The 57,428-nt window shown below is 70.7% G+C and carries 50 protein-coding genes and 1 riboswitch (2 of these 51 cut by a window edge); of the genes, 35 read left to right on the top strand and 15 right to left on the bottom strand.

Translation table 11 applies throughout. The features are described 5' to 3' along the window. Positions 1-800 carry the 5' portion of a citrate synthase family protein gene (locus AB0I94_RS15550; RefSeq protein ID WP_363310084.1) on the bottom strand. The gene continues 463 nt to the left of window position 1, outside the view, so 800 of the gene's 1,263 nt are visible here — the first part of the coding sequence; the start codon lies at positions 798-800; the stop codon falls past the left edge of the window. Positions 801-914: 114 nt separating this feature from the next. Here AB0I94_RS15550 and AB0I94_RS15545 point away from each other — a divergent pair, with 114 nt between their 5' ends. Further along, positions 915-2,087: a citrate synthase/methylcitrate synthase gene (locus AB0I94_RS15545; protein WP_363310083.1), complete on the top strand. Its 1,173-nt coding sequence runs from the start codon at positions 915-917 to the stop codon at positions 2,085-2,087. Between the two features lie 161 nt (positions 2,088-2,248). On the opposite strand, the gene AB0I94_RS15540 is transcribed toward AB0I94_RS15545, so the two are convergent. Next, positions 2,249-2,485 (bottom strand): hypothetical protein, encoded by a 237-nt coding sequence (locus AB0I94_RS15540; RefSeq protein WP_190085148.1) that lies wholly within the window; start codon positions 2,483-2,485, stop codon positions 2,249-2,251. A gap of 164 nt (positions 2,486-2,649) precedes the next feature. Then, on the bottom strand, positions 2,650-3,204 hold the full coding sequence (locus AB0I94_RS15535) for a DUF6082 family protein (protein WP_363310082.1): 555 nt from the start codon (positions 3,202-3,204) through the stop codon (positions 2,650-2,652). A 290-nt stretch (positions 3,205-3,494) separates the two neighbouring features. Between AB0I94_RS15535 and AB0I94_RS15530 the strand changes: the two genes are divergently transcribed. Beyond that, a complete protein-coding gene (locus AB0I94_RS15530; RefSeq protein ID WP_363310081.1) occupies positions 3,495-4,538 on the top strand; it encodes a GTP-binding protein in 1,044 nt (347 codons plus the stop codon). Here AB0I94_RS15530 and AB0I94_RS15525 read toward each other — a convergent pair whose 3' ends face one another. Then, positions 4,539-6,992 carry a DNA topoisomerase IV subunit A gene (locus AB0I94_RS15525; protein ID WP_363310080.1) on the bottom strand — a complete coding sequence of 818 codons (2,454 nt, stop codon included), beginning with the start codon at positions 6,990-6,992 and terminating at the stop codon, positions 4,539-4,541. A gap of 213 nt (positions 6,993-7,205) precedes the next feature. Between AB0I94_RS15525 and AB0I94_RS15520 the strand changes: the two genes are divergently transcribed. The 4 genes from AB0I94_RS15520 to AB0I94_RS15505 all read left to right on the top strand — a co-directional run bounded on the left by AB0I94_RS15520 (position 7,206) and on the right by AB0I94_RS15505 (position 12,107). Then, the gene (locus tag AB0I94_RS15520; protein WP_363310079.1) at positions 7,206-8,570 is read left to right on the top strand and encodes a pitrilysin family protein; all 1,365 of its coding nucleotides are present in this window, start codon (positions 7,206-7,208) and stop codon (positions 8,568-8,570) included. Continuing rightward, positions 8,567-9,967 carry a pitrilysin family protein gene (locus tag AB0I94_RS15515; RefSeq protein WP_363310078.1) on the top strand — a complete coding sequence of 467 codons (1,401 nt, stop codon included), beginning with the start codon at positions 8,567-8,569 and terminating at the stop codon, positions 9,965-9,967. Before AB0I94_RS15520 ends, AB0I94_RS15515 begins: the two co-directional genes overlap by 4 nt. A 231-nt stretch (positions 9,968-10,198) precedes the next feature. After that, positions 10,199-10,362, top strand: a riboswitch (cyclic di-AMP (ydaO/yuaA leader). 12 nt (positions 10,363-10,374) lie between these two features. Further along, complete coding sequence (locus tag AB0I94_RS15510; RefSeq protein WP_363310077.1) at positions 10,375-11,184, top strand: M23 family metallopeptidase; 810 nt, start codon at positions 10,375-10,377, stop codon at positions 11,182-11,184. A gap of 236 nt (positions 11,185-11,420) precedes the next feature. After that, positions 11,421-12,107, top strand: a complete 687-nt coding sequence (locus tag AB0I94_RS15505) for a GntR family transcriptional regulator (protein ID WP_363310076.1) — start codon at positions 11,421-11,423, stop codon at positions 12,105-12,107. A gap of 172 nt (positions 12,108-12,279) precedes the next feature. On the opposite strand, the gene AB0I94_RS15500 is transcribed toward AB0I94_RS15505, so the two are convergent. Beyond that, complete coding sequence (locus AB0I94_RS15500) at positions 12,280-12,561, bottom strand: HPr family phosphocarrier protein (RefSeq protein WP_363310075.1); 282 nt, start codon at positions 12,559-12,561, stop codon at positions 12,280-12,282. Between the two features lie 226 nt (positions 12,562-12,787). On the opposite strand from AB0I94_RS15500, the gene AB0I94_RS15495 reads away from it, so the two are divergent. The 4 genes from AB0I94_RS15495 to AB0I94_RS15480 all read left to right on the top strand — a co-directional run bounded on the left by AB0I94_RS15495 (position 12,788) and on the right by AB0I94_RS15480 (position 18,294). Beyond that, entirely contained in the window at positions 12,788-15,727 is a 2,940-nt protein-coding gene (locus tag AB0I94_RS15495) for a GNAT family N-acetyltransferase (RefSeq protein WP_363310074.1), read from the top strand. Between the two features lie 42 nt (positions 15,728-15,769). Then, complete coding sequence (locus tag AB0I94_RS15490) at positions 15,770-16,366, top strand: DUF5998 family protein (RefSeq protein ID WP_363310073.1); 597 nt, start codon at positions 15,770-15,772, stop codon at positions 16,364-16,366. Continuing rightward, entirely contained in the window at positions 16,366-17,559 is a 1,194-nt protein-coding gene (locus tag AB0I94_RS15485; RefSeq protein WP_363310072.1) for a nucleotide pyrophosphatase/phosphodiesterase family protein, read from the top strand. Before AB0I94_RS15490 ends, AB0I94_RS15485 begins: the two co-directional genes overlap by 1 nt. A gap of 75 nt (positions 17,560-17,634) precedes the next feature. Continuing rightward, the gene (locus AB0I94_RS15480; protein ID WP_363310071.1) at positions 17,635-18,294 is read left to right on the top strand and encodes a thymidine kinase; all 660 of its coding nucleotides are present in this window, start codon (positions 17,635-17,637) and stop codon (positions 18,292-18,294) included. 1 nt (position 18,295) lies between these two features. Here AB0I94_RS15480 and AB0I94_RS15475 read toward each other — a convergent pair whose 3' ends face one another. Then, positions 18,296-19,102, bottom strand: a complete 807-nt coding sequence (locus AB0I94_RS15475) for a VOC family protein (protein WP_363310070.1) — start codon at positions 19,100-19,102, stop codon at positions 18,296-18,298. A 321-nt stretch (positions 19,103-19,423) separates the two neighbouring features. On the opposite strand from AB0I94_RS15475, the gene AB0I94_RS15470 reads away from it, so the two are divergent. Beyond that, a complete protein-coding gene (locus AB0I94_RS15470; protein WP_363310069.1) occupies positions 19,424-20,278 on the top strand; it encodes a sulfurtransferase in 855 nt (284 codons plus the stop codon). An 87-nt stretch (positions 20,279-20,365) separates the two neighbouring features. Here the strand turns inward: AB0I94_RS15470 and sepH are convergent, their stop codons facing one another. Beyond that, entirely contained in the window at positions 20,366-21,463 is a 1,098-nt protein-coding gene (gene sepH, locus AB0I94_RS15465) for a septation protein SepH (protein WP_363310068.1), read from the bottom strand. Positions 21,464-21,927: 464 nt separating this feature from the next. On the opposite strand from sepH, the gene AB0I94_RS15460 reads away from it, so the two are divergent. Continuing rightward, positions 21,928-23,211 carry a hypothetical protein gene (locus AB0I94_RS15460; protein WP_363310067.1) on the top strand — a complete coding sequence of 428 codons (1,284 nt, stop codon included), beginning with the start codon at positions 21,928-21,930 and terminating at the stop codon, positions 23,209-23,211. 27 nt (positions 23,212-23,238) lie between these two features. Here AB0I94_RS15460 and AB0I94_RS15455 read toward each other — a convergent pair whose 3' ends face one another. Both AB0I94_RS15455 and AB0I94_RS15450 read right to left on the bottom strand, forming a co-directional pair. Beyond that, positions 23,239-24,570: a D-arabinono-1,4-lactone oxidase gene (locus AB0I94_RS15455; RefSeq protein WP_363310066.1), complete on the bottom strand. Its 1,332-nt coding sequence runs from the start codon at positions 24,568-24,570 to the stop codon at positions 23,239-23,241. After that, on the bottom strand, positions 24,518-25,768 hold the full coding sequence (locus AB0I94_RS15450; protein ID WP_363310065.1) for an MFS transporter: 1,251 nt from the start codon (positions 25,766-25,768) through the stop codon (positions 24,518-24,520). Before AB0I94_RS15450 ends, AB0I94_RS15455 begins: the two co-directional genes overlap by 53 nt. 154 nt (positions 25,769-25,922) lie before the next feature. Here AB0I94_RS15450 and AB0I94_RS15445 point away from each other — a divergent pair, with 154 nt between their 5' ends. Next, positions 25,923-27,050, top strand: a complete 1,128-nt coding sequence (locus tag AB0I94_RS15445) for a ferrochelatase (RefSeq protein ID WP_363310064.1) — start codon at positions 25,923-25,925, stop codon at positions 27,048-27,050. 52 nt (positions 27,051-27,102) lie between these two features. Further along, positions 27,103-27,915, top strand: coding sequence for an inositol monophosphatase family protein (locus tag AB0I94_RS15440; protein WP_363310063.1), 813 nt, complete (start codon positions 27,103-27,105; stop codon positions 27,913-27,915). Between the two features lie 79 nt (positions 27,916-27,994). On the opposite strand, the gene AB0I94_RS15435 is transcribed toward AB0I94_RS15440, so the two are convergent. Then, on the bottom strand, positions 27,995-28,168 hold the full coding sequence (locus AB0I94_RS15435) for a hypothetical protein (protein ID WP_351173867.1): 174 nt from the start codon (positions 28,166-28,168) through the stop codon (positions 27,995-27,997). Between the two features lie 303 nt (positions 28,169-28,471). Here AB0I94_RS15435 and AB0I94_RS15430 point away from each other — a divergent pair, with 303 nt between their 5' ends. The 4 genes from AB0I94_RS15430 (at position 28,472) to AB0I94_RS15415 (ending at position 32,006) form a co-directional block, all read left to right on the top strand. Next, positions 28,472-29,125, top strand: coding sequence for a response regulator transcription factor (locus tag AB0I94_RS15430; protein ID WP_363310062.1), 654 nt, complete (start codon positions 28,472-28,474; stop codon positions 29,123-29,125). A 6-nt stretch (positions 29,126-29,131) separates the two neighbouring features. Next, the gene (locus tag AB0I94_RS15425) at positions 29,132-30,364 is read left to right on the top strand and encodes a HAMP domain-containing sensor histidine kinase (protein WP_363310061.1); all 1,233 of its coding nucleotides are present in this window, start codon (positions 29,132-29,134) and stop codon (positions 30,362-30,364) included. 393 nt (positions 30,365-30,757) lie between these two features. Further along, positions 30,758-31,054, top strand: coding sequence for a DUF4193 domain-containing protein (locus tag AB0I94_RS15420; RefSeq protein ID WP_055544889.1), 297 nt, complete (start codon positions 30,758-30,760; stop codon positions 31,052-31,054). Positions 31,055-31,067: 13 nt separating this feature from the next. Next, positions 31,068-32,006 carry a hypothetical protein gene (locus AB0I94_RS15415; RefSeq protein WP_363310060.1) on the top strand — a complete coding sequence of 313 codons (939 nt, stop codon included), beginning with the start codon at positions 31,068-31,070 and terminating at the stop codon, positions 32,004-32,006. Positions 32,007-32,085: 79 nt separating this feature from the next. Here the strand turns inward: AB0I94_RS15415 and AB0I94_RS15410 are convergent, their stop codons facing one another. After that, on the bottom strand, positions 32,086-32,532 hold the full coding sequence (locus AB0I94_RS15410; RefSeq protein WP_363310059.1) for a DUF3093 domain-containing protein: 447 nt from the start codon (positions 32,530-32,532) through the stop codon (positions 32,086-32,088). A 112-nt stretch (positions 32,533-32,644) separates the two neighbouring features. Between AB0I94_RS15410 and AB0I94_RS15405 the strand changes: the two genes are divergently transcribed. The 16 genes from AB0I94_RS15405 to AB0I94_RS15330 all read left to right on the top strand — a co-directional run bounded on the left by AB0I94_RS15405 (position 32,645) and on the right by AB0I94_RS15330 (position 53,515). Next, positions 32,645-33,229, top strand: coding sequence for a PaaI family thioesterase (locus tag AB0I94_RS15405; protein ID WP_363209930.1), 585 nt, complete (start codon positions 32,645-32,647; stop codon positions 33,227-33,229). Next, on the top strand, positions 33,226-33,762 hold the full coding sequence (dut, locus tag AB0I94_RS15400; RefSeq protein WP_363310058.1) for a dUTP diphosphatase: 537 nt from the start codon (positions 33,226-33,228) through the stop codon (positions 33,760-33,762). Before AB0I94_RS15405 ends, dut begins: the two co-directional genes overlap by 4 nt. A 1-nt stretch (position 33,763) precedes the next feature. After that, positions 33,764-34,528, top strand: coding sequence for a DUF3710 domain-containing protein (locus AB0I94_RS15395; RefSeq protein ID WP_363310057.1), 765 nt, complete (start codon positions 33,764-33,766; stop codon positions 34,526-34,528). Positions 34,529-34,878: 350 nt separating this feature from the next. Beyond that, a complete protein-coding gene (gene kdpF, locus AB0I94_RS15390; RefSeq protein ID WP_033264828.1) occupies positions 34,879-34,968 on the top strand; it encodes a K(+)-transporting ATPase subunit F in 90 nt (29 codons plus the stop codon). Positions 34,969-34,976: 8 nt separating this feature from the next. Next, a complete protein-coding gene (gene kdpA / locus AB0I94_RS15385; protein WP_363310056.1) occupies positions 34,977-36,641 on the top strand; it encodes a potassium-transporting ATPase subunit KdpA in 1,665 nt (554 codons plus the stop codon). Further along, the gene (gene kdpB, locus AB0I94_RS15380) at positions 36,638-38,791 is read left to right on the top strand and encodes a potassium-transporting ATPase subunit KdpB (RefSeq protein WP_363310055.1); all 2,154 of its coding nucleotides are present in this window, start codon (positions 36,638-36,640) and stop codon (positions 38,789-38,791) included. Before kdpA ends, kdpB begins: the two co-directional genes overlap by 4 nt. A 23-nt stretch (positions 38,792-38,814) precedes the next feature. Then, complete coding sequence (locus AB0I94_RS15375) at positions 38,815-39,495, top strand: potassium-transporting ATPase subunit C (protein WP_363310054.1); 681 nt, start codon at positions 38,815-38,817, stop codon at positions 39,493-39,495. 125 nt (positions 39,496-39,620) lie between these two features. Continuing rightward, positions 39,621-42,887, top strand: coding sequence for an FtsX-like permease family protein (locus AB0I94_RS15370; RefSeq protein ID WP_363310053.1), 3,267 nt, complete (start codon positions 39,621-39,623; stop codon positions 42,885-42,887). A gap of 302 nt (positions 42,888-43,189) precedes the next feature. Beyond that, positions 43,190-45,868 (top strand): hypothetical protein, encoded by a 2,679-nt coding sequence (locus AB0I94_RS15365; RefSeq protein ID WP_363310052.1) that lies wholly within the window; start codon positions 43,190-43,192, stop codon positions 45,866-45,868. Beyond that, a complete protein-coding gene (locus AB0I94_RS15360; protein ID WP_363310051.1) occupies positions 45,861-46,772 on the top strand; it encodes an ABC transporter ATP-binding protein in 912 nt (303 codons plus the stop codon). The genes AB0I94_RS15365 and AB0I94_RS15360 overlap by 8 nt, the downstream gene beginning before the upstream one ends. A gap of 91 nt (positions 46,773-46,863) precedes the next feature. Beyond that, positions 46,864-48,090 (top strand): alginate lyase family protein, encoded by a 1,227-nt coding sequence (locus tag AB0I94_RS15355; RefSeq protein WP_363310050.1) that lies wholly within the window; start codon positions 46,864-46,866, stop codon positions 48,088-48,090. 75 nt (positions 48,091-48,165) lie between these two features. Continuing rightward, a complete protein-coding gene (locus AB0I94_RS15350) occupies positions 48,166-48,846 on the top strand; it encodes an ABC transporter ATP-binding protein (RefSeq protein WP_363310049.1) in 681 nt (226 codons plus the stop codon). Positions 48,847-49,020: 174 nt separating this feature from the next. After that, on the top strand, positions 49,021-51,567 hold the full coding sequence (locus AB0I94_RS15345; RefSeq protein WP_363310048.1) for a sensor histidine kinase KdpD: 2,547 nt from the start codon (positions 49,021-49,023) through the stop codon (positions 51,565-51,567). A 44-nt stretch (positions 51,568-51,611) separates the two neighbouring features. Then, positions 51,612-52,295: a response regulator gene (locus AB0I94_RS15340; protein ID WP_160507672.1), complete on the top strand. Its 684-nt coding sequence runs from the start codon at positions 51,612-51,614 to the stop codon at positions 52,293-52,295. Between the two features lie 89 nt (positions 52,296-52,384). Continuing rightward, on the top strand, positions 52,385-52,783 hold the full coding sequence (locus tag AB0I94_RS15335) for an OB-fold nucleic acid binding domain-containing protein (RefSeq protein WP_363310046.1): 399 nt from the start codon (positions 52,385-52,387) through the stop codon (positions 52,781-52,783). A gap of 3 nt (positions 52,784-52,786) precedes the next feature. Further along, positions 52,787-53,515, top strand: a complete 729-nt coding sequence (locus tag AB0I94_RS15330) for a DUF3159 domain-containing protein (RefSeq protein ID WP_363310045.1) — start codon at positions 52,787-52,789, stop codon at positions 53,513-53,515. Between the two features lie 146 nt (positions 53,516-53,661). On the opposite strand, the gene AB0I94_RS15325 is transcribed toward AB0I94_RS15330, so the two are convergent. The 4 genes from AB0I94_RS15325 to AB0I94_RS15310 all read right to left on the bottom strand — a co-directional run bounded on the left by AB0I94_RS15325 (position 53,662) and on the right by AB0I94_RS15310 (position 55,706). Next, the gene (locus AB0I94_RS15325; protein ID WP_363310044.1) at positions 53,662-54,339 is read right to left on the bottom strand and encodes a TrkA family potassium uptake protein; all 678 of its coding nucleotides are present in this window, start codon (positions 54,337-54,339) and stop codon (positions 53,662-53,664) included. After that, on the bottom strand, positions 54,339-55,007 hold the full coding sequence (locus AB0I94_RS15320) for a TrkA family potassium uptake protein (protein WP_363310043.1): 669 nt from the start codon (positions 55,005-55,007) through the stop codon (positions 54,339-54,341). The genes AB0I94_RS15325 and AB0I94_RS15320 overlap by 1 nt, the downstream gene beginning before the upstream one ends. Positions 55,008-55,137: 130 nt before the next feature. Then, positions 55,138-55,377 (bottom strand): hypothetical protein, encoded by a 240-nt coding sequence (locus AB0I94_RS15315; protein ID WP_190082440.1) that lies wholly within the window; start codon positions 55,375-55,377, stop codon positions 55,138-55,140. Next, positions 55,377-55,706: a winged helix-turn-helix domain-containing protein gene (locus tag AB0I94_RS15310; protein WP_363310042.1), complete on the bottom strand. Its 330-nt coding sequence runs from the start codon at positions 55,704-55,706 to the stop codon at positions 55,377-55,379. The genes AB0I94_RS15315 and AB0I94_RS15310 overlap by 1 nt, the downstream gene beginning before the upstream one ends. A gap of 206 nt (positions 55,707-55,912) precedes the next feature. On the opposite strand from AB0I94_RS15310, the gene AB0I94_RS15305 reads away from it, so the two are divergent. Next, positions 55,913-57,428: the 5' portion of an MMPL family transporter gene (locus AB0I94_RS15305; protein WP_363310041.1), read on the top strand. 761 nt of this gene lie beyond the right edge of the window; only the first 1,516 of its 2,277 coding nucleotides appear in the window; its start codon is at positions 55,913-55,915; the stop codon falls past the right edge of the window.

The raw sequence follows: 57,428 nt of genomic DNA, 5'->3' as shown, positions 1-57,428 counted from the left end.
AGAGGGCCCTCCAGGACCCCGAGGCCTGCCGACACCGCGGCGTACGGGTGGGCGCGGGCTGAGGCGGCGACGCGGACGGCGAGCGTCGAGGCAGCGAGGTCGTGGTCGACGAGCAGCGCGAGCGCGGTGTCGAGGGCGCGCAGCGAGGCCTCGTGGGGCTGTCGGCCGCTCAGCCGGGCCCACAGCCGGCGGGCCAGGGGGCCGTCGTCCCGGTGGGCGCGGCTGACCGGGGGCAGCGCCGTGACGAGGGTGGGGATCAGGGTGCGCGCGGTACCGATGACGGCTTCTTCGGAGAGGTCGAAGCGGAGGGGGTCGGCTGCCCCGGCCGAGATGGCGGCCACGCGCAGGCGGTCGGTCGGGCCGCTGTGCTCAGGGAGCGCGTCGACGGCGCGGCGTGCGGCGCCGATGGTCTCCTCGGGGGCGGTGAAGCGGATTCCGGAGCGCATGACGCCGGTCCACAGCCACTCGGCGACCTCTTCGTAGGAGTGCGCCAGGGACAGTTCCGTCGCGTCGACACCGCGGTAGTAGTAGCGGTCCCTGTCGATGAGTGTGATGCGGGTGCGGACGGAGAGTTCGCTGCTCGCGGAGGTGGCGGCGGGTTCACGGCGGTTCCTGCGGGCGAGCGACTCGACCTCCTTGGCGTCGAAGGTGCTGCCTCGGGAGCCGGGGCCGCGGCGGCTGTTGAGCTGGCCCCGGCTCACGTAGGCGTACACCGTCTCGGGCTTCACGCCGAGCAGTTCGGCGGCTTCCCGGGTGCTCAGGCGTCGGGCTTCGGCCGGGGTGGCCTCTTGATCCGTCATGGGCGTCACCGTATCGGTATCCATTGAGGCATACATTGAGTGAATCAATATTGACAGGAATTCAGTCAAGCATGGACAGTCGAATCAAGTCCAGGGAGGAAGTCGAGGAAGAACATGCCGATCAATGGCTCCACCACCCCCACCGGCCCCGTGGAGGTTCCCCGCGGGCTCGCGGGCGTCGTCGTGACCGAGACCCGGCTCGGGGACGTCAGGGGACACGAGGGCTTTTACCACTACCGCCAGTACTCGGCCGTCGAGCTCGCGCAGACCCGCGGGTTCGAGGACGTCTGGCACCTGATGTTCCACGGCGAGTTGCCGGACGCGGGACAGCGGGCCGCTTTCGCCGAGCAGACCGCGGGCCTTCGCCGGCTGCCGGAGGAGGTGCGCGCAGCCCTGCCCGCCATAGCCGGAGCCAGCACCCTCTCGGGGCCGCTCTCCGGGCTGCGTACGGCGCTGTCGCTCTTCGGCGCGGCGAAGGGTTTCCGCCCGGTGTACGACATCGACGCCGACCGGCGCCGTGCCGAGGCGCTCGCCGCGTCCGCTGTCGTGCCGACCCTGCTCACGGCGCTGTATCGGCTCGGGCAGGGACTCGACCCCGTCGAGCCGCGCGACGACCTCTCGTACGCGGCCAACTACCTCTACATGCTGACGGGTTCGGAACCGGATCCGGAGCGGGCGAGGGCGATCGAGCAGTACTTGATCTCAACCATTGATCACGGTTTCAACGCGTCGACGTTCACGGCAAGGGTGATCGCCTCGACGGGCGCGGATGTCGCGGCCTGTCTCGTGGGTGCGGTGGGTGCCCTCTCGGGCCCGCTGCACGGCGGGGCGCCGAGTCGCGCGCTCGACACCCTGGATGCCATTGGCACCCCCGACCGCATCGACGGCTGGATCCGCGAGCGGGTGCTCGCGGGGGACCGGATCATGGGCTTCGGCCACCCCGTCTACCGCACGGAGGACCCGCGTTCGCGCATGCTGCGGGGCATCGCGCGGCAGTTCGGCGGCGGGATGGTGGAGTTCGCGGTCGAGGTCGAGCGCCAGGTCGAGGCGATCCTCGCCGAACTCAAGCCGGGGCGCGAACTGCACACCAACGTGGAGTTCTACGCGGGCGTCGTCATGGAACTGTGCGGCCTGCCCCGCGAGATGTTCACGCCTACCTTCGCTGCGGCGAGGGTCGTGGGCTGGGGGGCCAACATCCTGGAACAGGCGGAGGACTCGAAGATCATCCGGCCGGCGGCGCGGTATGTGGGGGTGGGGGCGCCGGTTCCGGTGCCGGTTCTCGGCTGAGCGCATGACGAGCGTGCGGACGAGTCCTGCTTGTCCGCCTTGGCGCCCGGGTGCCTTCGCTCACGACCTGGGCGAGGGCACCCTCCTCGATGGTTCGCCGTGGTTGGTTCACACCTCGGCCGGGCGAAGCGATCCGGAATATCTGGCTCCTTCAACTGGCGCTAGACGTCGGGGATGTCGCCCTTGGCACGAACGAGCGTCTCGCGGCTCACGATCACGATGCGTTCGTAGTCCGCCCGCGAGGCGTCGGGGGGAAGTTCTTTCTCCAGCGCCGCTGTTGCCTCTGTCCCGATCACAGCGAAGTTCCCATCGCTGAGTTCGAAGACATCCGGGCAGGACTGTCCTGAGGCGCTTCCCCGCTGCTGGGGGGAAGCGCCGATGCGGCGCACGATCTTCAACGGTTTTCCAGTCTGGAGTGGCTTGAGTGCGCCGACCTAACGTCACAAAAGGTTTGGGGCGCAGCGCCTGGGGTATAACGCGCGCGCTTACCCTAGGGACTGGTGATGGCTGAGACAAGCTGAGTCAACCTGGCGTGTACTGTCCCATGGGGCCTCAACTGCCCCTATTCGCATGTGGGTTCGCCGATCACCCACCACTCGTCCGTATCCGCTTCCTCCAGATCTCGGATGAGCTTGTCAACCATTCGGCCCAGGCGAGCCTCGTCCGAGGCGTCCAGCAGGCTGGCTCGGTGCGGCCGCGTGGCCTTCCAGTAGCTGCGGAAGACGGGGTTCTGGCAGATCAGGCGCAGGTGTCCGTGCACCTCTTCCCAGGTGAAGTTGCCGATGCGCCAGAACAGCAGTGCGTTGGTGTACACGGCGTTGGCGAACAGGTACTGACGGAGGGTCCGGGTATCGAGAGTCACGTCGAAGGTGTCCAGGACGGCCGCCAGGTCAGGATCGTCCATCGCCTTGCTGAGCATGTCGAACTGCAGTCGCTGTTGCGCGATCAAAGTGGTGTTGTGCTCGTGCTGGGTCTGTTCCGCGCACGCGAATCGCAGCCGCAGCGCTCCGTGCTTGTATTGCTGAGCGGCCAGGACCGTCAAGGCCCCGACGGCGAAAGCAAGGCCCGCGGTAGCGGCGGACCCCAACCCCCGAATCCCAGATTTCTGTGTGGCCATGTCAACCCCCGAATCGGCGACCGTCCGCCGGTCGTCGGGTGCGGGTCGACAGGGTGAGGACCGGCGAGCGATGGGCGGCGCGCTTGCCGTCTCCCAGGGTGCCGAGCGGCTCTGATCGGCGGGGAGGCGGAGAGGAGGCGCACGGAAGGCATCGGTGGTCGCATGTCCCGGCGCCGTGCCCAATGTGTGCCCCGCCTGCGCCGCTAACAATCGTTCACTTCGCGGCCCTTCTACGCGCACATATCCTGAGGCCGTCTTCATTCGTCGTACGGGATCCGGAGAGGTCGCACGTGAGCAAGCAGCAGATCCCCGTCATCGTCCTCACCGGCTTCCTCGGTTCCGGCAAGACGACCCTGCTCAATCACCTGCTGCACCGCAGCGGTGGCAGCCGTATCGGGGCGATCGTCAATGACTTCGGGTCCATCGAGATCGATGCCATGGCCGTAGCCGGGCAGCTCGGTGACTCCACCGTCTCGCTCGGCAACGGCTGTCTCTGCTGTGCCGTGGACGCCAGTGAGCTCGACGTGTACCTGGAGAAGCTCGCTCAGCCCTCCGCCCGCATCGACGTCATCGTCATCGAGGCCAGCGGGCTCGCCGAGCCGCAGGAGCTCGTGAAAATGGTGCTCGCCAGCGAGAATCCGCACATCGTGTACGGCGGGCTCGTCGAGGTCGTCGATGCCGCCGAGTTCGACGCGACCCGACAGCGGCACCCGGAAGTCGACCGGCATCTCGGGATCGCCGATCTGGTCGTCGTCAACAAGACCGACCGTGTCCCCGAAGAGGAGCGCGAGCGGATCCTCGGCGTCGTCCGGGGCTTCACCGATCGCGCGGCCGTGGTCGCCGCCTCGTACGGGCGGGTGGACGTGGAGCTGCTCCTCGAGCGGAAGCCCGTGGGGGAGCGCGTAGGGCAGCTGTCCTTCGACGACCTGCATCCCCATGAGTCTGAAGACGGGCACCACGACCATCTGCACTCCGCCTACCAGAGTCTTTCCTTCTCCTCCGAAGTGCCCATGGACCCCCGCCCGTTCATGGCCCTCCTCGACAGTCGGCCCGAAGGGCTCTACCGCATCAAGGGGTACGTCGATTTCGGCGCCGCCGACCCGCGCAACAAGTACGCCGTGCACGCCGTGGGGCGGTTCCTGCGGTTCTACCCGGAGCCGTGGGCCGCGGGGGAGCCTCGGCTGACCCAGCTCGTCCTCATCGGGTCCGGCATCGACGTACCCGCCTTGGAGAAGGAGCTGGAGGCCGCGCGCGTGTACGCCCCGCACGCCGGTGCCGATGAGCACAGCATGTGGGGCGTACTTCGCTACGTCCAGGAGCCGCAGGGCGACTGACTACGCCGGGCCGGCCACCGCCGCCACCGGCTTAGCCAGGGAGACCCCCGAGCCGTCGCGGCGCGGGTCGATCTCCGGCAGCTCCGCCGGCAGGCCACTGCGCTGGGCCGCGAGCGGCGGCGTCGGGCCCGCCCACGCGAAGCTCAGGCAGTCCTCGCCCTTCAGGAAGCGCTGGACGCGGACACCACCCGTGGCGCGGCCCTTGCGGGGGTACTGGTCGAACGGCGTCACCTTGGCCGTCGTCTGGACCGAGTCGTCGAGCGTGCCGCGTGAGCCCGCCACCGTGAAGACCACGGCGTCCACGGCCGGGTCCACCGCCACGAAGGAGATGACCTTGACGCCGTCCGCGAGCTTGATGCCCGTCATGCCGCCCGCGGGACGGCCCTGCGGGCGGACCTGCGAGGCCTGATACCGGAGAAGCTGGGCGTCGTCCGTGATGAAGACCAGGTCCTCCTCACCCGTGCGCAGCTCGGCCGCGCCGACGATCCGGTCGCCGTCCTTGAGGGTGATGACCTCCAGCTCGTCCTTGTTCGACGGGTAGTCCGGGACGACGCGCTTGACCACGCCCTGTGCGGTGCCGAGGGCGAGGCCCGGCGAGGACTCGTCCAGGGTCATCAGGCAGATCAGCTTCTCGTCCGCCTCCAGGGAGAGCAGCTCGGAGATCGGCGCCCCTCCGGAGAGGTTCGGCGCCGCATGCGTCTCGGGGAGCTGCGGGAGGTCCACCACGGAGAGGCGCAGCAGCCGCCCCGCGGAGGTCACCGCCCCCACCTCGCCCCGCGCGGTCGCGGGCACCGCGGAGACGATCACGTCGTGCTTGACGCGCTTGGTGTCGCGCTCGGGGAACGGCTCGCCGTTGGCCGTACGGGCGAGGAGGCCCGTCGAGGAGAGGAGCACACGGCAAGGGTCGTCCGCCACCTGCAGCGACACCGCGGGGGCCAGAGTGCCCGCGGATTCCAGGAGGACCGTGCGCCGGTCCGTGCCGAACTTCTTGGCCACGGCGGCCAGTTCGGCGGAGACCAGCTTGCGCAGCTCGGCGTCCGACTCCAGGATCCGGGTCAGCTCGTCGATCTCGCCCTTGAGCTTGTCGCGCTCGGACTCCAGCTCGATGCGGTCGAACTTGGTGAGGCGGCGCAGCGGTGTGTCGAGGATGTACTGCGTCTGGACCTCGCTCAGCGAGAAGCGCTCCATGAGGCGTTCCTTGGCCTGCGCGGAGTTGTCGCTGGAGCGGATGACGCGGATGACCTCGTCGATGTCCAGGAGGGCGACCAGAAGCCCCTCGACCAGGTGCAGCCTGGCCTGCTTCTTGCCGCGTCGGAACTCGCTGCGTCGGCGCACGACATTGAAGCGGTGGTCGAGATAGACCTCGAGCAGCTCCTTGAGGCCGAGGGTGAGGGGCTGGCCGTCCACCAGGGCCACGTTGTTGATGCCGAAGGACTCCTCCATCGGCGTCAGTTTGTAGAGCTGCTCCAGGACGGCCTCCGGGACGAAGCCGTTCTTGATCTCGATGACCAGGCGCAGGCCGTGCGAGCGGTCCGTGAGGTCCTTGACGTCGGCGATGCCCTGCAGCTTCTTCGAGCCGACCAGGTCCTTGATCTTCGCGATGACCTTCTCGGGGCCCACCGAGAAGGGCAGTTCCGTCACGACCAGGCCCTTGCGGCGGGGGGTCACGTTCTCGACGGCCACCGTCGCGCGGATCTTGAAGGTGCCGCGTCCTGATTCGTACGCGTCCTTGACCCCGGACAGGCCGACGATGCGGCCGCCCGTGGGCAGGTCGGGGCCCGGCACGAAACGCATCAGCGTCTCCAGGTCGGCGCCGGGGTGCTTGATCAGATGGCGGGCGGCGGCGATGACCTCCCCGAGGTTGTGCGGCGGCATGTTCGTCGCCATGCCGACGGCGATCCCTGACGCGCCGTTGACCAGGAGGTTCGGATAAGCCGCCGGGAGGGTGACGGGCTCCTGCTCCTGGCCGTCGTAGTTCGACTCGAAGTCGACCGTGTTCTCGTCGATCGACTCCGTCATCAGGGACGTGGCGTCGGCCATCTTGCACTCGGTGTACCGCATGGCGGCCGGCGGGTCGTCGTTGCCGAGCGAGCCGAAGTTGCCGTGGCCGTCCACCAGCGGCAGGCGCATGGAGAAGGGCTGGGCCATGCGCACCAGGGCGTCGTAGATCGAGGCGTCGCCGTGCGGGTGCAACTTACCCATGACCTCGCCGACGACGCGGGCGCACTTCACATAGCCACGGTCGGGGCGCAGGCCCATCTCGTTCATTTGGTAGACGATGCGGCGGTGCACCGGCTTCATGCCGTCGCGGGCGTCCGGCAGGGCGCGCGAGTAGATGACCGAATACGCGTACTCGAGGAAGGAGCCCTGCATCTCGTCGACGACGTCGATGTCAAGGATCTTCTCCTCGAACGACTCATCGGGCGGCGGGGTCTTCGTGCTGCGGCGGGCCATCGCGGCTGCGGCTCCTTCACGGTGTCTGCCAGGGCATCAACGGGTTCTGACGCCGACCATTGTGGACTGTCCCACTGACAACGCCGACCACGACCCGGACTTCGGGGCCGACTACGCCGAGCGCGGAGCGGGAACTTCACAGGTTGTCGGCACGCTTGCATACAGTGTCAGGACTGGCAGAATTTCCAGCTTTTCGCGATCGAAGGGACGTACATGCCCATGGGTCACACGGCCACAGCCGAGGCCGGCTCCGGCGGCCTGACAGCGACCGAGCATCGGCTGGCCAACGGCCTGCGCGTGGTGCTCTCCGAGGACCACCTGACCCCGGTCGCCGCGGTCTGCCTCTGGTACGACGTCGGCTCGCGCCACGAGGTCAAGGGGCGCACGGGCCTCGCGCACCTCTTCGAGCACCTCATGTTCCAGGGCTCGAAGCAGGTGCCGGGCAACGGCCACTTCGAGCTCGTGCAGGGTGCGGGCGGTTCGCTCAACGGCACCACGAGCTTCGAGCGCACCAACTATTTCGAGACCATGCCCGCACACCAGCTCGAGCTGGCCCTGTGGCTGGAAGCCGACCGCATGGGCTCGCTGCTCTCCGCGCTCGACGACGAGTCCATGGAGAACCAGCGGGACGTCGTCAAGAACGAACGCCGCCAGCGCTACGACAACGTTCCGTACGGGACGGCCTTCGAGAAGCTGACCGCCCTCTCGTACCCCGAGGGCCACCCCTACCACCACACCCCGATCGGCTCCATGGCCGACCTGGACGCGGCGACGCTGGAGGACGCGCGGCACTTCTTCCGTACGTACTACGCGCCCAACAACGCCGTCCTGTCGGTCGTCGGCGACATCGACCCGGAGCAGACCCTCGCCTGGGTCGAGAAGTACTTCGGGTCCATCCCCTCGCACGACGGCAAGCAGCCGCCGCGCGACGGCTCGCTGCCCGACACGATCGGCAAGGAGCTGCGCGAGGTCGTCGAGGAAGACGTTCCCGCCCGCGCCCTGATGGCCGCCTACCGCCTCCCCGAGGACGGCACGCGCGCGTGCGACGCGGCCGACCTGGCGCTCACGGTCCTCGGCAGCGGCGAGTCCTCCCGGCTCTACAACCGCCTCGTGCGCCGCGACCGCACCGCCGTGGCGGCCGGGTTCGGCCTGCTGCGGCTCGCCGGCGCCCCCTCGCTCGGCTGGCTGGACGTGAAGACGTCCGGTGACGTCGAGGTCCCCGTCATCGAGGCCGCCGTCGACGAGGAGCTCGCCCGCTTCGCGGAAGAGGGCCCCACCGATGAGGAGATGGAGCGCGCCCAGGCGCAGCTGGAGCGCGAGTGGCTCGACCGGCTCGCCACGGTGGCAGGCCGCGCGGACGAACTCTGCCGGTACGCCGTCCTGTTCGGTGACCCGCAGCTCGCCCTCACCGCCGTCGGGCGCGTCCTGGACGTCACCGCGGAAGAGGTCAAGGCGGCCGCTGCGGCCCGCCTGCGCCCCGACAACCGCGCGGTGCTCGTGTACGAGCCCGTCAGCGACATCGACGGCGCTGCCGCCGCCGAAGCCACCGACGAGGACGAAGAGGAGGCCGCGAAGTGAGCGAGGCCGCAACGATGCAGTTCCACCCGCAGCCCCAGGCGGGCACCGCACGGCCGTGGGCCTTCCCCGCGCCCGAGCGCGCCACCCTGGACAACGGCCTCACGGTGCTGCGCTGCCACCGTCCCGGCCAGCAGGTCGTCGCGGTGGAGATCCACCTGGAGGCGCCGCTCGACGCCGAGCCCGCGGGCCTCGACGGCGTCGCCACGATCATGGCGAGGGCCTTCAACGAAGGCACCGACAAGCACTCCGCCGAGGACTTCGCCGCCGAACTCGACCGCTGCGGCGCCACGATGGACGCGCACGCCGACCACCCCGGCGTACGTGTCTCCCTCGAAGTCCCGGTCTCCCGCCTCCCGAAGGCGCTCGGCCTGCTCTCCGACGCCCTGCGCGCCCCCGCCTTCGCGGACAGCGAGATCGAACGCCTCGTACGCAACCGTCTGGACGAGATCCCGCACGAGGCCGCGAACCCGGGACGCCGTGCCGCCAAGGAGCTCTCCCGGCAGCTCTTCCCGGCGACCTCACGCATGTCGCGCCCCCGCCAGGGCACCGAGGAGACGGTCACCGCCATCGACTCGGCGGCGGTGCGCACCTTCTACGAGAAGCACGTGCGTCCCGCCACGGCGACCGCCGTCGTCGTGGGCGACCTGACTGGGGTCGACCTGGACGCCGTCCTCGCCGACACCGTCGGCGCCTGGACGGGCGGCACCGCGGAGCCGCGTCCGATGCCCCCGGTGACCGCGGACGACACCGGACGTGTCGTCATCGTGGACCGCCCCGGAGCCGTCCAGACGCAGCTGCTCATCGGCCGCGTGGGACCGGACCGGCACGACCGCGTCTGGCCCGCGCAGGTGCTCGGCACGTACTGCCTGGGCGGCACCCTCACCTCACGCCTGGACCGCGTCCTGCGCGAGGAGAAGGGATACACCTACGGCGTACGGTCGTTCGCCCAGGTGCTGCGTTCCGCGGCGCCTTCCTCCCCGGAGGGGGGCACGGGCGCGGCGATGCTCGCCATCAGCGGCTCCGTGGACACCGAGTCCACGGGTCCGGCCCTCGACGACCTGTGGAAGGTCCTGCGCACCCTCGCGGCGGAGGGCCTCACGGACGCCGAGCGCGATGTCGCCGTGCAGAACCTGGTGGGAGTGGCCCCGCTCAAGTACGAGATGGCGGCATCCGTCGCGGCCACCCTCGCCGACCAGGTCGAGCAGCACCTGCCGGACGACTTCCAGGCCCAGCTGTACCGCCAGTTGGCCGCGACCGGCACCGTGGAGGCCACCGCCGCTGTGGTGAGCGCGTTCCCCGTGGACCGTCTTGTGACGGTGCTCGTCGGTGACGCCGCGCAGATCGAGGAGCCCGTCAAGGCGCTCGGCATCGGCGAAGTGAGTGTTGTCACGGGCTGAGCTGGTGATGGCCTGAGCGTGGTGACGGCCTGAGTGATAGTCAGGACATATCGGGACCCCAGTGGCGAGAATTGGCTACTGGGGTCCTCATATGTCCGAATTGCTATGGAGGTTACGTGTCTGACCTGTGGCGTGCGCTACAAAAGCTCTGATCCGTTTGTCGTTTGAAAGACGCCCCGCTTAGCGTCTGGTCCGGCTGTTCGTCATGCAGTACGCCGCACCCGCGGCACCGGACAGTCATCGCCGAGTCCCCGTACGGCGCGAGCCAGGGGAGCCGGGGACCCACATGTCCCCTTGGGGTGAATCGGGAACCTTGCCGTCAGGTGAGGGACTCGTAGGAGACCTTCCTGCTCCGAACCCGTCAGCTAACCCGGTAGGCGAGAAGGAAGGAAAGGATCAGCCGCTTCATGGCGTTCACCCGTGCCACCGGGAAGCACCGTCGCCCGAGCCGCCTCACGCGTACGACCGCGAACGTGGCGGGCGTCGCAGCCCTCACCACCACCGGTGTCATCGGAGGCCTGGCCGCTCCGGCGCTCGCCGCCGACGACGCGGCGGCTCTTGAGCACACCGGCCTCACCCAGGCGATATCCGTGGGCGACTCGCTCGCCGAGAGCATCGACGCGCAAGCCGCTGCCCAGCAGCAGGCCGCCGACGCCGCCGCGGCCGCCGAGAAGGCCGAAGAGGCCGCCAAGAAGAAGGCCGAAGAGGCGAAGCGCAAGGCCGAGGCCGAGGCCGAGGCGAAGGCCAAGGCCAAGAAGGAGCGCGAGGCCAAGGAGCGTGCCGCTCGCGAGGCCGAGCGCAAGCGCCTCAACAGCTACGTCTCCCCGATCTCCGGCTCGTACGTCTCCACGGGCTACCAGACCGGCGGCGCCATGTGGTCCTCCGGCAGCCACACCGGCGTCGACTTCCACGCCGCGTCCGGCACCCCGGTCCACGCGGTCGGCTCCGGCACGGTCGTCGAGGCCGGCTGGGGCGGCGCCTATGGCAACAACGTGGTCATCAAGATGAACGACGGCACGTACACCCAGTACGGCCACATGTCGTCCCTCGGTGTCACGGTCGGCCAGGCGGTCACTCCGGGCCAGCAGATCGGCCTCTCCGGCTCCACCGGCAACTCCAGCGGCCCGCACCTGCACTTCGAGGCCCGTACCGGCGCGGACTACGGCACGGACATCGACCCTGTCTCGTACCTCCGCTCGCACGGCGTCAACGTCTGATCCAGAGATCCAGAGATCCAGAGATCCAGCGATCAAGGGCGGACGCGGCAAGCGCACCTGATTCACCGAAAGCCCCGGCTCGTCGAGAGCCGGGGCTTTCGCCGTTCCCGTAGCGCCGCTGGCCAAAATTGCCCCTGGATTTCGGCCGACCTTCGGAGATTCGGCCGCTCTGCAATAGAGTCGCCGAACAGGCGTCGATCGACCGCGTTTCGCGGGGATTAAGGCGGAGGTCAGTCATGCGCATTCCCGCGCACTCGGTATGCACGGCCATCCGGGACGACATCGTCTCCGGTGTCTACGAACGCGGTGGCCGGCTCACCGAGGAACTGCTCGCGCGCCGCTATGGAGTCTCCCGCGTCCCCGTGCGCGAGGCCCTGCGCACCCTTGAGGCGGAGGGCTTCGTCGTCACGCGCCGGCACGCGGGCGCGTGCGTCGCGGAGCCCACCGAGCAGGAGGCTGCCGACCTCCTGGAGATCCGGGCGCTCCTGGAGCCCCTGGGTGCGGCCCGAGCCGCCCAGCGCCGCACGGAGGCCCACCTGAAGGTCCTGCGCGGCCTCGTCAGGCTCGGCCAGGAGCGGTCGAGGCGCGGCCAGAGCGAGGATCTGCGCTCCCTGGACGGCTGGTTCCACGAGACGCTCGCCCAGGCGTCCGGCAGCCCGGGCCTCACGGCGCTGCTCACCCAGCTCCGGCACAAGATCGCCTGGATGTACGTGGTCGACTCCCCGGCCGCTCCCGCCGAGGCCTGGGCCGAGCACGCCGCGATCGTCGACGCGGTGACGCGCGGGGACGCGGAGCGGGCCCGCACGCTCACCGCGCAGCACACGGAGCGTGCGACCTTCGCCCACCGGCTGCGCGGCGTGCGCGCCATCCCCGGTGTGAGGGGTTCGCAACATTCCGTAAACACGGCGGGCCTTCGGCTTTAACAGAGGCGCCGTATACAAAGAAGTGTTATTCGGCGGGAGTTCTTTTCTGCTGCCCGAATTCGGCGCCGCCGCCGATATTCGGAAGCTGAAAGAAAAAGGAGAGCCGGAAACGTCGTAGGGCCCGCCCCCATTTCAGGGGGCAGGCCCTACGGCGTATGCGTAGCGGTCTTTGTCAGACGGTCTCGGGAAGCTCCTCGAGACCGTCCTCGACCAGCTTCGCCAGACGGTCGAGAGCGGCGTCCGCACCCTCGGCGTCAGAGGCGAGCACGATCTCCTCGCCGCCCTGCGCGCCCAGACCGAGCACCGCGAGCATGGAGCCGGCGTTCACGGGGTTGCCGTCAGCCTTGGCGATCGTCACGGGGACGCCGGCGGCGGTGGCCGCGCGGACGAAGATGGAGGCGGGTCGGGCGTGAAGGCCCTCGGCCCAGCCGACGTTGACGCGGCGCTCAGCCATGTGTTGCTGCCCTTCCAGGTGTCTCACACTTGTCTAGACCAGTGTCTCATGCCGTCACGAGTGCTCCGCCGGCCGGTGATCCGTACGGGGTGGTCACGGACGGTGCCGACCGATGGCCCGGTGCACCGTCGACCGTACGCCCTCGCGCCTCGGGCCCTCGTCCCGCTGTTCGACGTCTCCTAGCCTGCCCCGGCCAAGGCGCCCCCGCGACCCGTACCCTGGGCCCATGCAGACCCCGTCGGACCGGCACGCATACCCCTCCCACTGGGAAGCCGATGTCGTCCTGCGTGACGGAGGCACCGCCCGGATCAGGCCCATCACGGCCGAGGACGCGGACCGCCTGGTCAGCTTCTACGAACAGGTCTCGGACGAGTCGAAGTACTACCGCTTCTTCGCGCCCTACCCCCGCCTGTCCGCCAAGGACGTGCACCGTTTCACCCATCACGACCAGGTGGACCGGGTGGGCCTCGCGGCCACCGTGGGCGGCGAGTTCATCGCCACCGTGCGCTTCGACCGCATCGACTCCCGCGGCATGTCCGCCAGCGCGCCCGCCGACGAGGCCGAGGTCGCCTTCCTCGTGCAGGACGCCCACCAGGGCAGGGGAGTCGCCTCCACCCTCCTCGAACACATCGCCGCCGTCGCCAGGGAGCGCGGCATCCGCCGCTTCGCCGCCGAGGTGCTGCCCGCGAACACGAAGATGATCAAGGTGTTCACGGATGCGGGCTACCAGCAGAAGCGCAGCTTCGAGGACGGCGTCGTACGGCTCGAATTCGATCTGGAGCCGACCGACCGCTCGCTCGCCGTGCAGCGCGCCCGTGAGCAGCGGGCGGAGGCGCGGTCGGTGCAGCGGCTGCTCACGCCGAAGTCGGTCGCCGTGATCGGCGTCGGGCGCACGCCGGGCGGCGTGGGGCGCAGCGTCCTGCGGAATCTGCGCGAAGCGGGCTTCACGGGGCGGCTGTACGCGGTGAACAGCGCCTTCGAGCAAGGCACCGAGGTCGACGGGGTGCCCGCCTACCGCTCCGTGCGCGACATCGAGGAGACCGTCGAGCTCGCCGTGGTCACCGTGCCCGCGGAGCGGGTCCCGCAGGCCGTCGACGAGTGCGGTGAGCGCGGGGTGCTCGGGCTCGTGGTGATCTCCGCCGGGTACGCGGAGAGCGGTCCCGAAGGGCGGGAGCGGCAGCGCGAACTGGTGCGCCAGGCACGGTCGTACGGCACGCGCATCCTCGGCCCGAACGCCTTCGGCGTCATCAATACCTCGCCGGACGTGCGGCTCAACGCGTCCCTGGCCCCCCACCCTCCCGAGCGCGGCAGGATCGGCCTCTTCACCCAGTCCGGCGCGATCGGCATCGCGCTGCTCTCCGGGCTCCACCGGCGCGGTGCGGGCCTGTCGACCTTCGTGAGCGCGGGCAACCGCGCGGACGTGTCCGGCAATGACGTCCTCCAGTACTGGTACGAGGACCCGGACACCGATGTCGCCCTGATGTACCTCGAATCCATCGGCAACCCGCGCAAGTTCACGCGGCTCGCCCGGCGCGCGGCGACGGCGAAGCCGCTGGTCGTGGTGCAGGGCGCGCGGCACAGCGGCATCGCGCCCACGGGGCACGCGGTGCAGGCCACGCGGCTTCCGCATGCCACGGTGTCGGCGCTGCTCCGCCAGGCGGGGGTCATCCGGGTCGACACCGTCACCGAGATGGTGGACGCGGGGCTGCTGCTCGCGGGACAGCCGTTGCCGTCCGGGCCGCGGGTGGCGATTCTCGGGAACTCCGAGTCGCTCGGGCTTCTCACGTACGACGCGTGCGTCGCCGACGGGCTCCGGCCGGCGCCTCCGCGGGATCTGACCACGGGTGCAACCCCCGCGGACTTCCGTGCGGCGCTTGCCGAGGCGTTGTCGGACGAGTCCTGCGACACGGTGATCGTGACGGCGATTCCCTGGGTGGGGGAGGACGGGATCACGGCGTCCCCGGAGACACTCGCGGGCGAGTTGCACGCTGCCGCGACGGGGTGCCCGGCGAAGCCCGTGGCCGTGGTCCACGTGGAACTCGGCGGGCTCGCCGAAGCGCTGGCCGCCGCGACGCGTACCCGCCCCGACGCCCCTGCCCCCGCCCCCGCACCCGGCAGCGAGGGATATGCCCACCGGTCCCGCCCCGCGGAACGCCCGCCCACGCCGACGGCGGCCACAGAGGGAGAGCCCGCGGCACGGCCGGGCGAGGCCGCGGCACCGGCCACCGGAGCGGGCGCCGCGCGAGAAGCGCCCCCCGAAGCCGCTCCTGAAGCAACCCCCAGCCCGGCTCACCCCCACCGCATCCCCGCCTACCCGGCCGCCGAGCGGGCCGTCCGGGCGCTCGCCCAAGCCGTGAAGTACGCCCAGTGGCGGCGTGAGGCCAAGGAGCCCGGCAAGGTCCACGAGTACGAGGACATCGACGAGAGCGGTACCGCCCGGCGGATCGACGAGCTCCTCGCCGCGCAGGACGACCCGCGCGGCGCCACCCTCGCCCAGGCCGACGCCCGCGAACTGCTCGGGCGGTACGGCATCGACGTACGGGACGCCCTGCCCGCGCCCGACCCGGACGCGGCCGTGACGGCCGCCCGCGCGCTCGGCTACCCCGTGGCCCTCAAGACCACGGCCCCGCACCTGCGCCACCGCGCCGACCTCGGCGGCGTACGGCTCGATCTGGCGGACGAGGAACAATTGCGCCGGGCCTACGCGGAATTGACCCGCGCCTTCGGCAAGCCCGCCGAGCTGCGGCCCGTCGTGCAGGCGATGGCCCCCCGCGGCGTCGACACCGTCGTCCGCGCCGTCATCGACCCGGCGGCCGGAGCAGTGCTCTCGTTCGGGCTCGCCGGCGCCGCGTCCGAGCTGCTCGGCGACACCGGGCACCGCCTCGTCCCGGTCACCGAACGCGACGCGGGTGCCCTGGTCAGATCCATCCGGACCGCCCCGCTCCTCTTCGGCTGGCGCGGTTCGGCGCCGGTGGACACCCCGGCCCTGGAGGAGCTGCTCCAGCGGGTCTCGCGCCTCGTGGACGATCACCCCGAGGTGGTCACCGTGTCCCTGGAGCCCGTGGTCGTCGCCCAGCGCGGCCTCTCGGTGCTCGGCGCCTCCGTGCGGCTCGCACCCCCGCCGGCCCGCGACGACCTCGGCCCGCGGTCCCTGCCCGGGTACTGAGGCGGCCAGTGGGGCACCGTGCGCCCTCCGCCGGGTCGTAGGATGGACGGCATGGCAAAGACCGGTACGACGACCCAGGGGCTGCGCGCGGCGATCGAGCGCAGCGGCTACTACCCGGCCCTCGTGGCCGAGGCGGTGGAGGCCGCGATCGGCGGCGAACCCATCGGGTCCTACCTGGTCCACCAGGAGACCACGTTCGACGCGAACGAAGTGCGCCGGCATGTGACGGTCCTCATCCTGACGGGCACCCGCTTCATCGTCAGCCACACCGACGAGCAGGCGGCGGACAGCACCTCTCCGACGCCGTACGCGACGACCTCCACGGAGTCCGTCAAAATCGGCCGGATCTCATCGGTGGTCGTCAGCCGCGTCGTCGCCAACCCCGAGAAGTACGTCCCGGGCTCGCTGCCCCGCGAGGTCGTCCTGACCATCGGCTGGGGCGCCGTGTCGCGCATCGACCTGGAGCCCGCCGCCTGCGGCGACCCCAACTGCGAGGCGGACCACGGCTACACCGGCAGCTCCACCGCCGATGACCTCAGCCTCCGTGTGAGCGAGGCGGGCGACGGCCCGGACGCCGTGCGCCAGACCTTGGCCTTCGCACAGGCGCTGTCCGAGGCGACCGCGGACACCACCCGCTGATGTCCCTGCCCGCCTGGGACGACGTGGAGCCGCTGTCCCTCGAATCCGCGCCCCTGCCCGAGTACGGCGTGGGCTCGCTCGCCGACCTGCTGCCCACGCTCGTCGCCCACCAAGGCGTCGAGGGCTTCGCGCCCGTCATCCCGGAACTCGCCCCGGCCGACCGGAACTGCGTCTTCCTGATCGACGGCCTCGGCTGGGAGCAGCTCCGCGCCCACCCTGACGAGGCGCCCTTTCTGACCTCGCTCCTCAGTTCCTCCCGCGGTGGCACGGGGCGCCCGATCACCGCGGGCTTCCCCGCCACCACCGCGACCTCCCTGGCCTCGGTCGGTACGGGACTGCCGCCCGCCTCCCACGGTCTGCCGGGCTACACCGTCCGCAACCCCGCCACCGGCGAGCTGATGAACCAGCTCCGCTGGAACCCGTGGACGGACCCGCGCAAGTGGCAGCCGTACCCCACCGTCTTCCAGCAGGCCCACGCGGCGGGCGTGCACACCGCGCAGGTGTCGTCCCCGACGTTCGAGAACACGCCGCTCACGAAGGTCGCGCTGAGCGGCGGCAGCTTCCGTGGCCGGCTCTCCGGTGAGGACCGCATGGACCTGGCGGCCGAGCAACTGGGCGCCGGTGACCGCTCGCTGGTCTACACGTACTACGCGGAGGTCGACGGCAAGGGGCACCGCTTCGGCGTCGACTCCGACGCCTGGCGCGGCCAGCTCATGTACGTCGACCGCCTGGTCCAGCGCCTGGCCGAGCAGCTGCCACCGCGCAGCGCCCTGTACGTCACCGCCGACCACGGCATGCTCGACATCCCCTTCGACGAGCGCTCCCGCATCGACTTCGACGAGGACTGGGAGCTGCGCGCCGGCGTCGCCCTCCTCGGCGGCGAGGGCCGTGCGCGCCACGTGTACGCGGTGCCGGGCGCGGAGAACGACGTCCTGACCGTCTGGCGCGAGGTGCTGGGCGAGCAGTTCTGGGTGGCGAGCCGGGACGAGGCGATCGCGGCGGGCTGGTTCGGCCCGCCCGGCGCCGTGGAAGAGCGGGTGTACGGACGCATCGGCGACGTTGTCGCGGCAGCCCACGACGACGTGGCGATCATCGCCTCCGAGAAGGAGCCGAAGGAGTCGGCCCTGGTCGGCATGCACGGCTCCATGACCCCCGTCGAGCAGCTCGTGCCGCTCATCGAAGTACGCTCCTGACCGGACTCCCGGTGGAACGGTGCCGGGCTCTCCCCTCGTAGTCCCCTCGTACGTCCCGAAAGGCCCCAACCTCCCATGCCCGAGCTGGTGTTCTTCTCCGGAACGATGGACTGCGGAAAGAGCACCCTGGCTCTGCAGATCGAGCACAACCGATCGGCGCGCGGCCTGCAGGGGATGATCTTCACCCGCGACGACCGTGCGGGCGAGGGCAAGCTCTCCTCACGGCTCGGTCTCGTCACGGACGCGATCGAGGCCGGTGACGACTTCGACTTCTACGCCCATCTCGTCGACCACCTCTCGCAGGGCGGGCGCGCGGACTACGTGATCGCTGACGAGGCGCAGTTCCTCGCCCCCGGCCAGATCGACCAGCTGGCGCGCGTCGTCGACGACCTGGGCCTCGACGTCTTCGCCTTCGGCATCACCACGGACTTCCGCTCCAAGCTCTTCCCCGGCTCGCAACGTCTGGTCGAACTCGCCGACCGCGTAGAGGTGTTGCAGGTCGAGGCGCTGTGCTGGTGCGGAGCCCGTGCCACGCACAACGCCCGCACCATAGGCGGTGAGATGGTCGTCGAAGGCGCCCAGGTCGTCATCGGCGACGTCAACCACGCGGCGGACGAGGTGGGTTACGAGGTGCTGTGCCGCCGCCACCACAGACGCCGGATGACGGCGGCGACCTCGCACGCGGGCGCCCTGTCGCCCGACGTGCTGCCGGTCGACACGTCCGCCCGCGTCTGAGTCAGCTCTCCGAGCGCACGAGCGTGAAGACCGCGCCCTCCGGGTCGGCGACCGTGGCCTCCCGTCCGTGGGTGCCGGCCCGCGCGGGCTTGACGACGTGGCCGCCGAGTTGGACGACCCGCTCCACCGATTCGTCCACGTCGGCGACTTCGAAGTACGTCATCCAGTGCGCGCCCCGGTCCCGCGGCAAGGCGTGTCCCATGCCGTGCACCGAGGCCACCGGGTGCCCGTCGACCTGGAGCGTCACATAGTCCAAGTCGGCCGAGACGACCGCCTCTTCGGTGTATCCGAAAACCGCTTGATAGAACTTGACGACGCCCGCCGTCTCCTGCGTGACCAGTTCGTTCCAGGCCGGGGCCCCGGGCTCCCCGACGACGGCGGCGCCCAGATGCTCCGCCGCCTGCCAGATCCCGAACACCGCGCCCGCGGGGTCCACCGCGATGGCCATCCGCCCGGCCGCGCCCGCGTCCAGCGGCCCGACGCCGATCGTGCCGCAGCAGTGCCGCACGGCCTCGGCCGTGGCGTCCACGTCGTCCGATGCCAGGTACGGCGTCCAGGCGATCGGCAGATGGTGGTCGGGCGGCAGCTGACCGATCCCGGCCACCTCGTGGCCGTCGAGCAGGGCCCGTACGTAGGGCCCGAGCTGCTCCGGCCCTGGCTGGAACTCCCAGCCGAACAAGGCTCCGTAGAACTCCTGGGTCGTGGCCAGGCCATGCGCCATCAGACTCACCCAGGTGGGTGTGCCTGGCGCGTGGCGGACGGCCTCCGAGCCGTCATGCCGGCCCGTCGACCCCCGTGCCTCCGTCATCGTCACTCTCTCCTCGGCCCTTCAGGTGGCCGCTCGGCTCCGCTTTCGAATGCACGTACCTATGTCGCGCCCTGACCCGCCCGTGCAGATGCTCGCACCACCCGTGGCGCCCCGAGCCCGGGCCGCGCCGCTTGTCCACGGCTCCGCCCAGAGGATGCCCGGTTTGCCGTCTCTCATCCGTTGACGCGCGGTTGCTCTGAGGTGTCGTTCGGCAGTACAGGGTGTGCCCGCTTCCGTACGCCGCGTGTTCGGCGGGCTTACGGCGGAGCAGGGTAGCCGGACCTGGCCGATGCGGCCACCCCATGCGCAAGGATGGGGCCCATGAACGCCATCATCTCCGCATCCGAACTCGCGAGCGACCTGACGGGCGAGAACCCGCCGGTGCTCCTGGACATCCGCTGGCAGCTGAGCACCGCCAAGGCGGCGGGTGCCCCCGCCTTCGACGGCCGGGCCGAGTACGAGAAGGGGCACATCCCCGGCGCTGTCTTCGTCGACCTGGACGCCGACCTCGCGGGCCCGGCGGGCTCGGCCGGACGGCACCCCCTGCCGGACGTGGAGCACTTCGGGGCGGTGATGCGGGCGGCCGGGGTCTCGGCCGACCGGGACGTGATCGTGTACGACGGCGGGCAGGGCTGGGCCGCCGCACGCGCCTGGTGGCTGTTGCGCTGGACGGGGCATCCTTCGGTGCGCGTGCTCGACGGCGGCCTCGCCGCGTGGGGCGGTCGGCTGGAGTCCGGTGACGAGCGCCCGACGGCCGCGGGATCGTTCGTCCCCGAGACGAACACCACGGACCTCCTCGATGCCGACGCGGCGGCGGCCCTCGCCCGCTCCGGGCTGCTCCTGGACGCCCGCGCCGCCGAGCGCTACCGCGGTGACGTCGAGCCGATCGACCGCGTCGGCGGCCACATCCCGGGCGCGGTCTCGGCGCCGACCACGGAGAACGTCACGGCGGACGGCACTTTCAAGCCGCCCGCCGACCTCGCGGAGCGCTTCAACTCCCTGGGCGCCTCGGAGACTTCCGAGGTCGGCGTCTACTGCGGCTCAGGCGTGTCCGGCGCCCACGAGGTGCTCGCCCTCGCGGTGGCGGGCATCCCGGCGTCGCTGTACGTCGGCTCGTGGTCGGAGTGGTCCTCGGACGAGTCCCGCCCGGTGGCCAAGGGCCCGGACCCGCAGTAGCCGGAGGAACACCACCGGGGTCCCGCACCTGCACGGTGCGGGACCCCGGATGACGAACGACGTCGCACGCGGCCGTACGACGCGGTGTTACTCCTGCTTCTTGCGGCGCGTGCCGAAGACGATCTCGTCCCAGCTGGGCACCGCCGCGCGGCGCCCTGGACGGACGCCGTCGGCCTCCGCCTGGCGGTCGGTGGTGCCGGTGAGGCGGTCGCGGTGACTGGCCACCGAGCGCGGCATCAGGACGTCCGCGTACGCGGCGCCCGCGCCGGCCGATGCCGCGGGGGGCTCCTCGGCCTCCGGCTCCTGCTCGGACTCCTCCACGGGCGGGAGATCCGTGGTCGGGAGCGCGGGGCGCTCCGGCACGATCATGTCCCCGCGGAAGCTCGGCACCGCCTCCAGAAGGCTGGTGAGCGAGTCCCGCTCCGACTCGGAGACGGCGGCGGTCGCGGCGGTTGCCGTGCCCTCCTCCGCGGGCTCCGGGGGCAGCGGCACGCTCGGGCGCTCCAACTGCCGGTCCAGGGCGCGGTCAAGGGGACGGTCGAGCGAGGGCCTGTCCCGGGGCAGCCGTGCGATGCGCGGCACGAACGGGAAGCTGGGCTCGGGCGCGGCGATGTCGTCCGTCTCGCCGATCAGCGAGCGTGCCTCGTCGTCCACGGCCTGCACGAGCCGCCGCGGCGGGTCGTACGTCCAGCTCGCGGAGTGCGGTTCGGTCGCGACGCGGTAGACGAGCAGGACCTCCCAGGTGCCGTCGTCACGGCGCCAGGAGTCCCACTGGACGGTTTCCTTGTCGGCGCCGCGCAGGAGCAGTCGCTCCGATACGGCCTCGCCGAGCTGGGGTCCGGTGTTCTCGCCGGGACGGCGCACGGGCGTCTTCCGGGCCCGCTCGGCCATGAAGGCGCGCTCGGCGAGCACGGGGCCCTCGAAGCGGCGGACGCGATCGACGGGGATTCCGGCGAGCGAGGCGACTTCCTCCGCGCTGGCACCGGCACGTATACGCGCCTGGATGTCGCGGGGGCGGAGGTGGCTCTCCACCTCGATCTCGATCTGGCCGAGACGCGGGCGGTCGCCGCGCACCGCGGCGCGCAGTCGCTCGTCGATCGGAAGCGTGTACTCCGTGCTGTCCGCAGCCTTCAGCACCAGCCGTGTGCCGTCGTTGCTGACGGCCACGACACGCAGTTCGGGCATGGGAACCTCCCGGGTGGTGCCTGCCGACGTCACGTGCGTCGCTGCTTCCGCTAGTCGAGTGTGGCCTGCCCGGGTGCAGCCTGCCACAACCTTGCCGAGTTGCCCGGGCGTGTCGGGCACGGGCCCAAGGTCGCCGTTATGGCACGGTTACCTTTTCGCAACTCTCAGTGACCATTTTGGTCACCCCTGTGCGGCGAGCCCCCTCCCGGCGGTTCTGGAAGACCCCGGGCACCCAGGTGGGAGACCGGACCCAGGGCTCGCAACAGTACTCCATTCGGGCCACGCGGGTGGTCCGCCGCGCCGCCGAAGTTCTCGCGGGGGACGGGAGTTGGCGCTCGGGGATACCCGGGCAGGGTGGTGTACGAGTGGCACACTTCACGGAATCTCCAAAAACGGAACTAACCACTTCACCCATACGTCCCTTTCTCATGCAGTCAGTCGAGAAAGGCAGGCAAGGGGCGGAGATGCGTGAAAAGCCGGATTCCGGCAGGGAGTCGAAGGACGAGACGGAACCGACGGACTCGGCGGAGACGAAGCGGCGTCTCGACCTGAGTGTGCCGCAGGTGGCGGGAAGCGCGGTGGCCGCGGTCGTGGCGGCGAAGCTCGCGTCGAGCTTCGGCGTCTACGGCACGATTCTCGGCGCCGGAGTGGTGAGTGCCGTCGCGACCTGTGGCGGCACGCTTTTCCAGCACTTCTTCAAGCGCACGGGCGAGCAGATACGTGACGTCACGGTGCAGGCCAAGCCGCGGGTGCGGCAGGTCCCGGTGACCGACGGCTCGGGTGCGCCGGTGGCGGAGACGTTCAGGGCGGCGGCGTACACGGGCGCGACCGCGCACACCGGGACGGGGCCCGTGACGACCACATGGGGCAGGACGGTCGAGCCGGACGCCGCTTCGGTGCCGCATCTCGCCACTGACGTGGACCGCACGACGATGCTTCCCGCCGCCACCGCCGCTGTTGACGCGGATCGCACGAACGTACTGCCGGTCGTGGACGCCGACGCGGACCGCACGACCCTGCTGCCCGTGGCGGACACGGGCGCCGATGCCGATGCCGATGCCGATGCCGACTCCGATGCCGATGCCGACAAGACGCAGATGCTCGGCTCGCTCGATGCCACGCGGCTCGTGCCCCGGGACGACGCGACACGCGTCCTGCGGTCGGCGGCTCCGGTCGTGCCGCGGGAGCCGGCCGCACCCCCGCTTCCCTCGGACGAGTTCACCCACGGCACCACGCACCGCACACAGATGCGGAGCTGGAAGCGGCCGTTGGTCGCGGCCGCCGTGGTCTTCGGGGTGGCCATGGCCGGCATCACGACGTACGAGATCGTCTCCGGCGAGGACCTCAGCGGGGGCCACGGCACCACGATCGGCAACGGCTTCTCGGGCGGGAGCAGTTCGCGGGACCGGCAGCCCACACCCTCGACCGAACCCTCCGGGCAGCCGTCCGACGGCGCTTCCACGGGAACCGACGACGGGTCGCGGCAGGGCGGCGACGCGTCGCGGAGCCCGGACGGGACGAACTCCCAGGCGCCGGACGACGGCGACGACTCGGGCTCCGGTGCGAAGGACGACCCCGGCAAGGGATCGGACTCGGGTACGGATTCCGGCGACGACGACGGTTCGAAGACGGACCCGACCCCGACGCCCACCCCCACCCCCACTCCGACTCCGACGCCGACCCCGTCGAGCGGCGGCGACACCGACAGCGGAAACGACGTGCAGCGGGGAGAGACCGCCGCCCCGTAGGCGGCGGCCCCGTCCGTCCGGAAAACCTCAGTCGCCCAGGACGCGACGCAAGTAGTCGTTGCCGAACAGGCGCTCCGGGTCCAGGCGGTCGCGCAGGGCCGTGAACTCGCCGAAGCGCGGGTACGCCTGCGCGAAGTAGGCGGCGTCACGAGTGTGGATCTTGCCCCAGTGGGGCCGGCCCTCGTGGGCGGTGAAGATCCGCTCCGCGGCGGTGAAGTACGCCTGGTAGGGCGTGCCCCGGTACATGTGGACGGCGATGTACGCGCTCTCCCGGCCCGAGGCCGTGGAGAGCGTGATGTCGTCCGCGGGGGCGGTGCGGACCTCCACGGGGAAGCTGATCCGCAGGTTCGAGCGCTCCACCATCGTCTTCAGCTCGCGCAGCGTCTCGACCAGGGCCGCCCGCGGAACGGCGTACTCCATCTCCATGAAGCGCACGCGGCGCGGACTTGTGAAGACCTTGTAGGGAATGTCCGTGTAGGTGCGGGCGGAGAGGGCCTTGCTGGAGATCTTGGCGATCCCGGGGATGGTCGCGGGGACGGCCCTGCCGATCGTGTTGACCACCTGGAAGAGGCCGTTGGAGAGAATTTCGTCCTCTACGAAGGCGCTGACTCTGCCGGGCGGGGCGGCGGGGCCCAGACTGCGGTTGTTGCGCTTGGTGGTGCAGTTGCCGGTGTGCGGGAACCAGTAGAACTCGAAGTGCTCGTTCTCGGCGTAGAGCGCGTCGAACTCCTCGGTGACCTTGTCGAAGGTCATCGGCTCCTCACGGGCGGTGAGGAAGAAGACCGGCTCCACGGCGAAGGTGATCGCGCTGATCACGCCGAGTGCGCCGAGCCCTGTCCGGGCCGCGGCGAAGACCTCGGGGTTCTCCTTCTCCGAGCAGGTGAGGACCCTGCCGTCCGCGGTGACCAGCTCAAGTGCCTTGACCTGGGCGGAGATGGAGGCGGATTCGCGGCCCGTGCCGTGCGTGCCGGTGCTGATGGCGCCGGAGACCGTCTGCTCCATGATGTCGCCCATGTTCGTGAGCGAGAGGCCCTCGCGGGCGAGCGCCGCGTTCAGGCGCTTCAGCGGAGTACCCGCTTCCACCGTGACGGTGCCGGCCTCGCGGTCGATCTTCCGGATGCCCGTGAGGAGTTCGGGGCGTATCAGGAGGCCGTCGGTCGCCGCGGTCGCCGTGAAGGAGTGGCCGGTGCCGACCGCCTTCACCCTGAGGCCGTCCTCCCTGGCCGCGCGCAGCGCCGCGGAGAGTTCGTCGACCGACGCGGGGGTGACCTCCCTGGCCGGGCGGGCGGTGACGTTGCCCGCCCAGTTACGCCACGCTGTCGTGCTCTTCCCGCTGCCCGTGCCCGTTGCCGTGTTCATGGGTCCCTCCCCGTTGCGGAACCGGCTGCTTCAGCCGGCGATACCCAAGGAACCCGACCGCCACCGCGGCGGCCCCGGAGATTCCGGGGACCGCGTACCCGGCGTCCGAGCCGGCGGCGTCGATGACCCAGCCGGCCGCGGAGGAGCCGAGCGCGACGCCGACCGCGAGTCCGGTGCTCACCCAGGTCATGCCCTCGGTCAGCTTCGCGCGTGGTACGTGCTGTTCGACGAGAGCCATTGTCGTGATCATGGTCGGCGCGATGGAGAGGCCCGCGATGAACAACGCCACGGCCAGAAACGGAAGGTTCCCGACCAATTGAAGCGGGATCATACTCACGGCCGTCGTACAGACACCCAGCAGCCACCTCGGGGCCGGAGCGCCCTTGAAGTGCATGAGACCGAACGCCGCGCCGGCCACACAGGAGCCGAGCGCGTACACCGCGAGCACCAGGCTCGCCATCGCCTTGTGGCCATGGTCCTCGGCGTACGCGACGGTCACCACGTCGATGGAGCCGAAGATCGCACCCGTCGCCACGAAGGTCGCGACCAGAACCTGCAGCCCGCCGGAGCGCAGCGCCGAGCCCTTCGTGTGGTGTTCACGGCCGTGCGGCACGGGCTCGGTGGTCCGCTGGGCCGTCAGCCAGAAGACGCCCACGGCGAGGAAGGCACCGGCGAGGAGCGGCCCGGCCTCCGGGAACCACACCGTGGAGAGCCCGATCGAGATGATCGGCCCGAAGATGAAGCAGACCTCGTCCACCACGGACTCGAAGGAGTACGCGGTGTGCAGCTGCGGGGTGTCCCGGTAGAGCACCGCCCAGCGCGCCCTGATCATCGAGCCCACACTCGGCACGCAGCCGACGAGGGCGGCGAAGACGAAGAGCGTCCAGTCCGGGAGTTCGTACTTCGCGCAGAGCAGGAGCCCGGCGACCGCCACGAGGGACGCGAGGGTCGCGGGCCGCAACACCCGGCGCTGGCCGTACCGGTCGACCAGACGGGAGATCTGCGGTCCGATCGCGGCGGCGGAGAGCGCCACGGTCGCGGAGAGCGCGCCCGCGAGTCCGTACCGCCCGGTGAGCTGGGACACCATCGTCACGATGCCGATGCCCATCATCGACAGCGGCATCCGTCCGAGGAAGCCCGCCGTCGAGAACTCCTTGGTGCCGGGGGCGGCGAAGATGGCGCGGTAGGGGCTGGGCACGTAGGACTCCGCTGAGGCGCCGGGGCGACTCCGTGCGGCTCTGCGCGCGGGGCCCCGGTAAGGCGTAAAGATGGCCCATACAGCTTACGGTCCCGACAGGGCCGGACGCACCGTGATTTTCCGGCTGTCAGTGGCGGGTGGCAGGATCGGATACATGTCCGATGCGCTCGATGCCTCTCCCTATGACGCCCTGCTGCTGCTCTCGTTCGGCGGCCCCGAAGGCCCCGACGACGTGGTCCCGTTCCTGGAGAACGTGACGCGGGGCCGCGGCATCCCCAAGGAGCGGCTCAAGGAGGTGGGGCAGCACTACTTCCTGTTCGGCGGGGTCAGTCCGATCAACGACCAGAACCGCGCCCTGCTCGACGCCCTGCGCAAGGACTTCGCGGAGCACGGCCTCGACCTGCCCGTCTACTGGGGCAACCGCAACTGGGCGCCCTATCTGACCGACACCCTGCGCGAGCTCGTCCAGGACGGGCACCGCCGCGTGCTCGTCCTCGCGACCAGCGCGTACGCCTCGTACTCGGGCTGTCGCCAGTATCGGGAGAACTTGGCCGACTCCCTGGCCGTGCTCGCCTCCGAGGGTCTCGCTGTGCCGCGCGTCGACAAGCTGCGGCACTACTTCAACCACCCCGGCTTCGTCCGGCCCATGATCGACGGGGTCCTGAAGTCCCTGGCCGACCTCCCCGCTGACGTGCGGGAAGGGGCACACCTCGCCTTCACGACGCACTCCATCCCGACCGCCGCCGCCGACACCTCCGGTCGCGTCGAGGACCACGGGGACGGCGGCGCGTACGTCAAGGAGCATCTGGACGTGGCCCGGCTCATCGCCGACGCGGTGCGCGAGGAGACCGGCGTCGAGCACCCCTGGGAGCTCGTCTACCAGTCGCGCAGCGGTGCCCCGCACATCCCGTGGCTGGAGCCCGACATCTGCGATCACCTGGAGGAGCGCCAAGCCGCCGGAGCGCCCGCCGTGGTGATGGTCCCGATCGGTTTCGTGTCGGACCACATGGAGGTGCTGTACGACCTCGACACCGAGGCCGAGGCGAAGGCCGCGGAGCTGGGCCTGCCGGTGCGCCGCTCGGCCACGGTCGGCGCCGACCCGCGGTTCGCCGCAGCGATCCGTGAGCTGGTCCTGGAACGCGCGGGCACGGAGAGCGGGCGCCAGGTCACGCCCTGCGCCCTGGGCGCGCTCGGCGCGAGCCACGACCTGTGTCCGGTGGGCTGCTGCCCGGCGCGCGCCCCGAAGCCCGCGGCCGCCGGCGCCGACAGCCCGTTCGCGTGAGCAGGAACCCGCAGGCGACCCCGCACGCGACCCCGTAGGCACTAGGAGCACCGTGACCGACCCCGCAGAGCAGCAGCTGAAGGCCGAACTCCTCGGCGTCGCCCTGGAGGCCGCGCACCGCGCGGGGGCTTTCCTGCGCGACGGGCGCCCGGACGACCTGGGCGTGGCCGCCACCAAGACCAGTGCGGTCGATGTCGTCACCGAGATGGACATCGCCTCCGAGAAGCTGATCACCGACTTCTTCGCCGAGCGCAGGCCGGACGACGGCGTGCTCGGCGAGGAGGGCGCAAGCTCCGAGGGCAGCAGCGGCATCCAGTGGGTGATCGACCCGATCGACGGCACCGTCAACTACCTGTACGGACGTCCCGACTGGTCGGTGTCCATCGCCGCCCGCAAGGACGGCGAGACGCTGGTCGGCGTGGTGCACGCCCCGATGCGTGGGGAGACCTACCGCGCGGTCCTCGGGGAGGGCGCCTTCGTCAACGACAAGGCGGCGCACACCCGCCCCGCGCCCCCGTTCGAGCAAGCCCTCGTCGGCACCGGGTTCGGTTACGTCGCCGCGCGCCGCGCCCAGCAGGCCGAGGTGGCCCGGCAACTGATCCCGCTGGTCCGTGACATCCGCCGGGGCGGCTCGGCGGCCATCGACCTGTGCGACGTCGCGCTCGGCCGCCTGGACGCGTACTACGAGCGTGGCCTCAACCCCTGGGACTTCGCGGCCGGGGACCTCGTCGCCCGGGAGGCGGGCGCCCTGACCGGTGGGCGCCCCGGAGAGGCCCCCACGGGCGAGCTGACCATCGCGGCCCCGCCCGGCCTCTTCGAGGACCTGCAGGGCCGCCTGGAAGAGCTCGGCGCCTGGCACGACTGACGCACGGACACGACCGACGCACGGAAGGGCCCCGGCATCTCGTCCACAGATGCCGGGGCCCTTCCGCTCGTGCACTCGATCAGGCGTGCAGCACGCCGACCTCCACGCCGTGCTCGGCGGCCAGCCGGTGCAGGTCCTCCAGTTCGGCCTGCTCGACCTCGGCAAGAAAGTCGTCGCCCGTCTCACGGGCCTTCGTGAGGTCGGATTCCGTGGCCTTTATGCGCTGCAGCAGTCCTGCGGTAAAAGCGTCCATGGTTGCGCCCCCTCGGCTGGGTCGTGGGTCGATGGCACGGGGGTGTGCCCTCAAGAAGGGGCGATCACGTCTCGGGTCGCTCTGGAGAAAGCGTGTCGTGGCGTGCCACATACAAAGCGTGATCGCGGGTGTGTGGTCGTCCTCCCCTCGCTCCCTTCCACGGAAACCTCAACCCTCGGAGAAAAACCCGCATTCCCGGGCCGGGACACCGCCTTACAGCCGGTTTATGGCCGAAAGGGGCAGGATGGAGGCCACACCCCACGAACAGACCTGCCCGCAGGGGCACAGAGGAAGGACAGCGACGTGCGCGTACTCGTCGTCGAGGACGAGCAACTGCTCGCCGATGCGGTGGCCACCGGACTGCGCCGGGAGGCCATGGCCGTCGACGTCGTGTACGACGGAGCGGCCGCCCTGGAACGCATCGGGGTCAATGACTACGACGTCGTGGTGCTCGACCGGGACCTCCCGCTCGTGCACGGGGACGACGTCTGCCGCAAGATCGTAGAACTGGGCATGCCGACCCGCGTCCTGATGCTCACGGCGTCGGGCGACGTCAGTGACCGGGTCGAGGGCCTGGAGATCGGCGCCGACGACTACCTCCCCAAGCCCTTCGCGTTCAGCGAGCTCACGGCACGCGTGCGTGCCCTCGGCCGGCGTACGAGCGTGCCGCTGCCGCCCGTCCTGGAGCGCGCCGGGATCAAGCTCGACCCGAACCGCCGCGAGATCTTCCGTGACGGCAGGGAGATCCAGCTCGCGCCCAAGGAGTTCGCCGTCCTCGAAGTGCTGCTGCGCAGCGAGGGCGCCGTCGTCTCCGCCGAGCAGCTGCTTGAGAAGGCCTGGGACGAGAACACCGACCCGTTCACGAACGTGGTCCGGGTGACCGTCATGACCCTGCGGCGAAAGCTCGGTGAGCCGGCCGTCATCGTGACGGTGCCCGGCTCCGGCTACCGGATCTGATCCGCGGTGGCCGCGACCCCGGCGCCGCCAGCAGCGCCCCCGAAACCCACCTGGGACCCCAGGAAGGCCGAACCGCCCTTCCCGTGGCTGCGCCCCACGATCCGCATACGGCTCACGCTGCTGTACGGCGGCATGTTCCTCATCGCGGGCATCCTGCTGCTCTCGATCATCTACTTGCTGGCCGCGCAGGCCCTGAACGTGGGCAGCGACCTGCCGTTCAAGATCGTCTCCGGCCAGGTGGCCAGCGACACCTGCAACTTCCCGAGCTCGCCCTCGGCCGGTGAGCTCAACAACGCCATGAACGCCTGCGTCAACGAACAGCGCCAGCACGCCCTGGACAACCTCCTGAGCCGCTCGCTGCTCGCGCTGCTCGGGCTCGCGGTGATCGCCTTCGCCTTCGGATACGCGATGGCGGGCCGCGTCCTTTCGCCGCTGGGCCGCATCACGCGCACCGCGCGCAGGGTGGCCGGCACGGACCTGTCGCGGCGGATCGAACTGGACGGCCCGGACGACGAGTTGAAGGAGCTCTCGGACACCTTCGACGAGATGCTGGACCGTCTGGAGCGTGCCTTCACGGCCCAGCAGCGGTTCGTCGGCAACGCGTCCCACGAGCTGCGCACCCCGCTGGCGATCAACCGCACGCTGCTCGAGGTGCACCTCTCCGACCCCGGCGCCCCCGCCGAGCTCCAGCAGCTCGGCAAGACGCTCCTTGCGACCAACGAACGCAGCGAGCAGCTCGTGGAGGGCCTGCTGCTGCTCGCCCGCAGCGACAACCAGATCGTGGAGCGCAAGCCGGTCGACCTCGCCGAGGTCGCCGACCGCGCCGTCGACCAGGTGCTGACCGAGGCCGACGCGAAGGGCGTCGAGATCCGCGGGGAGCGCGGACCGGCCGTCGTACAGGGCAACGGCGTGCTCCTGGAGCGGATCGCCCTGAACCTCGTCCAGAACGCTGTCAGGTACAACGTGCCGGACGAGGGGTGGGTGGAGGTCACCACGGAGGCCCAGCACGGCCAGGCGGTCCTCGTGGTGTCGAACACGGGCCCCGTGGTGCCCGCGTACGAGATCGACAACCTCTTCGAGCCGTTCCGGCGACTCAGGACGGAGCGGACGGGCAGCGACAAGGGCGTGGGACTCGGCCTGTCGATCGCCCGGTCGGTGGCGCGGGCTCACGGGGGCCGTATCATCGCGGAGCCGCGCGAGGGGGGAGGGCTCGTGATGCGAGTCACCCTTCCTCTCTGAGATGCTGCCGCGGACGCGCCGCCGTGTTCGCTTTGCGCGGAATTTTCGGGACCTGTTCCTGGAGATTTCCTGTGCGATCGATCACAGGGGCGAATTTTCGGCCATCTACTCTCCGTGATCGTGAAAGTCGTTGGAAAGCCGGGAAAATCCGGGTTTTCAGGGGTCTTGATCACGGGAAGTACACGGGGTGGCACCTGTGAAGTGCGACATTCGGACCGTGTACGGTCCCGATCGCCATCCAAACCGATCACCTCAGCAGAGGTGCGGTTGGGTGTCGATTGAGTAACAGACCTTGATGTGAGGCAAAATCTCCGCCTCAGGTCGGGCACAAGTCCGGCCTCTCACGCGTTACGTGCGCTGAGACACCGCAGACACCCAGAGGGGGAGAGCGACATGGCAACGGACTACGACACCCCACGCAAGACCGACGATGACGTCAACGAGGACAGCATCGAGGAACTGAAGGCGCGGCGGAACGACAAGTCGACCTCGGCCGTAGACGTCGACGAGTTCGAGGCCGCAGAGGGCCTTGAGCTGCCCGGCGCGGACCTGTCGAACGAGGAGCTCGCCGTTCGGGTGCTCCCGAAGCAGCAGGACGAGTTCACCTGCATGAGCTGCTTCCTGGTGCACCACCGCAGCCAGCTGGCCAGGGAGAAGAACGGCCAGCCGATCTGCCGCGACTGCGACTAGGGCAGGGTCGGCCGTGACAGGCTCGACCCCGCCGAGGAAGCGCCGCTTCCGTAAGCGCGGAGCGGACAAGGACAGCGCCACCACGAACGGCGTGCGTGACGACGAGCGGGGCTCTTCCCCCACAGGAACAGCCTCGCTCGGACCGGCGAACGCCCCAGAGGTGGCACAGGACGCGACGGCGGCCGACAAGGCGTCCAGGACCCATGGGTCCAAGGGCCGCGTTGCCGCCGTCACGGACGGAGTCAAGGCGGGCGTACGCATGAGCGGACGCAGCGCCAAGGCCGGCATCGGCTATCTCGCCGACCGGATCATCGACATCGCCCCGCGGGTCCCCATCCGCGACCTGGGCACCCTTCGCAAACAGTTCCCGGGCCTGGACGCCGAGCGGCTCGCGGACAAACTCATCTCCGGCGCGGCCAACGCGACATCGACGGTCGGTGCCGGGGTCGGTGCCGCGGCGATGATGCCCGTGCCGCCCGCGATGCCCGCGGAGATGGCCGCCGAGATCACCGGGGTCGCGGCGATCGAGCTGAAGCTGATCGCCGAACTCCACGAGGTCTACGGCCGGCGCCCGCCGGGCAACCTCAAGGAGCGAAGCTCCGCCTACCTCACCGCGTGGACCGAGGAGCGCGGCATCGACGTGGTCAAGCCCGCTTCGATCAACGCCGCGCTCGGCGGCCACATGAAGCGCGAGCTGCGCCAGCAGATCATGAAGCGCATGGTGCGCAACCTCCCGAACCTGATGCCCTTCATGGTGGGCGCCGCGGTCGGGGCGGTGATGAACCGCCGTGACACCAAGAAGCTCGCTGAGCGGGTCCGTGCGGACCTGCGGAGGTCGCAGGTGCCCTGGGACGCCCTGCCGGAGCTGCCGCCCCTTGAGCAGCCCGTGAAGCCGCTCGACCCCCTGAATCCGCTGCGCCCCGGCACGCCGCCCAAGGAACTGGGGCGCTGACGCGGCAGTACACCCCGAAGAAGGCCCCCGGCGGCAGCCCGGCCCATCAGGCGGCGGGTGCCCGAGAAGCAGCAGCTTCCTACGGAGTCCGTACCGCCGTGAGCGCCGCCGCGAGCGCCTCGGGGTGCCGCGTCGACACGTACACGTACGGAGTCGGGTCCTGCGGGTCCGTGATCTCGACGCGCAGCGCCGTGGGGATGTAGGCACGCAGCAGCATGAAGGCGCGCGGGTCGGCCTTCGGGCCGCGCCAGGCGCGCGCTCCCTCCGCGTCGAGCACCTCGGGCTCGCCGAGCGCGGAGACCGGGATCTTCGCGTCGCCGGCGACGAGCGAGCCCGCCACCACGCGGATCCGGGGGGAGCCGTACGAACTGGTGACGACCGCGGCGACCGCCGTTCCGGCGACCAGGCCGCCGAGCAGCGGCAGAGTGCCGAAGGGGAGCATGATCAGCGCCATCGCGACGCCGACCAGGAGCGAGACAAGCCACCAGGAACGGGGCGCCGTCAGGCGTTCTTCGTAAGGCTGCATGTGAGCAAGCTTGGCACGGTGAGCCGCGTCGGTGAGGTTCGGGGCGGTCTGCGCGCAGCGCGGTCAGGCAGGGCGGCGGTGGGAGACGGCCGGGCGGGTAAGGTCTGCGGCTGTGAGTGGTACTTCAGCAGCTCTGACGCCCCCGGCCGACGCGATAGCGCCCGTCCGCCACCCCGACGCGCCCGCCCCCGGCGAGCTCATCGGAGCCCATTACGAGCACTGTTTCGGCTGCGGCGAAGGACAGGCCCACGGGCTGCACCTCGCGACGCGTGCCGGTGAAGGCGTGGGCGTCACCGCCGAGTTCACCGTCCGGGAGGCCCACCAGGGCGCCCCGGGTCTGGCCCACGGCGGAGTGCTCGCCACGGCGCTCGACGAGACGCTCGGCTCGCTGAACTGGCTGCTGCGGGTGATCGCCGTGACCGGTCGGCTCGAGACCGACTTCGTGCGGCCGGTGCCGCTGGGCACCGTGCTCTTCCTCGAGGCCGAGGTGACCGCCGTCTCCGGACGGAAGATCTACTCCCGGGCCACCGGACGGATCGGCGGCCCGGAGGGGCCCGTGGCCGTCCGTGCCGAGGCCCTCTTCATCGAGGTCAAGGTCGACCACTTCATCGACAACGGCCGCCCGGAGGAGATCCGGGCCGCCATGGACGACCCCGACCAGATCCGCCGCGCACGTGCCTTCGAGGTGAACCCGTGACCCCCGCCCCCCGTCCCGAGCTCGACGTGCTGATCCGTCGCGTCGACTCCGAGGTCCCGCTGCCGTCGTACGCGCAGCCCGGCGACGCCGGAGCGGATCTGCGGACCACCGAAGCGTGCGAACTCGCCCCGGGCGAGCGGGCGGTACTGCCCACCGGGGTGTCTGTAGCGCTGCCTGAGGGGTACGCGGCCTTCGTGCACCCCCGTTCCGGTCTTGCGGCCCGCTGCGGTGTCGCCCTGGTGAATGCCCCAGGGACGGTGGATGCCGGGTACCGTGGAGAGATCAAGGTGATCGTGGTGAATCTCGACCCGCGCGAGCGCGTGCGGTTCGAGCGCTTCGACCGGATTGCCCAACTGGTCGTCCAGCAGGTCGAGAAGGTGCGCTTCCGCGAGGTGGCGGAGCTTCCCGACTCGGCGCGGGCCGAGGGGGGCTTCGGGTCCACCGGCGGCCATGCCGCCGTGGGCGCCGGCTCGGGCGACAAAACGGGTGGGAATCGATACGCATCGGTCGTATCTGACCGGGAAGGACAGTGACGTGTTCGGACGTCGCAAGAAGGACAGTGCCGCCGAGGACGCGGCGAGCGAGGCCGAGCAGGTCGTCGATGGCCGTGACAGCGATGACACGGCCGCGGCGCCGTCGCGCGTGAGGCTCGAGCCCGAGCCCCGCCCCGACGGTCCCTGGGACGTCTCGGAGGTCCGGGAGCCCGGCGAGGGCCGAGTGGACCTGGGTGGCCTCTTCGTGCCGGGTGTCGAGGGCATGGAGCTGCGTGTGGAGGTCGCGGGTGACGCGATCGTCGCCGCGACCGTCGTGCTCCAGGACAGCGCGATCCAGCTGCAGGGCTTCGCCGCCCCCAAGAAGCAGGGCATCTGGGGCGAGGTCCGTGAGGAGATCGCCTCGGGCATCACCCAGCAGGGCGGTGTCATCGACGAGGTCGAGGGCCCCCTCGGCTGGGAGCTTCGCGCGCAGGTTCCGGTGCAGCTGCCGGACGGCACGGGCGGGGTGCAGGTCGTGCGCTTCATCGGTGTCGACGGCCCGCGGTGGTTCCTGCGCGGGGTCATCTCCGGCCAGGGCGCGGTGCAGCCGCAGGCCGCGGGTCTGCTCGAGCAGATCTTCCGGGACACCGTCATCGTGCGCGGCGACGGCCCGATGGCTCCTCGTGACCCGATCGTCCTGAAGCTGCCGGACGACGCCCAGATGGTCGCCGAAGGCGGTGTCCAGCAGGAGGAGCAGGAGGGCTCGCGCTTCTCCGGCGGCATGGGCCAGCTCCAGCGGGGCCCTGAGATCACCGAGGTGCGCTAGCACCCCCAGACGTGCCGAGGCGCCCCGGGCGCCCTGTTCACGCCGTACGGCCGATGGGCCGCACTCCCCGACGGGAGTGCGGCCCATCGGCGTTTTCGCAGGTGGGAGCCGGGCGGGGGAGGGGTGTGTCCGGGGTGTGTCAGTAGACGTAAGAGAGTCGTCAATGGGGCGCCAACGGACGTAAGGGACCCGTCAACGGCGGTCGTTTCCGGCCAGGGAGGGGGTTTGCTCAAGGCGTCAGATCAATCGCCTCTCATCTAGGAGCACACGATGGCCGACGTGGCCTTCGTCGTCACCACGATCGCGGTCTTCGCGCTGGTGGCGCTCATCGCCAAGGGGGTGGCGAAGCTGTGACTGCCGAGAACATCGTCGGTCTCGTCGTGGCCGTCGCCCTGCTGGGCTATCTCGTCCTCGCTCTTGTGTTCCCGGAGAGGTTCTGAGTACGGACATGAGCCCTGTTCTCGCGGGTGTGCTCCAGTTCCTGGCGCTGATCGTGGCGCTCGCCCTGGCATACCGTCCGCTCGGCGACCACATGGCCAAGGTCTACTCCTGCGACAGGCATCTGCGCGTCGAGAAGTGGATCTACAAGGGCATCGGAGCCGACCCGAACGCCGAGATGCGCTGGCCCGCGTATCTGCGCGGGGTGCTCGCCTTCTCCGCCATGAGCCTGCTGTTCCTGTATCTGCTGCAGCGGCTCCAGGGCTCGCTGCCCGGGTCGCTCGGCTTCAAGTCCATCGATCCCGACCAGGCCTTCAACACCGCCGCGTCCTTCGTGGCGAACACCAACTGGCAGTCGTACTCCGGCGAGCAGGCCATGGGCCACGTCGTGCAGACCGGCGGCCTCGCGGTGCAGAACTTCGTGTCCGCCGCCGTCGGCATCGCCGTCGCGGTGGCCCTGGTGCGCGGCTTCGCCCGCTCCCGCACGGGTGAGTTGGGCAATTTCTGGTCCGACCTGGTGCGCGGTGTCGTACGCATCCTGATACCGATCTCCGTGATCGGCGCGGTCGTCCTCGTCGCCTGTGGCGCGATACAGAACTTCTCTGGCGTCCACGGGGTCGGCCAGTTCCTGGGCGGCAGCCAGGAGTGGAACGGCGGAGCGGTGGCCTCGCAGGAGGTCATCAAGGAGCTGGGCACCAACGGAGGCGGCTACTTCAACGCCAACTCCGCCCACCCCTTCGAGAATCCGAACGGATTCTCCAACCTCTTCGAGGTCTTCCTGATCCTCGTCATCCCCTTCGCGATCACGCGGACGTTCGGCCGCATGGTCGGTTCCCTCAAGCAGGGGTACGCGATTCTCGCCACGATGGTGACCATCTGGGTCGGGTTCACCGCGCTGATGATGTGGACGGAGTTCCACCACGGGGCCCCCGCCCTCGACATCGCCGGCGGTGCGATGGAGGGCAAGGAGACGCGGTTCGGGATCGCCGGATCGGCGATCTTCTCGGTCGCCACGACGCTCACCTCGACGGGCGCGGTCAACTCCTTCCACTCCTCCAACACCGGCTTCGGCGGCGGACTGGACCTCCTCGGCATGCAGTTGGGGGAGATCGCACCCGGCGGCACGGGGTCGGGCCTGTACGGCATGCTGATCATGGCGATCATCGCGGTGTTCATCGCCGGTCTCATGGTGGGCCGTACGCCGGAGTACCTGGGCAAGAAGATCGGCACCCGCGAGATCAAGCTCGCGGCCTGCTACATCCTCATCACACCGGCCCTGGTGCTCGGCTTCACGGCGGTGGCGATGGCGCTGCCCACGCCCAAGGACTCGATGCTCAACTCCGGGGCGCACGGCTTCTCGGAGATCCTCTACGCCTACACATCGGGCGCCAACAACAACGGTTCGGCGTTCGCCGGACTGAGCGCCGACACCAACTGGTTCAACACCACGATCGGTCTCGCGATGCTGCTCGGCCGCTTCCTGCCCATGGTGTTCGTTCTCGCCCTCGCGGGCTCGCTGGCCGAGCAGAAACCGATTCCGGCGACGGCAGGCACGTTGCGCACCGAGAAACCGCTGTTCACCGGGTTGCTGGTCGGCGCCATCATGATCATCACCGGTCTCACCTACTTCCCCGCGCTCGCCCTCGGGCCGCTGGCCGAGGGGCTGGCGTCATGACCACCGAGACGAAGCCTGAGGAGCCCGGCTCCATGTCCACCGCTACTTCCACCCGTGCGCCGCACCAGGACGTGCCCGGCGGGCACCCGGACGACGGCGGCCGTGTCGGCGGGGGTCTGTTCGACCCCGAACAGCTCCTGAGGTCCTTTCCGGACGCCGTGCGCAAGCTCGATCCGCGTGTGATGGTCAAGTCACCCGTCATGTTCGTGGTGCTCGTCGGCTCGGTGATCACCACCGTCCTCGCGGTCCGGGACCCGGGGGACTGGTTCGGCTGGGCGATCGCGGTCTGGCTCTGGCTGACCACGATCTTCGCCAACCTGGCGGAGGCGGTGGCCGAGGGCCGCGGCAAGGCGCAGGCGGACACGCTGCGCAAGGCCAAGACGGACACGGTCGCGCGCCGCCTGAACGGCACGGCCGAAGAGCAGGTGCCCGGCACCGAGCTGCGCGTCGGCGACCTGGTCGTCTGCGAGGCGGGCGACGTGATCCCCGGCGACGGCGACGTCGTCGAGGGTGTCGCGAGCGTCGACGAGTCGGCGATCACCGGTGAATCGGCCCCGGTCATCCGGGAGTCGGGCGGTGACAGATCGGCCGTCACCGGTGGCACAAAGGTCCTCTCCGACCGGATCGTCATCAAGATCACGACGAAGCCGGGCGAGACCTTCATCGACCGCATGATCAATCTGGTCGAAGGCGCGGCACGGCAGAAGACGCCCAACGAGGTCGCCCTCAACATCCTTCTCGCGTCCCTCACCATCGTCTTCCTGCTCGCGGTCGTCACGCTCCAGCCGTTCGCCGTGTACGCCGGTGCGGAGCAGTCCATGATCGTGCTGGCCGCGCTCCTGGTGTGCCTGATCCCCACGACCATCGGCGCGTTGCTGTCCGCGATCGGCATCGCGGGCATGGACCGCCTGGTCCAGCGCAACGTACTCGCCATGTCCGGGCGGGCGGTCGAGGCCGCCGGTGACGTCTCGACGCTGCTGCTCGACAAGACGGGCACCATCACGCTGGGCAACCGGCAGGCCGCCGAGTTCGTGCCCGTGCGCGGGACGACCGGGGCCGAGCTCGCGGACGCCGCCCAGCTCTCCTCGCTGGCCGACGAGACACCCGAGGGCCGTTCCGTCGTCGTACTGGCGAAGGAGAGGTACGGGCTTCGCGAGCGCCACCAAGGCGAGTTGGAGGGGGCCGAGTGGGTCGCTTTCACCGCGCAGACGCGGATGTCGGGCGTCGACCTCGTCGAGGGCGCTGCCGGGCGCCAGGTCCGCAAGGTCCGCAAGGGCGCGACGGGTTCGGTCGTCGCCTGGGTCACGGAGAACGGCGGCACGGTCTCCGACGACGCCCAGGCGGTGACGGACGCGATCTCGCAGGCCGGCGGCACACCGCTGCTTGTCGCCACCGCGGACGACAAGGGTGCGCGGGTACTCGGTGTCATCCACCTGAAGGACGTCGTCAAGGAAGGGATGCGGGAGCGGTTCGACGAGCTGCGGCGCATGGGCATCAAGACCGTCATGATCACCGGTGACAACCCGCTGACCGCCAAGGCGATCGCGGACGAGGCGGGCGTGGACGACTTCCTCGCCGAGGCCACGCCCGAGGACAAGATGGCGCTGATCAAGCGGGAGCAGGCCGGTGGCAAGCTCGTCGCGATGACCGGTGACGGCACGAACGACGCGCCCGCGCTCGCCCAGGCGGACGTCGGCGTGGCCATGAACACCGGGACCTCGGCCGCCAAGGAGGCCGGGAACATGGTGGACCTGGACTCCAACCCCACCAAGCTCATCGAGATCGTCGAGATCGGCAAGCAACTCCTGATCACCCGTGGCGCGTTGACGACCTTCTCGATCGCCAACGACGTCGCGAAGTACTTCGCGATCATCCCCGCCATGTTCGCCGTGGTGTATCCCGGTCTCGACAAGCTCAACATCATGAACCTGTCGTCTCCGGAGTCGGCCATTTTGTCGGCCGTCGTCTTCAACGCGCTGATCATCGTCGCGCTGGTGCCGCTCGCCCTCAAGGGTGTGCGGTACCGGCCGATGAGCGCGGACAGGATGCTGCGGCGCAACCTCGGCGTCTATGGCCTTGGCGGTCTCGTCGCCCCCTTCGTCGGCATCAAGATCATCGACATGGTCATCTCCCTCATCCCCGGGCTGTAGTTCCTGAAAGCGTGCTGATCGTCATGAACAACTCCGTCGGAAATACGGCACGGCTGCTGGGTGCGGGCCTGCGTGCCCTGCTCGTGCTGACCGTGATCTGCGGCGTCATCTATCCGCTCGCCGTCACCGGGATCGCCCAGGGCCTGTTCCACGACAAGGCCAACGGCTCCGAGATCAGAAGCGAGGGCAAGGTCGTCGGCTCCGAGCTCATCGGGCAGCGGTACGACCTGCCGCTCAAGAAGGGCCAGGAGACCGCCTCGCCCGACCTGCGGTGGTTCCAGCCCCGGCCGTCGGGCGGCCTCGGCTCCAACCAGGACGCGGGGGCGAACACTCAGTACGACCTGATCCTGTCGGGCGCGACGAACCTCTCCGGTGACAACAAGGACCTGATCGCGAACGTCAAGGCGGCCAAGGAGGCCGTGGTGAAGGACAACTCCACGGCCGACTTCAGGGTCGAGCCGACGGATGTGCCGGCCGAGGCCGTCACCTCGTCCGGCTCGGGTCTGGACCCCCACATCACCCCTCGGTACGCGGAACTGCAGGCCCACCGAGTGGCCGAGAGGAACGGCCTTTCCGTGCACACGGTCGAGAAACTGGTCGACGAGCACACCGACGGGCGGATCCTCGGCTTCATGGGTGAGCCCCGTGTCAACGTCCTCCAGCTCAACGTCGCGCTGAAGGAGTACGTCGCCGACCGGAGCTGATCACCGGAGCTGATCCTCCATCAACTCCCTTGTAGCCCGCGGTGGTTCGGTCATCGACCGAAGCATTGCGGGCCACAATCGCGTACGTCCATACTGTGCCGGTCACGCGGGGGGAGACCGGTGCGGTGAGCGGACGGCGCGTGCCCGCCGTGGTGCGGAGCGGCCGGTACCACGGGATGGTGCTGGGGGCCGCCGGGCTTGCGGTCCTGCTGGCGGCCACGGTGCTCGCCGCCCTTGCCGCGCTGACCGAGAAGGCCGTGGAGGGCGGGGTGCGGCAGCGGCTCGGCGCGGACCGGGAAGCCGCCGTCGAGGTGGCGGGGCGCTACGACGTCGACACTGTGCGGCGCCTCGACGCGGACGTACGCGACGCGGTCGGCCGCACTTACGGCGATGTGCCCCACCGAACGCGCCTCGCGCTGCGGGCACCGGCGGCGCGCAACGACGAGCTCTCCGTGACCGAGGCCGGGGGCCGGCGCCGCGATGACGCCACCGTGTCCGTGGCCGCGCTCGAAGGGGCCGGGTCCCACGCCGCTCTGGTGGCCGGCCGGTGGCCCCGCGGCTTCGGCGGCTCGTCCCGTGTGGTGACGGAGACGGCGCTGACCAGGGCGTTCGCCGCCGAGCTCGCGGTGCGGACCGGTGACGACGTGGTCGTGCGCGGCGCCGGCGAGCGCCTGGTGCGGATGCGGGTCGTCGGGCTCTACGCGACCGAGGGGCGCGCGCCCGCGGTCTGGGCAGGACTCAGCAGTACGTTCGGGATGCCCGACTCCATCGCGCTCGTGCCCCGCGCCGCGTTCACGGCCCGGCCGGGGCTCGCGAAGGACGCGGGCGCGCTCTGGCTCGGCGTGCCCGAAGCGCGGGGGCTGCGGCTCGGGGACATCGGGCCGCTGGCCGAGCGGGCCCGGCGGTTCGGCGGCAGCGATGCCTCGCTCTCGGTGCTGCGGGGGAAGCACCCCGATGCGGAACTGACTGTCTCGGCGGGGCTGCGCAGGGCGCTCGACCGGCTCACCACGCCCATCGCCGTGGCCCGCGCCGGGCTCTACGTCCCCGCCACGCTGCTTGCCGCCCTCGCGGTCGCTGCCCTGGTGCTCACCGGGCGTCAGCTCGCCGAACACCGGCGCCCGGAGCTTGCGTTGCTGGCCGCGCGGGGTGCGGGAACGCGGCGGCTCGTGGTGACGACCGGGGTGCAGTGGGCGGTGGTGGCCCTTCCGGCGGGCATCGCCGCGCCCTTCCTCGCCGGTCCGCTGCTGCGGCTGCTCGAAGGGGCGGGGGTGTTGCACGGCGGGGTGCCGGACGCCGCCGCGATCGGCGCCGCCTGGATGGCTGCCGCCTTCGCCGTCGTGGTGCACGGGTGCGCGGTGCTCCTGCCGACGGTGCGGGTGGTGCGGGACCGGCAGGCGGTGAGCCGGCTCCGCCTGCGCGTGGGCCGGTTCGCGGGCGTACAGCGAGTGGGGGCCGATGTGGTGCTCGGGGCGGTGGCCGTCCTCGGGTGGCTGCAGCTGCGGCAGTACCGGTCTCCGGTGACCGGTGACGGTGTCGACCCGGTGCTCGTGTTCGCGCCGGTGGTGATGACCACCGCGGCCGCCCTGCTCGTGCTGCGCCTGCTGCCCTTCCTGACGCGGGCCATCGACCCGCTCGCCCGGCGTGGCAGGGGGCTCGTGCTGCCGCTCGGCGGGTGGCAGATCGCGCGGCGTGCGGCACGGCACGCCGGGCCCGCCCTGGTGGTCACGCTGGCCCTGGCCGTCGCGGCGCTGAGCAGCACCGCCCTCGCCATTCTCGACCGGGGGGACCACGACCAGGCCGTCTTCCGGGTCGGTGCCGACCTGCGGATCGAACCGGGGGAGGGCGTGCCCGCCGGGGAGCGGCGTGCGACGTACGGTGCGTTGCCCGGGGTCGACGCGGTCACTCCCGTGATGACCACGGAGGGCTACATCGGGCAGGACGCGGTGGCCGTCACCGGCATCAACACCGGGCGCGGGCCGGTGCCTTCGCTGCGGGGCGACCTCGCGGAGCGGCCTGTGCGGGAGCTTGTCGCGCCGCTGGGGAAGGGGGTTCCGGCGCACGGGCTCAGCGTCGGCGGCGCTCGTCCCGCACGGGAACTCCCCTTGCGGGTACGGCTGTCGGCCGACGGGGCCGGTCGCGCCGTGCCGGTGCGGCTGACCGTCTTCTTCGAGGACGACGACGGCCTCGTCCACTCAAGCGCTGTCCTTCTTGAAGAAGGCGGCCCTCGCGGCCCTCGCGGCCCTCGGACGCTTCCCCTGAAGGTGCCCGTGCGAAGCGGTGGCCTACGGATTCTGCAGATCGACCTGAGCATGGCGGGCGAGACGGTGCGGCGCACCTACCGTCTCAGGATCGACCGGGTGCCGGGGCTCACCCGGGAGGCCGACTGGCGCGACCTGCGCGAGGACGCGCCGGACCGGTACGGGGCGGGGTGCCCCGGGGCCGAGCGGCCCCGCGGGGCGGTGGGGGAAGCGCCCGGTCCCGTGCTCTGCCGTGACAGGCCCGGGGCCGGAGTGCTGCTCGACGCGGTGCTTCGGGGCCCCGACACGCGGCTCAAGTATCCGACGTGGAACGTTCGGCTCGGCACGGACAGCGCCAAGGGCCGCCCCGCGACGCCCGCTCTCGCCGACCGTGCGCTGCTCGACTCCGGTGGGGTGCGGGTCGGGGACGTCGTGACGGTGCGGCGCGGTGCGGGCGGCAGCGCCCGGCTGAAGATCGTCGGACGGGTCGAGGCGGTGCCCGGCGAAGCGCGCGACCGGCCCCGCCTCCTTGCCGACTCGCGGGCGATGACGGCCCAGCTGGCGCTGAGCGGGGCCTTACCGGGTGCGGAGAGCGCGTGGTGGGCGGGGGCGGTACGGGGTGATGCGAGCGCCGCGTGGGAGGCGGTGCGCGGCAGTCCTCGGCTCGGAACCGCCGTGGACGTGCCGCACGCGCGCGTGGCGCTCGGCGAGGACCCGCTGCGGCGGGGCGCCCGTGGCGGCCTCTGGCTCTGCCTCGCCCTCGCACCGGCGTTCGCCGTCATCGCTTTCACGCTGCATACGGTGCTCGCGGCGCGGGCCAGGGAGCGGGAGTTCGCGCTGCTGCGGGCTCTAGGGGTACGCAGGGGCCAGCTCGCCGCGTACCTGTGGACGGAGCAGTTGGCGCTTGCGGGGGTGGCGGCGCTCCTGGGCACGCTGCTCGGAGCGGGCCTTGCCGCCGTGATCATGCCGGTGGTGACGGTGGACGCGGCGGGCGACCCGGTCTTCCCTGGGCTGCTCACCGAGGTGCCGTGGGTGCGGGTGTGGGGCGTGGCCGGTGGGGTGACGGTGGTGATCTGCGGGGTCGTGAGCGCGGTGGTGCGTGTTCTGGGGCGGGTGGATCTGGGGCGGGTGTTGCGGGCGGGGGAGGACGGGTGAGGGGGGTGGGAGCTGTGCTCCGGGCGGACAAACCGGCATGTCTCCCTGCGTCTCGGTGCCGTCTGCGGGTGGCGGTGCGTTGCTGCGGCGCCGCCGTCCGGCGGTGGGGCGGGGGCGTGCCGGTGCGTGCAACTGCGCAGTTCGCGCCCCCCGGCGTGCGTCGTCGGCTGGCGGGCGTCTTCGTGTGTCTCGCCGTCGACTGCTGGTGATCGGGTGGGCGGGCCGGAGAGCTTGTTCGGGAGGGGCGGATGCGGGTTAGGGCGTGGGTGCGGGGGGAGTTGGGGCCCCTGGGGGGCCTTGCCTTGGTTGTTCTGGTGCTCTGCGGCCTCGCTGCCGGTGGGGCCGGGTTGCTGGAGGTGGCTTCGGGGCACGCGTTGGGGGACCGGCTCGAGCAGGTGCAGCGTGATGCTCCGGGGATCACCCACCGGGTGCGGTTCGGGCCGGAGGAGAAGCGGGTGGGGGCGGAGAGCACCCTGGACGCCGATCTGCGGAGGTACTCGACCGTCGTCGAGAACGCCGCCCCCGCCGCTCTCCGCGGCGAAATCCTGCGCGACTCCACCCGCATCGCCCTGCCCGGCGTACGGACCGAAGACGGCACCACACTGTCCCTCGTGTACGCGAGCGATGCCCCGCCCCGGTCGGCGTACGCCGCTGGACGGCCACCCGCCGCGAGGGGACGCGTCGTGGAGATCGCCGTCTCCACCCGTACCCGTGACGCCCTGAAGCTGCGGCTCGGGCAGGAGCTGAGTCTCGGCCCCGGCGCGTTGGAGATCGTGGACGCACCGGCACGGGTCGTCGGGTTCTACGCCGCGGAGGGCGAGCGGCGGCTCTGGCGCGAGCAGCCCCTGCTCGCGCGTACGGGACGGGACCCGCACGGCGGGGCGGCGCGGTATGCGGGCGCCCTGCTCGCGCCGCGGGGCGTCGAAGTGCTGCAGAGTCAGGCCGAGGCCGACCTCACCGTGATCTGGGGCATGCGCCTCGACCCCGGCGGCGACGCCGCGCGTCTCGTCGGCGACCAGGGACAGCGCGACTTCGAGCGCCTCATGCTCCGCTACCCCGATGCCGTACGGAGCGTCACGTGTGACGTGGGGATGGTCAGCGGCGGCATGCCCTGCGCCTTCGGCGAGCACCCGGCCGCCGAGTCGGAGACCGCCACCGAACTGCCGGATACCTTGGCGGAGTTCCAGGGGCAGTGGCGGCAGGGCAGCGTGGTGATCTCCTTCGCGCTCGCCTCGGTGACGGCGGTCGGACTCGCCGCCGTGGTCGTCGGCGCGCTGCTCTCCGTACGCCGACGCCTCGACGTCCATCGACTGCAACGCGCGCGTGGGGCGTCGGCCCTGGGGACCGCCCTGGGGCGTGGGGCGGCGACCGCACCGGCCGTGCTGCTGGGATTCGGGGGCGGGTGCGCGGTCGCTTCGGCGCTGCCGGATGCCTCGCCGGCGTATGGGCGAGGGCTCCTCGTCGCCATGGGCGCGTGGCTGGTGCTGCCCCTGCTGACCTGGTGGTCCGTCCGCGACCGGGCCCTGCTGCGGGACAAGGGGGCGAGCAGCGGACGCCGCGTCGTCGTCGAGGTGAGTGTGGTGGTCCTCGCTCTGGCGGGCGTCCTCGCGCTGCGCTCCCGTGGGACGACGGGCGAGGCGGGAGGCGATCCCCTGCTCGCCACCGCGCCCGTACTGCTGGGGCTCGCCACGGTCGTGGTGCTGGCACGCCTCTACCCATGGCCGGTACGCCTCGTCGCCCGCCGGGCCACCCGTGGACGCGGAGCCGTGGCCCTCGTCGCGCTCCGCGGCGCCGCCAAGGAGGCTCCCGCACGGGCGCTCGCACTGCTCGTCCTGGTGGTGACCCTGGCCGGCGCCGTGTTCGGCGGCCTGGTCGCCCAGACGCTCACGGAGGGGCGACAGGACGCCGCCGCCTGGCGGGTGGGCGCCGATGCCTCCTTCCTGGGAGCGGGGCGTGACCCGGACACCGCGGGACGCCTGGCACGCGCGCGTGGAGTGCGGCAGACGGTGGCGGTGCGGCAGCTGCGGGTCGATCCGGTGAGCGCCACGGACGGCGGGCGGTACGGGATCGCGAGCCTGGTAGGCGTCGACGGCACGAAACTGCGCTCCGCCGCGGGGGGTTCGGCGGCGGCCCGCGCGCTGCGGGACGCAGGTCTCGGCGGGGGCGAGGCCAAGGGAGGCGGCGGGCGTGACATTCGTGTGCTCGCCGATGACGCCGACGCGGGGGACCTGCTGACCATCACCGTGCACGGCAAGGAGCGCCGCCTGCGCGTCGTGGGCACCCTCCCCGAGGCGGTGCGCAGGGACCCCGCACTCGGCGCCGTAGGCTCGGCCACCGAGGCCAGGGACCACCTCCTGCTCGCCGACAACCGGGACCTCAAGGCCTTCGGCGCGAGCGAGTTCGAGGAGACGGCCCTGCTCCTGTACGGCCCGCACCTGGACGTACGTGAGCTGCGCTCGGTCGTCCCGCGCGCCGCGCCCGGCGCCGCCACCGGAGAGCTGCGCATCCGTGCCGAGGAGCAGGCGGAGGCCGACGAGGACGGCCTGGTCGCGGCTCTGACCGTCGCACACACCGCCTGCACCGCCCTGGCCGTGTTCCTTGCGCTGCTCGCCCTCGTCCTCGAACTCCTGCTGTCCGCCCCGGCCCGCGGCGCCGCCGCCGCCCGGCTGCGCACGATGGGGCTCGGCGCCCGCGCCACGGCCGGGCTGCATCTGCTCCAGCTGCTGCCCATGGTGCTGGCGGCCGTGGCAGGGGGCGTCGCGCTCGGTCTGACCCTGCCCGGGCTGCTCGGACCCGCCCTCGACCTGCGGGTGTTCACCGGCGGCCCCACCGCGCCCGCTCTGCGGACCGACGCCCTGTTCACCACGGTTCTGGCCGCCGGAACCGTCGCCCTGGTGGCCGTGGCGGTGGGGCTGGAAACCTGGCTGGGACGGCGCCGGGGTCTTGGAGCAGTGCTGCGACTGGGGAGGAACGATGACTGAGCTCGCCGATCTGGAGGCCCGCGCGAACGCCCGGCGCCGGCCCGCGGGGGACGAGGGCCTCGTCGTCTGCGACAACCTCGTACGCGTCTACCGCACCGAAAAGGTGGAGGTACAGGCTCTCCAGGGGCTCGACCTGGTGGTCGGGGAGGGGGAGTGCGTGGCCCTCGTGGGCGCGTCCGGGTCCGGCAAGTCCACCCTCCTGTCGATCCTCTCGGGGCTGGATCTGCCGACCGCGGGACGGGCCCGGGTCGCCGGGCACGACCTGCTCTCCATGGGGCGCCGCGAGCGCCTGGGCTACCGACGGAACACCGTCGGGTTCGTGTGGCAGCAGACAGGGCGCAATCTGCTGCCCTACCTCACCGCCCTGGAGAATGTCGCGCTGCCGATGAAGTACGCGCGCGTGCCCCGTCGCGAGCGCGCGGCTCGGGCCGCCGAACTCCTTGGCGTGCTCGGAGTGGCGTACTGCGGCGACCGTCGGCCCGCCGAACTGTCCGGCGGCGAACAGCAGCGGGTCGCCGTGGCGGTGGCCACCGCCAACGCCCCCCGTGTGCTGCTCGCCGACGAGCCCACCGGAGAGCTGGACACGGCCAGCGGTGAGGAGGTGTTCACCGCCCTGCGCCGTGCCAACGAGGAGCTCGGCGCGACGGTCCTGGTGGTCACGCACGATCCGCTCGTCTCCGGCCAGGTCCGTCGCACGGTGCGCGTCCGGGACGGCCGTACGGCCACGGAGACGTTGCGGAAACACGGCGGTGCGGGCGAGGAGTTCACGGTTCTGGACCGGGCGGGGCGCTTGCAGCTGCCGCGGGACTACGTGGAGCGCTACGGGCTGCGCGGGCGCGTGCGGCTCACGGAGGAACCGGACCACATCGGAGTCTGGGGCGAGAACCCGAATCCCACACCTTGACGGAAGTCAGGTCCATACCTATGGTCACGGCCCAACACGCTTGTTCAGAAAGGCACTTGAGGTTCACATACGAGAATGGATGGCCCTTCGCATGGCTGACACCCCCACACCCGTGCGCCACCACCGCAGATCGCGCACGGCAGTCCTCGCGACCCTCGCCTCCGTGGTGACCGCCCTGGTCACCGCCCTCCTCGCGTGGCCCGGCACCGAGCGCGCCGACGCCGCGCCCAGCACCTTCGCGCACCCCGGTGTCACCGTCTCCCGCGGACAGTTGGACTTCACCAGGGAGAGGGTCAACGCGGGTGCCCAGCCCTGGAAGGGTGCCTACGACCAGATGATGGGGAGCAAGTACGCCTCCCTTTCGCGCACACCCAAGCCCCGCGCGGTCGTCGAGTGCGGTTCCTACTCCGACCCCAACCACGGGTGCACCGACGAGCGCGAGGACGCGATGGCCGCGTACACCACGGCCCTCGCCTGGTACATCACCCGTGACGAGCGCTACGCCAAGAAGTCCATCGAGCTGATGGACGCCTGGTCCGCCACCATCAAGGACCACACCAACAGCAACGCCCCGCTGCAGACCGGCTGGGCGGGATCGTCCTGGCCCAGGGCCGCCGAGATCATCAAGCACACGTACACCGGCGGTTGGGGCAACTCGGGCCGCTTCGCGACGATGCTGCGCGACGTCTACCTGCCCGAGATCATCAACGGCTCGAACTCCAACGGCAACTGGGAACTGTCGATGATGGAGGCCGCCATCGGCATCTCCGTCTTCCTGGAGGACAAGGGGTCGTACGACAAGGCGATGGCGAAGTTCCGCACGCGCACCGCCGCGTACGTCTATCTCGCCTCCGACGGCGAGCTGCCGAAGACCGTGCCCAGCCAGAACCTGGACACCCGCGCCAAGATCGTCAAGTACTGGCAGGGGCAGGGCACCTTCACCACCGGGCTCACCCAGGAGACGTGCCGCGACTTCACCCACACCGGATACGGACTCTCCGCGATCTCCCATGTCGCCGAGACCAGCCGCATCCAGGGCGAGGACCTCTACAAGACGGACGTCGGCGAGCGGCTGCGCCAGGGCCTCGGCTTCCAGGCCAAGTACGAACTGGGCGAGGCGCCGCCGAGCTCGCTCTGCGGCGGATCGGTCCACCGAGGCCTCGGGCCCGTCACCGAGGTCGGCTACAACGCGCTCCACAACCGCCTCGGCCACGCCATGAGCAACACCCAGAAGCTCACCGAGAAGAACCGCCCGGCAGGTTCCAACAACCTGTTCGTCGCCTGGGAGACCCTGACCCACGCGGACAACCCGCGCTGACCCGGACCTTGTTGGGCCGGGCGTGCGGTGACCATACTGACGCCCGGTCCAACAAGGCCGTACGGGGGAGTGGGCATGACCGAGCACGCGATCGTCGTCGAGGATCTGCACCGCACCTACGGCCGCGGTGCGTCCGCCGTGCACGCCCTGCGCGGCGTCTCCTTCGCCGTGCCGCGCGGTGAGCTGGTCGCCCTGAAGGGGCGGTCGGGCTCCGGCAAGACCACGGTGCTGAACCTCGTCGGCGGGCTCGACACCCCGGACGCGGGCACGATCACCGTGGAAGGGCTCGAACTCGCGGGTCTCGGTGAGGACGGCCTTTTGGAGCTGCGCCGCGACCGCGTCGGCTTCATCTTCCAGTCCTTCGGACTCATTCCGATACTCACCGCCGCCGAGAACATCGGCGTACCCCTTCGGCTCCGAAAGACCGACCCCCACGCGCGCGAGGAGCGCGTCGCGCTGCTGCTCGCCCTCGTCGGCCTGTCCGACCACGCCGAGCAGCGGCCGGGCGAGCTCTCCGGAGGACAACAGCAGCGCGTGGCGATCGCCCGCGCGCTGGCCAACAAGCCCTCCGTGCTCATCGCGGACGAGCCCACCGGGCAACTGGACGCCGAGACCGGACTGGCCGTGATGGAGCTGCTGCGTGCCGTCGTCCGCGGCGAGGGCGTCACCGCCCTGGTCGCCACGCACGACGCGGCACTGCTCGACCTCGCCGACCGGGTCCTCGAACTGAGCGACGGCGAGATCGTCGAACGCTGACCCCCGCGCTCCGCCACATCACGGCCCGCCACATCAGGACCCGCCACATCAGGACCCGCCACATCAGGGTTACGTCAAAGAGCGGGCACGGGCGCCCCTTCGTCCCCTTTGCGGGATTTGTTGGCCGTAAGGTCGACGCTGCGTACACAGCAGTTTCGGGAAGACAATGGGGCCATGGCACGCGGCAAGCTTCGGATATACCTCGGTTCGGCACCGGGCGTCGGCAAGACGTACGCGATGCTGTCCGAGGCGCACCGCCGCATCGAGCGCGGCACCGACTGCGTGGTGGCCTTCGTGGAGCACCACGACAGGCCGCGCACCGAGGTGATGCTGCACGGCCTGGAGCAGGTGGACCGCAAGGAGCTCGACCACCGCGGCACCTCCTTCACCGAGATGGACGTCGACGCCGTCCTGGAGCGCGCGCCCGCGGTCGCGCTCGTGGACGAACTGGCGCACACGAACGTCCCCGGCTCACGCAACGCCAAGCGCTGGCAGGACGTCGAGGAAATCCTCGCCGCGGGCATCGACGTCGTGTCGACCGTGAACATCCAGCACCTGGAATCCCTCGGCGACGTCGTCGAGTCGATCACCGGAGTACGCCAGCGCGAGACCGTGCCGGACGAGGTGGTACGTCGCGCGGACCAGATCGAACTCGTCGACATGTCGCCACAGGCGCTGCGCCGCCGCATGGCGCACGGCAACATCTACAAGTCCGACCGGGTCGACGCGGCCCTGTCCAACTACTTCCGGCCCGGCAACCTCACCGCCCTGCGCGAACTCGCACTGCTCTGGGTCGCCGACCGGGTCGACGAATACCTCCAGCAGTACCGCGGCGAGCACGACATCCGCTCCACCTGGCAGGCCCGCGAGCGCATAGCCGTCGGGCTCACCGGCGGGCCCGAGGGCCGCACGCTGATCCGCCGCGCGTCGCGGATGGCGGCCAAGGGCTCCGGCAGCGAGATCCTCGCCGTCTACATCGCCCGCAGCGACGGCCTGACCGCGGCCTCGCCCAAGGAGCTCGCGGTCCAGCGCACCCTGGTCGAGGACCTGGGCGGCACCTTCCACCACGTCATCGGCGACGACATACCGGCCGCGCTGCTCGACTTCGCCCGCGGCGTCAACGCCACCCAGATCGTCCTCGGCTCCTCGCGCCGCAAGACCTGGCAGTACATCTTCGGGCCCGGCGTCGGCGCGACGGTGGCCCGCGAATCGGGACCCGACCTGGACGTCCACATCGTCACGCACGACGAGGTCGCCAAGGGCCGTGGTCTGCCCGTGGCACGCGGGGCGCGGCTCGGCAGGTCCCGGAGCATCTGGGGCTGGCTGGTGGGCGTGGGCGGCCCGGCTCTCCTGACGCTGCTCCTGACCCATGTCGACGCGGACCTGGGTCTCGCCAACGACATGCTGCTGTTCCTGACGCTCACCGTCGCCGCCGCGCTGCTCGGCGGTCTCCTGCCGGCGCTGGCGTCGGCGGCCTTCGGCTCGCTGCTCCTGAACTACTACTTCACGCCGCCGCGGCACCTGTGGACGATCTCCGACTCCAAGAACATCGTCGCGATCATCGTCTTCGTGGGCGTCGCGATCTCCGTCGCCTCCGTCGTGGACCTCGCCGCACGCCGCACCCACCAGGCCGCGAGGCTGCGAGCCGAGTCGGAGATACTCTCCTTCCTCGCGGGCAGCGTGCTGCGCGGCGAGACGAGCCTGGACGCCCTCCTCGAACGCGTACGCGAGACTTTCAGCATGGACTCGGTGGCCCTCCTGGAGCGCGCGAGCGACGTCGCACCCTGGACCTGCGCGGGCCGGGTGGGCGAGGGCCGCCCGCTCGACCGCCCCGAGGACGCGGACGTGGACATGCCGGTCGGCGACCACATGGCGCTGGCCCTGTCCGGCCGGGTACTGCCCGCCGAGGATCGCCGGGTGCTCGCCGCGTTCGCCGCGCAGGCCGCCGTGGTCCTGGATCGCCAGCGCCTGAAGTCCGAGGCCGACCAGGCCCGCACCCTCGCCGAGGGCAACCGCATCCGCACCGCGCTGCTCGCCGCCGTCAGCCATGACCTGCGTACGCCTCTCGCGGGCATCAAGGCCGCCGTCTCCTCCCTGCGCTCCGACGACGTGGCCTGGTCCGAGGAGGACCGGGCCGAGCTCCTCGAAGGCATCGAGGACGGCGCCGACCGCCTGGACCACCTGGTCGGCAACCTGCTGGACATGTCCCGCCTGCAGACCGGCACCGTCACACCGCTGATCCGCGCGATCGACCTCGACGAGGTCGTCCCGATGGCACTCGGCGGTGTCCCCGACGGCAGCGCGGACCTCGACATCCCCGAGACGCTGCCCATGGTCTCCGTGGACAAGGGCCTCCTGGAGCGCGCGGTCGCCAACATCGTGGAGAACGCGGTCAAGTACAGCCGCGCCGCCGAACCGGTCCTGGTCTCCGCGAGCACGCTCGGCGACCGCGTCGAACTGCGCGTCGTGGACCGCGGCCCCGGCGTCCCCGACGCCGCGAAGGACCGCATCTTCGAGCCGTTCCAGCGCTACGGTGACGCTCCGCGCGGCGCGGGCGTGGGCCTCGGTCTCGCCGTCGCCCGCGGCTTCGTCGAGTCCATGGGCGGCACGCTGGAAGCCGAGGACACCCCGGGCGGCGGCCTCACCATGGTCCTCACCCTGCGGGCGGCGGCGGGCGGACCACCGGCGCTGCCGGACCTCTCCGCCCAGGCCGCCTCATGACCGCCGAGACGGCCACCACCGACAAGCCCGAAAGGCAGGTACGCATGACCCGGGTGCTCGTGGTCGACGACGAGCCGCAGATCGTACGCGCCCTCGTGATCAACCTGAAGGCGCGCAAGTACGACGTGGACGCGGCCCCGGACGGAGCCACCGCGCTCCAGCTCGCCGCCGCTCGCCACCCCGACGTGATCGTGCTCGACCTCGGTCTGCCCGACATGGACGGGGTCGAGGTGATCAGGGGCCTGCGCGGCTGGACGCGCGTCCCGATCCTGGTGCTGTCCGCGCGGCACAGCTCGGACGAGAAGGTCGAGGCGCTCGACGCGGGCGCCGACGACTACGTCACCAAACCCTTCGGCATGGACGAGCTCCTGGCGCGCCTGCGGGCCTCCATCCGCAGGGCCGAGCCCACCGGGGCGGGCGAGGACGACGTGATGGTGGACACGGAGCACTTCACGGTCGACCTGGCCGCCAAGAAGGTCAACCGCGACGGGCGCGACGTACGCCTGACGCCCACCGAGTGGCATCTCCTGGAAGTCCTGGTGCGCAACACCGGACGCCTGGTCAGCCAGAAGCAGCTGCTCCAGGAGGTGTGGGGCCCTTCGTACGGTACGGAGACGAACTACCTGCGCGTCTACATGGCACAGCTGCGCCGCAAGCTGGAGGCGGACCCCGCGCATCCGCGGCACTTCATCACCGAGCCGGGAATGGGTTACAGGTTCGAGCGATAAGTCAAGGGTCGGGACCGGGCTGAGCGGGCATGAGCACAGATGAGCGCACCCATTGCGGCGCTGTCGGCGACCCCCGGTACGCTTCCTGTATGAGTGCTGTTCCTGGTTCCGAGAAGCCGGCAGGCCGTTTCCGGCGCATGCTCGACCGGCTGTCCTCCTCCCAGGAGGATCTGGAGTCGGAGGAGCTGCGTGAGGATGCCGAGACGGCTGGGTGCACCCGCATCGGAGACTGCCAGGACCGCCAGATAGTCACGGTTACTGGTACCTTGCGCACGGTCACCCTGCGACCACGCGCCGGCGTCCCCGCCCTGGAGGCGGAGCTGTTCGACGGCTCCGCGGCTCTGGACGTGGTGTGGCTCGGCAGGCGCTCCATCGTGGGGATAGAACCGGGGCGCAGGCTGATCGCGTCCGGCCGGGTCTCGATGAGCCGGGGCCGCCGGGTGCTCTTCAACCCCAAATACGACCTCAGACCCCTCGGACGGGAGTAGCCGGTGACGTCCCTCGACAAGCCGACGGACCAAGGAAGCACGGATGAGGACGCCGATTCCAGGGCCGTGACCGAGGCCGCGCTCTTCGAGGCCTTCGGCGGTGTGCGGGGCATGGTGGAGACCGTCGTCCCGGGCCTCCTCTTCGTGACGATCTTCACGATCAACAAGGACCTGCACATGTCGGCCATCGCGGCCCTCGCGGTGTCCCTGGTGCTCGTGGCGGTCCGCCTGGTCATGAAGGACACCGTCAAGCACGCCTTCAGCGGCGTCTTCGGGGTCGCCTTCGGTGTGGTCTTCGCGATGATGACCGGCAACGCCAAGGACTTCTATCTGCCGGGCATGCTCTACACCCTGGGCCTGGCCCTCGCCTACATCATCACGGCCGTCGCGGGTGTCCCGCTGATCGGCCTGATCCTCGGCCCGGTCTTCAAGGAGAACCTCTCCTGGCGGACCCGCAATCCGGGCCGCAAGAAGGCGTACACCAAGGCCAGTTGGGCCTGGGGTCTGATCCTGCTCGCCAAGTGCGCGATCCTCTTCCCGCTCTACTGGTGGGCGGACACGACCCAGTTCGGCTGGGTCCTGATCGCCCTCAAGATCCCGCCCTTCCTGCTCGCCGTCTGGCTGACCTGGGTCTTCCTGGCGAAGGCACCGCCGCCGATCGACGTGTTCGCCGAGATGGAGGCCGCCGAAAAGGCGGAGGAGGAGCGCAAGGCGGAGCGCCGCAACGCCTGAGCAGGGTGGGACCTGCGCCCCGAAGGGGCGCGGGGAACTGCGCGACCAGCCACGACGCGCCCGCAGGTGAAAGACGCGCCCGCAGGTGAAACAGATGGGGGTGCCCGGAATTTTCCGGGCACCCCCATCCACATAGAAGCGCAGAGCTAGCTCGCCGTCTCCTCCCTGCGTACCGACAGCAGATCCTCCAGCTGCTCCTCGCGCGCCTGCGCCGCCACGAAGAGAAGCTCGTCACCCGCCTCCAGGGAATCGTCGGGCGTCGGCGCCAGCACCCGCGTGCCGCGGATGATCGTCACCAGCGAGGTGTCCTCGGGCCACTGGACGTCGCCGACCGTCGTGCCCGCGAGCGCCGACTCGGGCGGCAGGGTCAGCTCGACGAGGTTCGCGTCGCCGTGGCTGAAGCGGAGAAGCCGGACGAGATCACCGACGCTGACGGCCTCCTCGACGAGCGCGGACATCAGACGCGGAGTCGAGACCGCGACATCGACGCCCCAGGACTCGTTGAAGAGCCATTCGTTCTTGGGGTTGTTCACGCGGGCGACGACCCGCGGGACGCCGTACTCGGTCTTCGCGAGCAGCGAGACGACGAGGTTGACCTTGTCGTCGCCGGTCGCGGCGATCACCACGTTGCAGCGCTGGAGCGCCGCCTCGTCGAGCGAAGTGATCTCGCAGGCGTCGGCGAGCAGCCACTCGGCCTGCGGGACGCGCTCGACCGAGATGGCGGTCGGCGCCTTGTCGATGAGCAGAATCTCGTGCCCGTTCTCCAGGAGCTCACCGGCGATCGAACGTCCGACCGCGCCTGCTCCGGCAATGGCGACCCTCATCAGTGACCGCCTTCCTCGGGGCCTTCGGCGAACGCCGCTTCGACCTTCTCGACCTCGTCGGTGCGCATCATCACGTGCACCAGGTCGCCCTCCTGGAGCACCGTCTGGGAGGTCGGCAGGACCGCCTCGCCCAGCCGGGTGAGGAAGGCCACGCGTACGCCGGTCTCCTCCTGGAGCTGACTGATCTTGTGGCCGATCCAGGACTCGGACGCGTGCACCTCGGCGAGCTGTACGCCGCCGGTGGGGTCACGCCACAGGGGCTCGGCCCCGGAGGGCAGCAGCCTGCGCAGCATCTGGTCGGCGGTCCAGCGGACCGTGGCGACGGTGGGGATGCCGAGGCGTTGGTAGACCTCCGCGCGGCGCGGGTCGTAGATGCGGGCCGCGACGTTCTCGATGCCGAACATCTCGCGGGCCACGCGGGCGGCGATGATGTTCGAGTTGTCGCCGCTGCTGACCGCGGCGAAGGCGCCCGCCTCCTCGACGCCGGCCTCGCGCAGGGTGTCCTGGTCGAAGCCGATGCCGGTGACGCGACGGCCGCCGAAGCCGGAGCCCAGACGGCGGAAGGCGGTGGGGTCCTGGTCGATCACGGCGACCGTGTGCCCCTGTTGTTCCAGGGTTTGCGCGAGAGCCGATCCGACTCTCCCGCAGCCCATGATGACGATGTGCACGCCCGTCCTTCCGGCTGTGTCAATACGTTTTGCTCAGGCTGAACGGTAAAAGCGTCTCAGACCGACGCCCAAGCTACACACGCACGGTCCGCGGAGGGCACCCCCGTGCACCTGCCGGTGCGCGCGGGTCTCAGTCCACGCTGCGCAGCAGGCCCTCGACGTTCTTGAGCCGGTAGCTGAGCTCGACGATCTGCAGCCGCGCCGCTTCCTGCTCGGACCTGGCGCGTTCGACGACCTCGCGGTACTGCTCCATCGCCTCGGCCCACTGGCGGTCGCGCTCGCGGTTGCGCTGCGACTGGAAGTAGGCGACCGACACGACCGCGCCGGCGAGTATCAGGAAAAAGGCGACCGGGATGATCACGTCGTCCATTAAGACCCCTCAGGTGAGTGCTGTCCTGCCTCGTCGGACGCGTCCTCCCGGACGGCCGCAAGGATCGTGTCCACGTTCAGGCGCACGTCGAACGGCGCCAGTTCGAAGTACTTGAGCGCCTTGCCGTCGTCGGAGAGCTCCAGGCGGCCGACGACGAGACCGGCCTTCTCCAGACGTTCGAGGTGCATGTAGAGCAGGGGCCGCGAGACACCGAGCCGCCGCGCCAGTTCGCTGACGTACAGCTGTCCCGGGGCGAGCTCGGTGATGATCCGGATCCGCTGGGTGTGGCCGACAGCGGAGAGGAAGACGAGCAGCTCCTCGCTGTCCATGGCCGCCTTCTCGCTGTCTTCTCGCTGGTCCCGAATCCTGTCAGCCAAGACTTACGCATGACGGGAACCACTGTCAATCTTCGTCTCCGCAGTCTCCGCAGTCTCCGATTACGGTTGACGGCTCGTTCCTTCACCTGTCAGTCTCCACTTACACATGAAGGACAGTGCGGAGCCTGGGCTCGGCTCGTGAAGGGGCGGGGATGGTCATGAGAAAGCGATCGGTCACGGTGGGCGTGGCGCGGTGGAGCGCGCTGCATCCGGGGCGCGCGATCATCGGCTGGCTGGTGTTCGTGGTGCTCTGCCTGGGAGGCGGTATCGCCGCAGGCATGAACAGCGCGAGCAGTGAGGACTACCGCGTGGGGGAGGCGGGGCGCGCCGAGGCGCTCGCCACCGAGGGCGGCGTCCAGATGCGGCCCACGGAGCAGGTGTTGATCCGCGCCGAGTCGGGACCCCTCGACCAGGCGGCAGCCGGCGCCGCCGTCAAGGACATCACCGCCCGGATGAAGTCGCTGCCGGAGGTCGCGTCGGTCGCGGCCCCGGTCCGCTCCGAGGACGGACGCACCCTGCGGGTCCAGGTGGAGCTGAACGGGCCGGAGCAGGACGGCAAGAAGAACGTCATCCCGCTCCAGGCCCAGACCGAGCAGGTCAAGAAGGCCCACCCGGACCTGGTGATCGAGGAGACCGGCGCCGCCTCCGTCAGCAAGGGCGTGAACGACCAACGGGGCGAGGACCTCGCCTTCTCCGAGACGATCACGCTCCCCATCACGCTGATCACGCTCGCCTTGGTCTTCGGCTCCGTGGTCATGGTCGGCGTACCGCTGCTCCTCGCCATCACCTCGATCATGGCGACCATGGGGCTCACGATGCTGGCCTCGCACCTGCTGCCCGACACCGGCGTCGGGATGAGCATGATCCTGCTCATCGGCATGGCGGTCGGCGTCGACTACACGCTCTTCTACCTCAAGCGCGAACGCGAGGAACGGGCCCGCGCGGGCGGGCGCCTCACTTCGGAAGCGCTCGTCGAGGCCGCCGCCGCGACGGCGGGCCGCGCGATCGTGGTCTCCGGACTCGCGGTGATCGTCTCCACCGCCGCCCTCTACCTCGCGGGCGACGTCATCTTCGACTCCCTCGCCACCGGCACCATCCTGGTCGTGGGCGTCGCCGTGATCAGTTCGGTGACCGTGCTTCCCGCGCTGCTGGTCAAGCTCGGCAAGCGCGCGGAACGCCGGGCGCTGAAGCGGCAGGCGCAGGGCAAGCCGGTGCGGACGTACGGCGAGAAGAAGCCCGGACGTGCCTGGAACGCGCTGCTGACCCCGGCCCGCAAGAGGCCCGCGCTCACCCTGGGCCTCTCCGTCCTCGTCCTGCTCGGCCTGGCGCTGCCCGCCCTGGACATGAACCTCAAGGACCCGGCGCGCGACAGTTTCTCGCGCGACATCCCTGCCATGCAGGGGTACGACCGGCTGCTCGACGCCTTCCCCGAGCAGCGCATCCGGCACCAGGTCGTGGTGCGGGCCAAGGCGTCGCAGGCCACAGAGGTGCGCGACGCCCTGACCGCGCTGGACCGCAGGGCGCAGGCCGACCCGCTGTTCTCGCACCCCTCCGATGTGCCGCTCCTGCGCTCCTCAGAGGACCGCAGGACCACCACGCTGGAGCTCAACGCCCCGCACGCCACGTACTCCGACAAGGCCGTCGCCACCCTCGACCACCTGCGCGAGGACCATC

This window comes from Streptomyces sp. NPDC050147 (assembly GCF_040660195.1).
In the GTDB taxonomy this organism is placed as follows: Bacteria; Actinomycetota; Actinomycetes; order Streptomycetales; family Streptomycetaceae; genus Streptomyces.
This window is presented reverse-complemented; position numbering and strand designations above follow the sequence as displayed.

Excerpts from the sequence above, each read along its gene's own strand:
- AB0I94_RS15490 (WP_363310073.1), top strand. The coding sequence starts at position 15,770 with ATGGACGGCATGGCAAAGACCGGTACGACGACCCAGGGGCTGCGCGCG.
- AB0I94_RS15310 (WP_363310042.1), bottom strand. The coding sequence starts at position 55,706 with ATGGACAGCGAGGAGCTGCTCGTCTTCCTCTCCGCTGTCGGCCACACC.
- AB0I94_RS15375 (WP_363310054.1), top strand. The coding sequence starts at position 38,815 with ATGAACAACTCCGTCGGAAATACGGCACGGCTGCTGGGTGCGGGCCTG.
- AB0I94_RS15500 (WP_363310075.1), bottom strand. The coding sequence starts at position 12,561 with ATGGCTGAGCGCCGCGTCAACGTCGGCTGGGCCGAGGGCCTTCACGCC.
- AB0I94_RS15545 (WP_363310083.1), top strand. The coding sequence starts at position 915 with ATGCCGATCAATGGCTCCACCACCCCCACCGGCCCCGTGGAGGTTCCC.
- AB0I94_RS15340 (WP_160507672.1), top strand. The coding sequence starts at position 51,612 with ATGACCCGGGTGCTCGTGGTCGACGACGAGCCGCAGATCGTACGCGCC.
- AB0I94_RS15460 (WP_363310067.1), top strand. The coding sequence starts at position 21,928 with ATGCGTGAAAAGCCGGATTCCGGCAGGGAGTCGAAGGACGAGACGGAA.
- sepH (WP_363310068.1), bottom strand. The coding sequence starts at position 21,463 with ATGCCCGAACTGCGTGTCGTGGCCGTCAGCAACGACGGCACACGGCTG.
- AB0I94_RS15410 (WP_363310059.1), bottom strand. The coding sequence starts at position 32,532 with ATGCAGCCTTACGAAGAACGCCTGACGGCGCCCCGTTCCTGGTGGCTT.
- AB0I94_RS15485 (WP_363310072.1), top strand. The coding sequence starts at position 16,366 with ATGTCCCTGCCCGCCTGGGACGACGTGGAGCCGCTGTCCCTCGAATCC.
- AB0I94_RS15475 (WP_363310070.1), bottom strand. The coding sequence starts at position 19,102 with ATGACGGAGGCACGGGGGTCGACGGGCCGGCATGACGGCTCGGAGGCC.
- AB0I94_RS15435 (WP_351173867.1), bottom strand. The coding sequence starts at position 28,168 with ATGGACGCTTTTACCGCAGGACTGCTGCAGCGCATAAAGGCCACGGAA.
- AB0I94_RS15535 (WP_363310082.1), bottom strand. The coding sequence starts at position 3,204 with ATGGCCACACAGAAATCTGGGATTCGGGGGTTGGGGTCCGCCGCTACC.
- AB0I94_RS15315 (WP_190082440.1), bottom strand. The coding sequence starts at position 55,377 with ATGGACGACGTGATCATCCCGGTCGCCTTTTTCCTGATACTCGCCGGC.
- AB0I94_RS15495 (WP_363310074.1), top strand. The coding sequence starts at position 12,788 with ATGCAGACCCCGTCGGACCGGCACGCATACCCCTCCCACTGGGAAGCC.
- AB0I94_RS15470 (WP_363310069.1), top strand. The coding sequence starts at position 19,424 with ATGAACGCCATCATCTCCGCATCCGAACTCGCGAGCGACCTGACGGGC.
- AB0I94_RS15325 (WP_363310044.1), bottom strand. The coding sequence starts at position 54,339 with ATGAGGGTCGCCATTGCCGGAGCAGGCGCGGTCGGACGTTCGATCGCC.
- AB0I94_RS15335 (WP_363310046.1), top strand. The coding sequence starts at position 52,385 with ATGAGTGCTGTTCCTGGTTCCGAGAAGCCGGCAGGCCGTTTCCGGCGC.
- AB0I94_RS15345 (WP_363310048.1), top strand. The coding sequence starts at position 49,021 with ATGGCACGCGGCAAGCTTCGGATATACCTCGGTTCGGCACCGGGCGTC.
- kdpB (WP_363310055.1), top strand. The coding sequence starts at position 36,638 with ATGACCACCGAGACGAAGCCTGAGGAGCCCGGCTCCATGTCCACCGCT.
- AB0I94_RS15520 (WP_363310079.1), top strand. The coding sequence starts at position 7,206 with ATGCCCATGGGTCACACGGCCACAGCCGAGGCCGGCTCCGGCGGCCTG.
- AB0I94_RS15455 (WP_363310066.1), bottom strand. The coding sequence starts at position 24,570 with ATGAACACGGCAACGGGCACGGGCAGCGGGAAGAGCACGACAGCGTGG.
- AB0I94_RS15480 (WP_363310071.1), top strand. The coding sequence starts at position 17,635 with ATGCCCGAGCTGGTGTTCTTCTCCGGAACGATGGACTGCGGAAAGAGC.
- AB0I94_RS15525 (WP_363310080.1), bottom strand. The coding sequence starts at position 6,992 with ATGGCCCGCCGCAGCACGAAGACCCCGCCGCCCGATGAGTCGTTCGAG.
- AB0I94_RS15510 (WP_363310077.1), top strand. The coding sequence starts at position 10,375 with ATGGCGTTCACCCGTGCCACCGGGAAGCACCGTCGCCCGAGCCGCCTC.
- kdpA (WP_363310056.1), top strand. The coding sequence starts at position 34,977 with ATGAGCCCTGTTCTCGCGGGTGTGCTCCAGTTCCTGGCGCTGATCGTG.
- AB0I94_RS15420 (WP_055544889.1), top strand. The coding sequence starts at position 30,758 with ATGGCAACGGACTACGACACCCCACGCAAGACCGACGATGACGTCAAC.
- AB0I94_RS15355 (WP_363310050.1), top strand. The coding sequence starts at position 46,864 with ATGGCTGACACCCCCACACCCGTGCGCCACCACCGCAGATCGCGCACG.
- AB0I94_RS15350 (WP_363310049.1), top strand. The coding sequence starts at position 48,166 with ATGACCGAGCACGCGATCGTCGTCGAGGATCTGCACCGCACCTACGGC.
- AB0I94_RS15360 (WP_363310051.1), top strand. The coding sequence starts at position 45,861 with ATGACTGAGCTCGCCGATCTGGAGGCCCGCGCGAACGCCCGGCGCCGG.
- AB0I94_RS15505 (WP_363310076.1), top strand. The coding sequence starts at position 11,421 with ATGCGCATTCCCGCGCACTCGGTATGCACGGCCATCCGGGACGACATC.
- AB0I94_RS15445 (WP_363310064.1), top strand. The coding sequence starts at position 25,923 with ATGTCCGATGCGCTCGATGCCTCTCCCTATGACGCCCTGCTGCTGCTC.